Genomic DNA, 57,212 nt, shown 5'->3' with positions numbered 1-57,212 from the left:
TGGACGCGGGCAGTCCGGGCATGGGGGCCACCCTGGTCACCGGTGACGGCAAGCTGCGGCTCCAGTTGGACCAGCACAACACGCTGATCTCGGTGCACAGCGACGGCAGCGTGGAGATCTCCGCGAAGCACGGCATCACCGTGGACGCGGGCCAGGCGCCGCTCGAACTGAAGGGCCAGAAGGTCAAGGTCAGCGCCCAGCAGGGCCTGGAGCTCTCCGGGACCAAGGTCGAACTCTCCGGCACCGAAGTCCAGTTGAGCGCCGCCGCGAAGATGAAGGTCTCCGGCGGCGCCCTCGCCGAGATCTCGGCCGCCCTCGTCAAGATCAACTGACCTTTTCCCAGGGGGTGTTGACCCCGTAGAGAGGAGTGCACGAGCATGCCTGCTGCTGCACGCATAGGTGACCCGACCACGCACGGCGCCGCGGCCGGAGTGGTGACGGGGCCGCCGATGGCGGCCAACGTCCTGATAGGCGGCCAACCGGCGGCCGTGACCGGTTCGTTGGCCACCTGCCTGGGACCCGTCCACATCCCGCCGATTCCACCGGTGCCGGTCGTCGCCGTGCGCAAGGTACTGATCGGCGGCATGCCGGCCGCGGCGATGGGCGACACCCTCGGCTGCGGCGGCATGATCATGGCCGGCTGTCCGACCGTCATGATCGGCAGTTGAGCGCCGTGTCCGACTTCTTCATCGGCCGGGGCTGGGCCTTCCCCCTGGGAGTCAGCCCATCCGGCGGGGTGGCGATGGCCGAGGGCTCCACCGACGTGGAACAGGCGATCCGGCTCATCCTGGGCACCGAACCGGGCGAGCGGCCCATGCGGCCGGAGTTCGGCTGCGCCATCCGCGACCGGGTCTTCGGCTCCTTCGACGCAGCCACCAGCGGCGCCATCGCGCACGAGGTACGGCGCGCCCTGGAGCGCTGGGAGCCGCGGATCGCGGTGGAGGAGGTGCACGTGGTGCAGGCCGCCGAGCACCAGGAGGTCCTGGACATCCACGTCGTCTACCGGCTGGCCGGCACCAACAGCCGCCGCAACCTGGTCCATCCGTTCTACGTGATCCCCGCCCACGACGGCGCGGGGGCGCACCTCGATCAGCAACACGACGCCTCGCGGACGTCGAGGAGGGAAGACGATGTCGCTGCCTAGCCCCCACCTGGACGACCGCAGGTTCCAGGACCTCGTCGACGACGCCAAACGGTTCATCCAGCGCCGTTGCCCGGAGTGGACCGATCACAACGTCTCCGACCCCGGTGTGGCACTCATCGAGGCGTTCGCGCAGATGGTCGACCAGCTGTCGTACCGACTCAACCGGGTCCCCGAGAAGGTCCACCTGGAGTTCCTGGATCTTCTGGGTGTCCAGCTGACGGCTCCTCAAGCCGCCCGTACCGAGCTGACGTTCCGCCTCTCGGCACCTCAGGAGGCGGACATCCGCGTACCGGTGGGGACCGAGGTGGCCACGCCGCGCACGGGTAGCGCGCCCGCCCATGTCTTCACCGTCGACCGGGAGTTGCAGATCGCCTCGACCGCGCTGCGACAGATCGGCACCGCGTCGGCCGCGCAACCACCCGAGCTGGTCACCGAACGCTTCCTGGCAGGAGAGCCGGTGGCCTGTTTCGCACAACCACCGGCGCCGGGTGACACCCTGCTGGTCGGCCTGTCGCAGGCGGCCCCGCGCTGCACGGTGGCGCTGCGGGTGGACTGCCGACTGGACGGGGTGGGTGTCGACCCACGCCGCCCGCCGCGGGTCTGGGAGGCGTGGTGCGGAGAGGGTTGGGTGGCCTGTGAGGTCGAGAGCGACGAGACGGGGGGCCTGAACCGGCCCGGCGAGATCGTGCTGCACCTGCCCGAGGGGCACACCGCCTCGCTCATCGGGCGGCGCCGCGCGGGCTGGCTGCGATGCCGGGTCACCGAGGCCGGGCCCGGCCGCCCTGCGTACTCCGCCTCCCCCACCGTGGGCACCCTGGAGGCGTACACCCTCGGCGGAACCACCGACGCGGTGGAGGGCGAGACCGTGCCGCGCGACGAACTCGGCGTCTCGGACGGCACTCCGGGGCAGTCCTTCACCCTCCACCGCACCCCGGTGGCCGCCGGGTCGCTGCGCACGGTGTCGGTGGAGACCAAGAGCGGCCGACAGGCATGGCAGGCGGTCCCCTCGTTCGCCGACTCCTCCCCGACCGACCGTCATGTGACGGTGGACGAGGTGAGCGGCACCGTGCGGTTCGGCCCGTCCGTGCGGCAGCCGCACGGCGAGATGCGCCAGTACGGTGCGGTGCCGGAGATCGGTGCCCGGATCACGGCGGGTTCCTACCGGCGCGGCGGCGGCCGAGCCGGCAATGTGGCCGCCGGCACGCTCACCGTGCTGCGCACCCCGGTCGCGCTGGTCTCCCGGGTCGCGAACCGCGGCCCCGCCACCGGCGGAGTGGACGCCGAGTCACTGGAGAACGTCCGGCGGCGGGCCGGACACTCGTTGCGCACGCAGGACCGTGCCGTGACCGCCCGCGACTACGAGTCGATCGCGGCGGCGGCCTGCCGGGAGGCGGGCCGGATCGAGTGCGTCGCCGAGCCGGCCGGCTCCGAACGCGCCGGGCTGGTACGGGTTTTGATCGTTCCTCAGGTCGGGGACGTGCGGGACGAGGACAGTTGGCGCGAGCTGGTGCCCTCCGAGGCGCTGTTGGCCGGTGCCGCCCGTGCCGTGGAAGCGGCCCGCCCGCTGGGGGTGTCGGTGTCCGTCAGCGGCCCCGCCTACCAGGGCGTGACGGTCGTCGCCGAAGTGGAGACGGTCAAGGGCGCGGACCGCCAGGAGGTCCGCGAGCGCGTACTGCGCGCGCTGTACGAGTGCCTGAGCCCGCTGCCGTCCGCACACGACGGCGAGCGCCGCTCGGGCTGGCCACTCGGGCGGGCGCTGCGACTGAGCGATCTGTACGCGGTCAGCGCGCGCTGCGAAGGTGTGGAGTCGGTGGCGAAGCTGGAGATGTATCCGGCCGACCTCGGCACGGGCGAGCGCCAGGCACCCACCGAGCGGATCGAGATCGGTCCGGCGACGCTGTTCCTCTCCTTCCGCCACCAAGTCGCCGTGAAGAACCGCTAGATGGCCGCAAGCCCACACCGAAAGAGAACGGGAAGACCCGAAGAGAACAATGGAAAGACTGCCGTCACCACCCCCCGCACCGTCGGCGCCGGCCGCTTCCGCACCTCCCCTGCCGCCGCTCGTGCCCGGAAGCCGGTCGCTCCGGGCGATCCTGCCCGAGAGTTACCGGCAGGGGGACTTCGCCGACCGGTTCATCGCCGGCTTCGACGACGCCCTGGCCCCGCTGATCACCGCACTCGACTGCCTGGACGCCTACTTCAACCCGCACACCGCACCCGATGACTTCGTCGCCTGGATGCTGGGGTGGACCAACACCTCACTGCCCGCCTGCGTGGGGACCATCGGCCGACGCAACGCGCTGCTCCTCGGCCACCGACTGCACGGCCTGCGCGGCACCCGGACCGGGCTCGAACTCCTCGTCCGGCACGTACTGGGCGGGCGGTTGGAGCTCACCGAATCCGGCGGTACGCACTACTCGGCCGGGCCCGAAGACCCCTCCGTACCGGCTCCGACAGGGAGTTGGGTCCGCGTGCGGGTACTGCTCCCCTACGGCACGGCGGCGGACCGCCCCTGGGTGGTGGACGACGTGGCGGAACTCGTACGGGAATGGATCCCCGCCCATGTCACGGCCGAGGTCGCCGTGGCGGACGACGCGGACCCGCTGAGTGCACCGCACGCACCGGAAGGTGGCCACTGATGGGCTCGGCCTCGTCCGGCCACCGCGGCTGGCACCAGCCCGACGAGCAGGACATGTGCGGGAGTTGCGGGGTGGTGGCCTACCCGGGCGAGATGTTCTGCGTCTCGTGCGGCGCGTATCTGGGGTGGGACAGCACCGGCCGGAACCGGACGGTATCGTCGGAGCCCGCTCCGGCTCCCGAGCCCGACCCGCTCTTCGCGCAACCGGCATCGACGCCCGCACCGCCGACGGCACGGCCCCAGCCGTGGAGCGGCCCCCCGGAGCCCGCCCCGCCCACCGACCCCAGCGTGCTGGAGCCGTACCCGGCCGCCGCGCCCTGGTCGGACTACCCCGCATACGCCGCGCCGACGCCCGAGCCCACCGCCGCCTACCCCCGGGTCATCACCGGCGAACTCGTCCTGCGCACCGCACCGTACGAGGACGCCCACGCAGCCGCGGACGCACCACCCCTCGACCTGTCACACCTCCTGCTGTGCCCCGAGTGCCGGGAGCCCAACGCGGAGTCCCGGACCTACTGCCATCCCTGCGGCGCCCTGCTGCGCCCGGAGCCCGAGCCACCGGTACCCACCCGCTGGGAACGGCTGCGCCAGGAGTACGTGGAACGGCCCAACGTGTGGCACTGGGACCGCCGTTGGAACGTCCTGCTCGCCGCACTGCCGGTGTGCCTGCTCGCCGGGGTCTCGATGGGCAGCGTCGCCGCCGCCGCGGAGCGCGCGGTCCCACTGGTCAAGGACCGTTTCCTGGACCAGCACGTGGTCGCACCGGAGTCCGTCTCCGCCTCCAGCTCCGCCAAGGGCTTCGAACCCGACCTGGCCTCCGACGGCATCGACAACAAAGCCTGGGCGCCGCAGGGCAGCGGCGAGGACGCGGTCGGCGAATACTGGACGGCCACGTTCCAGGCGCCGTTCCGCCTGACCTCCCTCATCATCATCAACGGTACGTCGAAAACACCCGGTCAGTTCTTCGAGGCCGGCCGACCGACCAAGATCACCGTGACCGCGACCACCACCGACCAGGGCGTTGTGGAGAAGGCCATCAATCTCGGTGACCAACCAGGACCACAGCGCTTCGACCTGGGCATCGACGGTGTGACCGCGCTGGAGGTGCGGATCACGGCGGTCAACCCCGGGCTCAAGCCACGCATGCCCGTCGCCATGGCCGAGATCCAGTTCTTCACCCGGCAGGCATCATGAGCGTGCGGGCAGAACTGATCGCCCCCGAGGACGTGATCAGTCCCGGCAGCTCGCTCACCGTCCATCTACGCGTGTGGAACGAGAGCCGGATCGTGGACGCCTACCGACTACGGCTGCTCGGACCGCCCGCCGACTGGCCGGACACCGAGACGGACCTCGGCCGGGTCCCGGTCTACCCGGGCAACCACGAGAAGATCAACATCCCCCTCACCCTGCCCCTGGACAGCGAACTCGCCCCCGGCCCCCTGACGTTCGCCGTACATGTCGCCTCGGTCGAGGACCCCCATGCGGTAGCCGTACCCGAAGCGGTCGTCTCCGTCGGCGAGTTCCACGACATCGAGCCACAGTTGGCACGCTCCCGGGTGTTCGGAGCGCTGTGGAGCAGCAACCTGGTCGTCCTGGAGAACACCGGCAACGCCACGACCGCAGTACGCCTGCGGGTGGCGGCCGAGGACGAAAAGGCCCCGCTGCGCCCCAAGTTGCGGCGCAGCCGACTGACGCTGAAGCCGGGCGAACGGGCCCGCGTCAGCCTCGGAGTGCGGGTGGTCAGCCCGACGTTCACCGGCACCACCACCCCTTGGGAAATCGGGGTCCGCGTCGGCTGGGAACAGGGACAGGAATGCACCGTCTCCTACGTCCACCGACAGCGCCCGTTCCTGCCGAAACCGGCCCTCAAGACACTGATCGTGCTCGGCACCGTCGCGATCGCGTTCGCGGCGGTGTGGATCTCCCCGCTCGGCGGCAAGAAGCCCGGCGCCCAAACAGAGTCCGCCAAGGGTCCCCCACAGGTGGAGGCCGTGCGGGAGGCCGAGAAGAAGGAAGCCGAGAAGGAGAAGAAGAAACAGCAGCAGGAGAAGGACGCGGAGGAGAAGGCGGAGCAGGAGAAGGACGCGGCGGGTGCGCTGAAGAAGAAGCCGTTCCAAACCTCGTTGACCGCCGACACCAGGAAGAACAAGCCGGCCGCCGCCTACAAGGTGGACAAGGGCTACCGACTGGAGATCAAGACCGTCCAGCTGTCGGCGTCAGGACCCGAGGGCGCAACGGTCTTCCTCGCGGCCGGGGCGCAGCAGTTGCTGACCACCGGCATCAACAACATCAAGGACTACACCCCGCCGGCCCCGCTGTCGCTCAAGGAGAACGAGAACCTCACCCTGCGGGTCGACTGCACGGCGACGCCCCCGACCGGCGGCCCCGCCCTCACCCCCTCCACCGGCCCCACCCCCTCCACGCCGCCCCCGCCGGCAACCGGGTGCATCGCCACCGCGGTGGTCGTCGGCCAACTGATCCCGCTCAAGGGGCCGAACGCCGAGCCGGACAAGTCCGCATGACCGGCCCCCTCCACCCCTCCCCCACCGCCCGCACAGGAGCAGGCCAGTGAGCATCGTCCAGAAGGTAGACGACACCCTCGAAAGGGAGTTGCGACAAGGCCCCCTGCACGGGGTCAACGCCCAGGTCGTCTTCGACACACCGAACTCCGACTGGGCCGCCCGCCGTTCCGGCCTGTGCGTCAACCTCTTCCTGCACAGCGTCGAGGAGGACACGGCCCAACGGCAGTCCGGCGACACCAGCATCATCGATGAGCACGGCGTCGTGGTCGCCTACCACCGACCGCCCCGCCACTTCCGCCTCGGCTACGCACTCACCGTGTGGGGCCACAGCCCCCGGGACGAACACCGGCTGCTCGGCACCCTGTTGGAGTGGTGCGTGGCCACGGAACACCTGACGCCGTACCCCGAACCGTCGAAGGGCAACACCCTGGCCCTGAAGCTCCGCGAGACGCCCGAGGGGTCCGAGCCCCCGGCCGCGAAGCTCTGGTCGGGCCTGGGCACCCCGGCCCGCCCCGTCCTCGACCTCCTGGTGACGGTCCCGGTCACCCGCCCCGCCACACCGGTGGAGGCCGAGCCGGTCCGCGACCTGACCCTACGAGCCGCCCACCTGACTCCACCGCGGTCCCCCGACGGCCAACCCAACAGCTCGCCCCGAGGCCGCACCCGTGGCACCTCCCGGCCGCGACGCAACGTCGAGGAGGTCGGCTGATACGCAGGACCACGCAGGACCGGACGGCCGTCCTGCCAGACGCGCCCCCACTCCGCGTCCCGCCCGCCGTCAGGCCCTGCCCTGCCGGACGCGGCAACTCCTCGCTGTCCGCCCGTCATTCAACCGTCAGATAGCCGGCTCCCTCGGCCTCGAACGCCTCGCCGGGCAGTCCGAGCCAATCCAATCTCTGCGATCCGCCCTGAACGCAATGCCAGCCAGCAAATTGAAGGCATCTCCATGCACGATTACGAGTCCAAGAAATCCACCGCACCGCACTGGCGGACACCAAAACCGAAAAACGACAAACAGGAACGCACCATGCATGCAGAGCGGGCGTTCCGTCAAGACAGATAGAACGAAAGCCTGGAGAAGTGGGCGCGACCGTTCATCACCCGCAACGAGCAGTTCCTCGGCACCGCCCTCACGGTCAGCTACCTCACAAGCGACCCCGCCTGGGAGGAGCGGTTGAGGATGGCGTGTGAAGCGCTCACGAAGGTGAAGGAGGCAGGCGCCGACCTTCCGTCACACCTCAACATCATCCTTTCCGGAGGAGAAGGCGAGGGAGCCATCGCCTTCGTCGGCAACCCCAGTCCGGACATGTTCCTCGGCGCACCATCTCGGTCCGCAACGCAGGAGATCAGGAAGGGCACCGAAGAGACCGTCAGAGGCGGGGTCTCCTCATCAGGAAACCTTCGCGGAATGCCGCACATAGTCACCACCAAGTCACAGGGCAAGAAGAAGGAAAGCGTCAGTACTCCCGGGACCAGTTCATCGCCACCGCGATCCACGAAATCGGGCACATCCTCCACGCGCGGCATTCCGACGACTTCCTGAAGTGCAAGTGCGGCGAGTCCCTGGACGACGTGTCAGGGGATCTCCAAGCGCAGGTGAGCTTCTACGCCATCCAGAAACCAAATCCCCTGGAGTTCGTCGCCGAGGTCTTCACCGGGCTCCTGTACGGGGAAGAGTTCTCCGACGCCGTGCTGGCGAAGTACCAGGAACTCGGAGGCCCCCCTGCAGGCATCCTGAAGAACTGACAGCACCAAGGCACACCGCGCACGAAGCCTTTTCGGCGCTGACACTCCAGGGTGAGGATGGCTGCGGTCACAAGCCCCGGGCTTCCCGGCTGCCTGGTCATCGCCTGGCCAAGTGAGGTCGCGTACTACTCCGTTGGCTTGTGGATCGTCGGCGAGTGCTCCTCGGCCCCGTCACCCACCATGTCATGCCAGTGCTTTTCGGCGGAGTGGATGAGGTCCTCTCCGAGGCGTTCGAGAAATCGGCCTGCCAGAGCCAGCCGGGCTCCGGCAGCGGTCCGGGCTCCGAAGACCTCGGCGCCGCGCAACGCGGTGGCGGCGAGCTGCTGGTTGGCGGCGGCACTGGCCAGGACGGTCCGCAAGCCCGCGTTGTCGTCGAGGAAATACCGGTGGCGGCGGCTCCGGTCGTCGCGGCCGCGGCGGATGAGACCCTGCCGTTCCAGCAGTTGAACCGCCTGCGAGATGGTCGCGGCGCTGACGTGCATGTGCTGTGCCATCTCCAAGGCAGTCCGGCTACCGGTCTCCGCGGAGAACAGGCAGGCCATCACGCGGGCGGCAGTGCTCGGGAGGCCGGTTTCGGCGAAGCCGGCTGTGAGGTCGGCGACGAACGCAGCCGTTGCGTCGGGGTCGGGGCCGAGGTGCTCGATGGTCTGCTGCACCGACGCGGGCGGCTGCGGCCTGCGTCGGGCTCGGTGCATGGTCGCGAGCTGCGCCAGTCCCGCCTGGTAACGGGCGGGTCCGCCGTTGCGCGCGACCTCGCGGCTCACCGTCGACGTGGGACGACCCAGGCTCCTGGCGATGTCGGCGTAATTCAGGCGCTGCGCCAACCCGGCGGCAATCTGCTGCCGTTCGGCTCTGGTCAGCCTGCGTCCTGGCATCGGGGGCGGTTCCTCTGATCGGGGCGTCTCGGCCACAGTGTGCACCGGGTGCCAACCGTTGCAACATCCCCTCGCTCGGCGTGCATTGACCCTCACTGTCATTGCAATCGCCAGTTGCACAGCTGACCAGCGCAAACAGCCCAGTTCAGAGGAGATCACCGTTGACCGGCCTTTCGACTCCTCCCTAACGTTCGGCTCCGATCGCCGAGCACAGGTGTGAGGCTCTCTCCCGAGAAGGAGCGAGCTGACAGCGCGGCCGAGACGACCGTCGAGCGGCCCACCGACGCACCCCGAGCCGTCCACACGATCCGCCCCACATCAGCGTCCGGTGAGACGCAGCAACAGATGTCGATCGACTGTCAGGAGCATCCATGCGAGCCAAAGGCATCACCTACGACACCGGCTTCACTCCGAGCGGAAAGAGTTCTCGGCCCGTCTTCGACGCCGACGCGGTACGACGCGAGATCCGCATGATCGCGAACGACCTGCATTGTGACGCCATACGGATCACCGGTGGCGACCCTGACCGGCTGGCCCTCGCAGCCCGGCACGCCACCGACGCCGGGCTGGAGGTCTGGTACTCCCCGTTCCCCTGCGAACTGTCCGCCGAGGAGTTGCTGCCCTACTTCGCCCACTGCGCCGATCGCGCCGAAGAGGTGGGAGCGGATGTCTTCGTCACCGGCTGCGAGTTGAGCCTGTTCGCCGCCGGCATCCTCCCCGGCAACGACAGCATCGCCAGAATCGAAGCCCTGATCAGCGGCACTCCCGACGAGACGACATCGGCGGCCCTCGCCGAGGTTCCTGCCCGGCTGAACTCCTTGCTGTCCGACATCGCGGCGACGGTCCGCTCACGGTTCCGCGGCAAGATCACCTACGCCTCCGGAACGTGGGAACAGATCGACTGGGCACCCTTCGACATCGTCAGTGCCGACGCCTACGGCGACGCCAGTGACGCCTTCCGCCAGGGCCTGCGCGAGTATGGCCGGCACGGCAAGCCGCTCGCGGCGACCGAATTCGGCAGCTGCACCTACCGAGGCGCCGCCGCCCGCGGAGGCAGCGGCTGGTGGGGCGTCGTCGACCACGATGCGGACCCGCCGCGCATCAACGGCGACTTCATCCGCGACGAAGACGAACAGGCTCGCTACCTGCGCCAGCAATTGGAGGTCTTCATCGAGGAAGGCGTGGACACCGCCTTCTGGTTCACCTTCGCCAGCTACACGTATCCGCACCACGAGGATCCGCGCTTCGACCTCGACATGGCCTCCTACGGAGTGTGCAAGGTCATGCCCGACGGCAGCCTGGCACCGAAGCGTTCCTTCCACGCCATGGCCGAGGTATACCAAACAGCAACGTCAGCGTTGTCTCTCCAACGTGAGGACGGCCTTGGCCATTGACGCCATGCGATGCGAGCTGCAGCGGGAGCAGCGGAAGATCACCTTGAGGCAACACGTCCGCCGCTCGCCCCGTTTACGTGTTGTCGTCAAGTGCGGTGCAATAGAAGGTTCTTGATGATTCGCCAGTGATCCGCGACCACACGATCCGCCGGACTTCCGATCGCCTCGGCGAACCCGGAACACACGGAACGCTTCAACCTTCGGCACACGGGTGTCACCGAAGAGGGAAGGCCAGCGCCCCGATCCCAGCGCTAGCGTCGTGTTGCCAAGTGATCTGACGTGTTCTCCGCAGCCGTGATCTCACAGGAATGGGCGGCTGCCTCCCAGGAAGCCGAGATCACATGGACCGGGCTTGCGACGAACCCGATGTCCCGTCGCATCGCAAGAAGCTAGGACGTTCACCACATGACTATGGATCAGTTCGCCCCTGCGCAGCCGTCCAAGAACCACGAGCAGAGGCCGATCCAGAGGCCCGCTCCCCCACTCACGCACCGCAGTGCTGTACCGCCTGGGGCCACGGCGGCTCTGGGGGTCTGGGCGGGGGCCCCGGGAACATCAACCAATGTGCCCGGCAACGCTCATGACGGGACTCCCAGCGCGCCCCCGGCGGAAGCCGTCGAGCCCGCCGAGGAACTCACCCTGGAGGCCGGCCAGCCCCACGACTTCGCCCAGGCGGACGCCGCCAACAGGAAGGAGCTCGCGGCGGACCTGGACCGGCCGGCGCCCGCGCCGGCGGGCCCCGCCGAAGTCACACCGGTAATCTCCCGCCACGACGTGGAGGTCGCCGAGAACACCCTCACCGACGCGCTCCAGGGCGGCGAGCCCGAACCGTTCCAGAACACGTCCCGGTTCGTCAGCCCCTCACCGAAACCGGCGGCCAAGGATCTCCGCAGGGCCAACGCCCACCACCTCTCCAAGGCCCTCGCCGCCGGATCCGGACTCCCGTGCCAAGTCCTGTCGTATGAACCGGACTTCGAGGGCATTGGTCGGATGTCCGTCGCCGTCGGTGACATCGAGACCGCCACCCATGTCGCCGTTCTGGTCCCCGGAATGGGCAGCGACCCCTCGAACTTCGACGAACTCGTCCGCCGCGCCCGCACCGTCCACGACGAGTGCCACAACGTCGCTCCCGCGGCGAAGGTCGCCGTCATCGCCTGGCAGGGTTACAAGGCACCCCGTGACATCCGCGCGGGCAAGGGCGAGGTCAGCGACGACAAGCCCGCCAAGGACGGCTCCAGGCTCCTGAACATCGACCTCGGCCACTGGCGTGCCCTCTGGAAGAACAGCGCCGCCCGCAGGAGCGCCGGTCTCCCGGAACAACCCCAGGTCACGGTCAACGGGTTCAGCTACGGAAGTGTCGTCGCGGGCTACGCCCTGATGCGGAGCACCCAGCCCGGCGGCCTCACCGACGGGGCCAAGGGCGCCCTCGTCGGCACCACCCGGGAGCTGACCCGCCAGGTCGTCTCGCTCTTTCCCCCCACCGCCGTCGCGAAGAAGCGCATGCAGGGCGGCACCTGGACACAAGCCGCGACCGAGGGCCTCAGGAAGACGCTGCCCCTCGCCGAGGTCGCGGTGGACCCCACCGGCCTTTCCGTGGCCCAGTACCTCTACGGACCGGCGAAATCGACCGTCACACGCTCCGTCAACCAAGCCCTCGCCGCCTACAAGAGCGAACCCCTCGGCGGCGGAGAAGCCGACTACCTCGTCCTCTTCGGCAGCCCCGGCACCGGCCGCCGCGCCCAGCACCTCAACATCCCCGCCCACCGCATCTTCGCCGCCGCCCACAAACACGACCCCGTCAGCCAGCTCAACTACTTCAGCATCGACCCCACCCACGTCCGCTACGACCCCACCGGCAAGGTCACCCGCCTCAAGAGCGAGTACACCCTCGACCCCGCCCTCAGTTGGACCGAGAACCGGGAACGGGCCCACACCAGCTACTACGACCCCGCCAGCGACACCCAGCCCGCACGGGAGTCCCTCACCAACCTCGCCCGCATCGTCACCGGCAACCGCGACAAGGTCACCGCCTACAAGAAGCGCTCCGGCCTCGTCTTCGAGGGGCACAAGAGCCTCCTGGCACGCCCCTTCACCAATCCCCCCACCAACACCCCGTTGCCCGACCACGAACCCTCTGCATCGGGCACGTCGACGGTCGAGCCGAAGGGTAGGGGCAAGGGGAGGCGCAGGAAGCGCAGTCTGGGGGACGCGTCCGGTGGCCAGGAGGAGTTCGGGCCGACGGCCGCGGCGCAGGAGGACCCGTTCGCGGTGATCGACCCGCTGCTCCGGGAGCTCACCGTGTCCCCCGACGAGCGGGCGGAGTCCTCGGCGAAGATCGACCGTACGATCCGTGAGGCCCTGGAGGCCGAGAGCGGTCTGCCCGAGGCGCGGACGGTGGGCCTCGGCACGCCGGTCACCGCCACCTACCTCCGCCGCCTGCAGAACCCCAACATGGTCAACCCCCGGGAGAACGCGGGGAAGAAGCGCACCTTCACCGTGCGCCAGGTGGTGCTCGGCGAGATGCACCGGGAGAACGACCTGACCAGCAGCGGCTGGTCCCTCAGTCTCGTCGACAAGCCGAGGTCGTTGTCACAGGGCCTGTGGCGGGCGGTGCGCAGCGATGCCGTGCGCCAGCGGGTCGGCGACACGATCCTGGCCGAATCGCTCAAGGTCGTCGATACCCAGCAGACCAAGACCGCCTACCTGGACTTCGCGCGCAACCGGGTCGCGGGCGCCCTTGCGCGGCTGTTCACGGCCTTGCCGGACGGCAATCCCCTCACGGACGCGGTGAGCGCGGCGATGTCCGGCGAACAGCCGCCCCGGCTCGTGGTCTTCAACGAAGAGGTGGTGCCCAATCTCGTTGCCTTCCCGTGCGGCGAGAACCACCTGATCGCGTCGGTCGCCACCGGCGACGTGAAGGTGCTGTCACCGATGTTCTACTCCACGGACTGGGAGCAGTTCGTCCGCGGACACCTTTCCGCCTACGAGAGCGGTCGGGCCTCCTCCAGCGACTTCCGGCCGATGCGGGCCCGGCTTGGCGGCCTGGGTGCCGGCTCCCGGGAGATCCGCTTCGTTCCGTTCACCTTCCGCTCGTCGAGCCAGGCGTACGAGGACCTGTGGGACGCGGGCCTCACCAAGCTCCGCAGGGAGGCGGACGCGCTCTCGTACACCCCCGAGGAACAACGACGGGACGAGGGCCTGCGGTTCCGGCGCGACCTGGCGACCGCCGTGAGCAACCTGGCCACGCTCGTCGCGGTCGGCCTGACGGGTGGCGCGGCGCTGGCCGTCAGCCTGGTCGCCGGGGCCGCCGGCATCGCCTCTTCCGTCTTCCAGGGCCAGTTGGGCGCGGCCGCCGACCGCGGGGAGGTGCGCCGCCACGCGGAGGACGACGCCGCCCTGGGCATGGTCTTCGCCATCGGCGGCGCGGCACTGGACGTGGCCGCTGCGGCGAAGTTCCTGCGCGCCGCGGCACCCGGGGCGAAGGCCGCCGCGGCCAAGAACCTCCGGACGGTGATCACCAGGGGCCAGGAGAAGATCCTGGCCCGCCGGATCGTGGGCCGCGTCCAGGGCGGAGTACGAGGGAAGGCGCCCATGGAGCGCACGTCCGCCTACGCCTCGGCCATCGCCCACAACCAGGACCTGCCGGTGGCCGCGTTCCGCCGCGGCGACGTGTGCTGGGACGCGGCGATCCGGGTGGACGAGCTCGCCGGGGTCATCACACCGGCGGAAGCGGCGCGGCTGCGTTCGGTGACCCGGGCGACGAGCTTCGACGCGTTCCTCGGCGGCAGGGAGATGAAGGCGGTCGCCAACCCGGAGAGCCTGGGGCGCATTCCGGCCGGCGAGCGGGTGGCGATCGTCCGCGGCACCGGGAGCGAGCAGACCATGCTGCACGCCATGACCTCGACGGGCGGCGGCCGGGTGACCGGTCTCAACAACGCCGGCATCAATCCCCGACTGAGCCCCGGCTACGCCGAGTTCGACCTCGTCAACGATGCGGGCCTGAGGTTCCGCAGCGACGGTGTCTGGGAACTGGCCGACGGTCAGCAGGTGCGAGTGTACGTGCACGCGGACGCCCCGGAGTTCCGCATCGAGTCGATGCGCCCGCACAGCGGGGTGGCTCAACTCGCGGACGCGGACCGCACGTTGTCGACCAAACTGCTGGCTTCCGCCCGCAAGGACCGCGAGATCGGCAAGCTGCTGCCGAACCCCAGCGAGAACTGCGAGAAGCTGATGAAGCCGGTGGGCGAGTTCGCCCACCGCAAGGGCTTCACCGACATCCGCTACGCGGGCATGGACATGTGGTCCAACGGCGGACGCATGACCCTCAACGACAACCACTTCGTGGTGATCGGCCGCAAGGGCGGCAGGGAGTGGGTGTTCGACCTCTCGGCAGGCCAGTTCGCCAACAAGGGGATGCGGGGGCTCGACGGCCCGCTCATCCTGCCCATGGAGAACTGGCTGGCCACGTACCGGCAGAGCACGACGACCAAGCTCATCAAGATGCGGGAGTTCAGCAACAGCGGGAGCGCAGCCACCGAGTTCAGCACCAACGCGCCGCGCTGGTCCCTGGAGTACCGGGAGGGCACCCAGTTGCTGACCCGTCCCACCTGGTACGACTCCGGCATGACGTCGCGCCTCGCCGACCGTACGGTACGGGTCTCGGTCAAGGCCACCACCGTCCCGAAGGCGACAGCGACGGCAACCGCGGTCGTCGGCGACGCCCCCACGGTGACCCCGGTGGTAGGCCACGCCGCCGGAACGGTCGACGTGGTGTTCCCGGGCTTCCTGGGCGAGGTCGCGGAGGTACTGCTGCACCCGCGGGTGCGTTTCCACCTCAAGTACGCCGGGCGGATCATCAAGTGCACCCTCGCCCCGAAGCGGAACACGACGGCCGTCCTGCGCGGCGCCAACGGCACGGTCGCACAGGTCCCGCCGGAGGAGACCCGCACCGTGGAGTTCCCGACCGGGACCGCTCTCTCGCTGGAGGTCTTCCCCAGCTACACGGTGCAGCACGGCGACAGCCTGTGGCGGGTCGCGAACAGCGAGCTCGGCGACGGGGACCGGTGGCGGGAGATCTACGCACTCAACAAGGCGGTCATCGGCGAGCTGCCCGCGGGGAAGGAGTACAACGCGGCCACCGTGCGTCAGGTATGGCGGATGCCCGAATCGGATGTCGAGTCCAACCGACTCAAGGTGCACAACCACGTCATGAACCGCTGGTGGGACAACGCCTTCCAGAGAGAGGCAAAGCAGGCCGGGGACTCCAGTTGGGCCGTGGTCGCCGCGATACAGCGCACCACCGGCGTCCTCGACGACGCCGAGATGCACCGGCTCGCCAACGCCACCACCGCCCACGACTTCACCGCCTACCTGAACGGGGAAGGGACGGAAATCAAGGACGCAGACAGCTTCAGCCGACTGAAGATGGGCTACCGCGTGGCGTTCGTGCAGGTCGACGGCGGGCGCCAGAAGATGATCCACGCCATGCTCAGCCTCGGCCACGGAGAACTGGTCGGCGCGCACAACGGAGTACTCAAGGCCGGAATGCCGAACGCCCTGTCGCGGGAGTACCCCATGGGCGATGAGTGGGAAACCCCGGACGGGGCACTGAAGTTCACCTCCGAGGGCGCCCAACTCTCCGACGGACGGCGGGTGCTGGTCCTGGCAGAGACAGGGGCGCGCTTCAGCAGCAACTGACGTTCCATCAGGGATGATAGCCCCGCGCCCCATGCACGGACGCCTCTGGCTACCAGGCACCAGAGCGCCCCGCCCCGCTTCGGCAGGTCGGGGCGCTTCGCCGTTCAACTCCGAGCCGAGCATGGGCGGAGGCGAAGGGAGTCAACCCCCCTGAATCCCGATCGGCGTGGTCACGGGTGTGGCGACGGTTGGGTCGAACAAGACCAGCGCCTCGGCGAGTTGGTGCTGGGTGGCAGGTTGGATCTCCCCATGGATGCCCACACGGTACAGAAGCTCTGCCAATCCTTCGCCTATGCCTCCATGCCTCCATGCGTCCATGCGTCCAGCTCGACGGACTCTTGCATCGTTAATATTAACCATGCAACACTCAAGTCATGGACACCCTGCCTTACGTCGTTCAGACCACGTTTCCTCTTCTCTTCATGCTGGTGCCCGCCCTCGGAGCGCTGCTGAGCTGCCGCCGCCGCGACTCGGGCCGGCCGGCGGCGGAGATCTGGCAGCGCTGGTGGGCCGTCGGCGCCCTCGGCATCGGAAGCCTGTGGATCACGCTCTCGTTCCTGGCGTTCCCAAAGGGCATGGCCGAGGCCATCGGCTTCGCCACCTCGCCATTCCAGTTCGAGATCGCCTTCGCCAACCTCGGCCTCGCCGTACTGGGCTTCCGTGGTGCGTACGCGTCGCCCCGCGAGCGCCTCACGAGCGGGCTGGCGGCCGCCGCGTTCCTGTGGGGAGCCGCGATCGGCCATGTCTACCAGTGGTTCGCCAACGGCGACCACGCCGCCGGAAACACGGGCGGCATCCTGGCCAACGACATCCTCATTCCCGCCGTCATGATCGCCTTGGCCGCCCGGGACGTTCGCCGCGCCGGCTCGGACCACAGCCACGCCGCCCGCCCAGCCGCCTGACCAAGCCATCAACACCCTGCGCGAGCACTCGGCCTGATCGGCGACGACCCCAACACCCCACCCACCACAGCCTCGTCCGCTGACAACGCCGCCAACCAACCCAGCAGGGTCTGCCGGAAATATCTCCGGCAGACCCTTCTTCGTTCATCGCTCTGCGACTACTCAATCAGGCGGCACAGTACGCTCCGCCCGACTGATGACGATCTTCGGGAGACACGGCATGACCAACGTGGTGAACTCGGTGTCGGGCAACGCCACCATCGGTGGCAAGCTCATCCAAGCGGGCAGCCTGCCCGGCCCCTCGTTCACCAACGGTGACGTGGAGTCAGGTGCGGTGCAACTGAGTGCCGAGCAACTGGACCGGACCATGGAGCTCCTGGAGTTCCTGGCTGCGCTGAATACGAAGAGGACGCCGGAGACAGAGGCCCTGATAGCCGAGTTGCACCCGCTGAACAGCCGGGAAGCGGTCTGGTGCACCTCCGTGAATGGGGAGCGCGGCAGACCGTTCGCGTCGGCCCTCGCGGAAGGGCAGGCTTCGATCAACGGCCCTTGTAGGTAGAGACCGGACGAAACTCCGTGATGGTCCGTCGGAATGCCTGGCGGACCGTCACGGGCCAGAGTCAAGGAGCGGGCTCGGCGGGCAAACAGCGCCCCCGGCCACAGCACCTTCCGCATACCCCAACTCATCGAGCACGACGCTAACTTGGCTGAGTCGTTCGTCAGGCCCCGGCGCCCCCCTGGCGCATCAGCAAAGTCCGGGCCGACAGGAGGATGGCGCGGGCGCGGGCTGTCTCGCCCAGGCCCAGCAAAGCCGGTGTGATGCGCCAGCCCCTGCCTGGCCTCGGCGGCGAGGCCCTCGGGGAGGCCGATACAGGGTGACTGGGGGTTCAACGTCTCCGTGCTCGCGCCGACCCCGCTCATTCCGGTTCCGGTGTGCCGTTCGGTTGCCGAGCCGTGGCTGCGCGCCGCGGCTCCGTAGGTGTCAACAGCCCGGCGAGCCGGTGGGTGTCCGCGAGGTAGCGGTCGTAGGGGAAGCCGGCCTCCAGGAGGGCGGTACGAAGTTCTTCCTCCAGCGGTTTGCCCTCGGCCAGGAAAGTGGCCTGGCCCGTCGGGGTCAAGGCGACCAGGCGTCGGCGCCGGTGGGTGGGGTCGACGCTGATGGTCACGTACCCCTCCGCCTCCAGTGGGCGCAGGGCGCGACTGATCGCGGGGTCGGACAGGGTCAGCGCCTCGGCGAGTTGGTGCTGGGTGGCGGGCTGGATCTCCTCAAGGGTGCCCAGTAGCCGCAGTTGACTGGGCGAGAGGCGCTGGTCCGGGCCGGAGCGCCGCCGGGCCGCCTCACCCATCAGCATGACCACGCGGTGCAGGAGCTCTGCCAGTCCTTCGTCCATGCGTCCAGCCTAGCGGACCCTTGCATCGTTAATATTAACCACGTAACGCTCAAGGGCTCGGTGCTGAACGACCGTCTTCTCGACGGCCTCGGCCAGGTTCGACCAGATGGCACCGGTGGGCCGTCGGCGAGGTGCCTGCTCAACAGGCCCTTTCCCAACGGCGCCAGCCTGAACGACGCATGCGCCTTTTCATCGCACGTCGCTCTCCGGTGACTACTCCGTGAGCGCTGGGGTCGCGCTGTCAGCGACGACGCTCTTCGGGGCTGACGGCTGCTATTCGGCGATTCCGGCGGCCCGCAGACTCTCCAAGTCCTTGAGCATGTCCTTGAAGTACTTCGAGCGGGTCGGGGCCACCACCACGATCGTCGGGTACGGGGACGTGCGGGCCTTGGCGAGGTAGGAGCGCGCGCGGGCGGAGAAGCCCTGAGGGGCCGCGGCCTCGGCCCGGTCTCGGTGGAGGACGAACTGGGTCTCGGGGTCGCGGCGGACCAGATGGCCGGGGATGCCGGAGAGCTCGGCATCGGAGAACTTCGCGGCGGTGACGTCCAATGCCCAGTCGACCGCGGCGTAGAAGCGCTCGGCACCATCGCGGAAGGCTTCCTGCACCTTGGGCGGGAGAGCGGAGTGGGCATCGCGCACCATCAACTGCGGGATGCGCCCGGAAAGCGTGACGTGCCGGAAGACACAACCGAACGGCGATATCCGGCCACCGGAGGCGAGATTGTGCACCGAGACATCGCTGAACTGCACACCGTGCAGAACACCTCCGGCCCGGCAGTCGCGCAGGGAAAGATCGTGCACCCTCAAGCCGAACTCCGGGTCCTCGTCCTGCGACAAGGTTCCGCCCTGGAAAGTGCGTCGAGCGGCCCCACCACCGCTCGATGCCCTGCACGACCTCGGGCATCCCCGGGACTGTGGGTGCCTCCGGCAGCCGACTCCACCGGGAAGTCTCGTGGCAACACGCCCGCTACATCCCCCGAATCCTCTCGCCGCCCCTTCAGATGAGAGGCCCACGACGTCATCATCATGCCCAGCAGACATGCGTGAACGCTCGCGTTGAGCGGTCGTCAAAGGATCGTTGAACACCCCTTCCTAGCGTTGCCGGCACATCGATCACCGGTCAACGGCAAGGAGAGCTAAGCATGTTGTTACGTACACCCCGCAAGGGAAAGCTCTCTTCCCTGTTCGCCAGGGTGAACACACCTCGGCGGCGATCCGCGGTCATGGCCGGGATGCTCGCGAGTGTGTCCGTGATGGCGCTGGGGACGGCTTCGGCTGCGTCGCCCGGTTCGGTCGAGCCGACGAAGGAGACCGCGCAGGCTGCTCCCGGGACCGACTCGGCACGCGAGCTCTGGCAACCCCGAAGGACAAGCGTGACGGTCCCGGAGATCCCGGCACGGGGCAAGGCGAGCTCAACACCGACTACATGATCAGCGAGGTATCGCCGGCGCAGTTCAGGGGCTCTTGGTACCAGTCCCACATCAAGGGGGTCAGCGTCACGTGGGTGGCGCCCTCGGGGCGGGATCCGTACAACGGCTGGGACTGGATCGACATTCTGGACAGCAACGGCAAGCGCGTCACGTGGGACTGGGCTTGCGGCAACGCCAACTGCGGTGCGTACGGCTCGACCCTGATCGACGCGAACCTGACGAAGGGCGCGAAGTACAGGGCCCTCTACTACAGCGACGGAGGCCGGGTCACCAAGGGCAAGCTCCGGGCCGAGTTCGAGTTCTGGGCCTGACATGGGAGACACGGAAGAGATGACGCGAAGGGTTGACCGGGCCAAACGGTTCCAACGCGAGCCGGTGCGGCGGCGATTAGTCAGCGCGGCCGTGGTGGTTTCGGTCCTTGCGGGCACACTGGGCGTGAGTGAGGCCGTCACCTACGGCGCACCGGCTCGACACGGGCAGAACCAGAGCGTCCAGGCCAAGCCGCAGGCGCAGGCGGCGGAGCAGACGGAGGACGAGGACTTCGCCACCCTCTACACCCGCACGGTCGCGAACATCCGCAACGCCATGCTGGGCGAGGAGAGCGTCCCACGTCCCGGTGCCGGCCACCTGATCCGGAACCCCGATCCCGCGGCCATGCAAGAGATCGACCTCGGACGGTTCGCCGAGAACGAGTTCATCGGGTGCCACATGGTCCGAGGAGTCTTCCGCCGGTCCGACACCTGTCTACTCGGGTTCTTGGTGCAGAACGAGGCCGGGACCAGCCGCGTCCTCTACACGTTCACCCAGCAGGGGAACGACATGATCCCGGGCAACCTGTACCGGGGCGTCCGCAGGGCGCGCTTCGGCTGGGGCATCCAATACCGGAGTCTTGAGGACGTCACCGTCAGCCGGAGGCGCCTGCGGGAAGCGGTGTCCGAGATCTACCATCACGACCCGAACACGAGCACCCACACGATGGAGGACAGCGTCCAGACGCTGGCCGTGGCCCTGGCCGAAGGGTCGCGCTTCCAGGCGATTCCGGCGCAGATCGCCCAGGCGATCCGCGGCGGGACGTCCTGGACCGTGCACAATCACGCGGACGAGATCAGGACTTGGGACCAGCGGTCCGGGGCCGTCCTACAGGCACGCGCGACCGACCCGACCGGTAACGGCCAGGTGTGGCAGCAGCGACGCCGGTACCCCTGGAACGGGAACCAGGTGCTGTTCACCGCGCTGGATCTGGCCCGCCGGCTCTACCTGATCAAGCCGCCGGCGAGGAAGGGCTGACATTCACGGCACCACACAAGGTGCTCGCCGGGAGCGGCTGCCGCCGTGATCCACCACGTGCCGGAGGATGCACCGTTGCCACTGCACCAGTGCCTCGGCGCGGTCGCCCCGGCATCCTCGGAGCCGAGGTCGCCCGTGGTTCAGCACAGCTCAACCCGCCAGGGGCGCACGCGCCGGCTACGACCAGCGCCAGGCCAAGGCCGATGAGCAGCATCACGGCGAGGGTCGCCATGGGTCCGTGATGGGGCAAGCGAGAACCGAACTCACAGTCAAAGCACTACGTCCCGTTTCCTGCCTCAGCCTTTGCGCGTGGTCACTCGTCAGAGAAGGTGTGCGTAGATCGACGGTAGGGCTGGGAGATCACGGCGAGACGCTCTGGGATCCACAGGTCGTCTCGCTCGCTCAAGCTCAGCTCGGCTCCACGGCGCAACAGCCAGATGTCTTCGAACTGGTAGTGCAGCACCGCATCGCCGTCGACCCGGCCCAGGAGGCCAGACGTCAACCGGATCATGTCGTCCTGCTGATCAGACGTATCCCCCCTCCTCCCGTCAAGCCGAAACCGGACGGACACCGTCGGAGTGAAACCCAGATCCTCGGCCACCGGGTGTCCCCAGGGCATCGGTCGGTCTTCACCAACAGAGATCCACATGCCTGACGCAGTGACCGCGCCTTCCTCAAGCAGAGCCTCAGGGGTGACCGTTGCATCGAACCCCCCGGCAGACCGGGCGACGTCGTACAGGTGCCAGGCGACCTGTACGACGGTCTTGTCCGCCGCGATGTCGAGGCTGTAGGAAATGGCCATGCACATAGTCTTTCTCGCGAGTTCTAGGGGTAAAGGTGCAGGATGTTGCCATCCTTGTCGATGGCGATGACCTCTTTGAGCCCCGGGTTCGGCCAGTCATGCAACTGTGCGTTCATCTTGGAGATGTCGACAGGGCTGTCAGCCAGGTTCAGCACGATGCGCTCGGTCTGCTCCTTGTCGATCTTCCCCTCCTCCGGCGGTTTTCCGCCCCCGCCTCCCCCGTCGGACTCCATGTGCACGCGGTCGGGACCTGCCGCATCCTTGATGATGTTGCTCATCCCAGCACCAGCCATGCTGAGCCCCCCGGCGATCGCGCTGGCCGAGACCGCAGCGGCTGGGACGCCCAGTACGGCACCGACGCCCGTGGCGTCCAGGAAGGCGCCGCCCACCTCACCACCGGCGCCAACGGCTGCCAGCCCAAGGCCACCGAGCACGGTTCCGACCGAACCTGGGTCATGGAGCATGGCGTTGCCCACGGAGGCAAGGTCGGTGAGCGCGTCTTCCCCCACCTTCGCGGCGAGATGCCCCGCTCCGGAAAAGAACGAGCCGATGCCATCACCGAGTTCGGACCAGAAGCCAGGCTTCTCAGGTGCGAGGTCACGCGCCGTCCCCACGCGGGTGGCCGCGGTGTGTCCGGCGCTGTCCAACTGGCTGACCGCGCTGTTCAACTTGTCCTGCGCCGCTTCGTGGTGCTCCTCGCCGGAGTTCCAGAGGCTGATGGCCTCTCCCGCCTGGTGCTGCGCCCAGGTCAGTGTGGCGATGTAGGCGTCCAGGGCCTTTGCGGCGTCGTGGAAAGCGTCGCCGGCGCGCAGCCACTTGCTCGGCTGCCCGTGGTAGACGTCATGGAACGCGTCTGCGGCTTCGCCGGTCCAACCGTCACTGGTGTCGATACGGCGCAGACCCTCGCCAGCTCGGTGAAGAAGGTCGCCGTATGCCTGTAACGCCGACTCCGTGTGGCGCAGCGCGGCAGGGTTGCCCGGTATGAGTTCGGTGGCTTTGCTGCCTTCCCCGAGGTCTGTCACTGCGCGTTCACCGCCGGGTCAGATGTCCCGTGAAGCATTCCGTGAAACTGCTTGTGAGTGTGTTCCTCGACGTCACGGTATGCCTTCGCACTTGCGGTCAGACGGGCGGCGATCTCCTGACCGTCCTTTGCGAGGTTGTCCACGCCGCGCTGCCAGCGGTCGAGGAAGTCGGAGAGCGTGCTTGCCAGTTGCTCGTGCCCGACCTCAGATTCGTCGTGCAAGATGTCGCTGACCTTCTGAACACTGATCTCATCCAGTGTGCCGTTGACCCCCGTGGCGGCCTTCTCCAGTGCTTCAAGGTCAACCTGGTACTGCCCGGCCATCTCTCCCCCCGGCTCAGGTCTCTTCAATCCGGTACCCAATCGGGGAAAGTCCGCCAAAAGACAAGGTCCGTTCTGGCTGCTATGTGGCGCTATGGCTTAGCCAGAGGGAACGCCCTTGCCCCACCCTTGAGTTGCACTTGGGAAGCTGTTCACGGCTTGCGTGCTGACACACCTCATCAAGGAGCACCGCAAGAAGGTGCGCCTTCCCGGCGCCGTAGGCTCAACGACTGCGAGCAGGCGTACGCGGCCTGGGTGGGTGAGCGAGCCGACGTGATCGATGCCAACACGCTCACCCCGGCCAAGTCGGAGCCCAGGCCCACGCCCCTCGGCACCACCCCTGAACAGCAGCGCGAAAGCCCGGACGCGCTGGGCCGACCGAGGTCGTCGCCGACCACAGCCAGCCCAGCCCCTCTCCCAAGGCGCTCCGTCTCCAGGCCGCCGGCGGACGGCAGACGATCCTCAAGGGCCACGCCAACGTCGACCCCAACACCGGCAGCCCCCGGCGGGAGCGCACACTGCTCTCCCGCTGGGACCGGCGCTCGGACACAGCGCACCCTCGGCGGGTCGACGCCGACGAGAGGGCGCAGACCGGCGTCAGACGGCTTGGGACAAGGCTTCGAACTCGGTGTCCGACAGGGTGATGCCGGCGGCTTCGACGTTCTCCTCCAGGTGTTTGACGGAAGAGGTTCCCGGGATCGGCAGCACGGCCGACGAACGCTTCAGCAGCCACGCCAGGGCGAGTTGCGAGGGGGTCGTGCCGAGTTGCCGTGCCAGGCCGGCGAGCGGTCCGTCGGCCAGCGAGAGCTTTCCGGTGGCCAGCGGGAACCAGGGGATGAAGCCGATGCCGTGGTCCGTTGCGTATTCCAGCAGCGGCTCGGCCTTGCGGTCGGCGAGGTTGAACAGGTTCTGCACCGACACGATCGGGGCGGTCTTCGTCGCCCTCTCCACGTCCTCGATGGAGACCTCGGAGAGTCCGATGTGCCGGATCTTGCCCTCCTGCTGGAGGAGTTGCAGCTCACCGAGTTGTTCCTCAAGGGGCACCTTGGGGTCGATGCGATGGAGCTGGAAGAGGTCGATGCGGTCCAGGCCCAGGTGGCGCAGGCTCATCTCGGCCTGCTGGCGCAGGTATTCGGGCCTGCCCACCGGGAGCCACCGGTCGGGACCCGGGCGGGTCAGCCCGGCCTTGGTGGCGATCACCAGGTCTTCCGGGTAGGGGTGGAGCGCCTTCTTGATGAGCGGTTCGGCGACGACCGGGCCGTAGGAGTCGGCGGTGTCGATGAGGTTCACTCCGAGGTCGACGGCGCGGCGCAGGACGCGGACGGCCTCGTCCGGGTCCCGCGGGTCTCCCCAGACCCCCGGGCCGGTCAACTGCATGGTGCCGAAGCCGAGGCGCACGACGGGGAGGTCGGCGCCGAGGCGGAAGGTGCCCGCCGCGGTGGCGGGCTGGTGCTTTGCGTTCATTGCGGGTCTCCGGGCTAGTTGTGCGTGTGGTTGGCGTGTGGGTTGGGTGGACTGGGGGTTATCGGGCGTCCGCTTCATCGTTCCACGGGCGCCAGCGGCCGGTGTCGTCGACGGTCCCGAGCTGCTGGTCCGCGAAGTGGACGCCGAAGCCGAACACCCCTTCCTGGGCGAGGAATTGGACGAGTCGGCGCCGTGAGCGCTCCGCCTCGGCGGGGTCGTGGTCGAGGACGATCTCCCAGTCGGGGTGCTGGACCTGGACGGGTGAGTGCATGGCGTCGCCGAAGGCCACGATCTGACGCCCGTCGCCGGTGTCGAGGATCCAGGCCGTGTGCCCGGGGGTATGTCCGGGCAAGGCCCAGGCGCGGACGCCTTCGGAGATCTCGGCCCCGTCGGCGACAGATGTGGTGCGTTCGCTCTGCCCGGCCAGCCGTGGGCCCGCCGCGGGATCCAGACCCTGCAGTTCCCCTTCGCCGACGATCCAACGGGCGTTGGGGAAGAGGCTGTTCGCGTCGTCGACCGCGTCGGGTCGGGCCCAGCCGCTGTGGTCGTCGTGCAGGTGCGTGAAGGCGACTGTCTCCAGGGCGGCGGGGGCGACGCCGAGGCTTGCCAGGGCGTTGGGGAGGTCCTGCACGTGGTCGAAGCCGTGTTGGAAGTGTTCCGGATCGTCGCCCGAGATGCGGCCGTGGCCGGCGTCGAGGAGCAGGCGGGTCCCGCCCCGCTCGACGAGCAGGGCTCCGCAGCCCATGGCCAGGTGGCCCGCGTCCGTCACATGCGGGCGGTGCGGCGTCCAGTGCTCGTCCCTGGTGGCGGGGTAGACACGCGTCGGGATCATGTGGACGCCGGCGTCGGGGAGGTAGCTCAGGGTGAGTTGCCCGATGGTGCGGGTCCACTGCCCCGGCAGTCGGCGTCCCGAGTTGTCGGTGTCGGTGTCGCTGTCCTGCGCAGTGCCGGTGGTGGGCGTGTGCATCGCCATGGTTGGTGCTGGTCTCCGTTCGTGCTTCGGATGGTGGCGTGGCCCGCTCACGGCGCGATCACGCGTGTCGGTTGGCCCGCGGCGTAGGCGAGGATGTCGTCGAGTGCGTCGCGGTAGAAGGTCCCGTAGGTCCCGGCGGTGACGTAGCCGAGGTGTGGGGTGAGTACCGTCCGCGGCGCGCTGCGCCACGGGGAGTCGGCGGGGAGCGGTTCGTCCGGGTGGACATCCAGGGCGGCTCCGCCCAGGTTCCCCTCCGTGAGGGCGGCGTGCAGCGCCTGCTCGTCGACGAGGCGGGCCCGGGAGGTGTTGATCAGGAGGGCGTCCGGCCCCAGGAGGGCGAGTTCGTCGCGCCCGATGAGACCGGCGGTGCGCGGGGAGAGCGGGAGATGCAGCGTCACCACGTCCGAGGTGGCGAGGAGTTCGTGTTTGCCGACGGGTGTGACGCCCAGGGCTTTGGCGCGCTCGGTATCCAGGTTGGCGCTCCAGGCGACGACGTCCATGTCGAAGGCGAGTCCGACGCGGGCTACGCGGCTGCCCACGTTTCCCAACCCGACGACGCCGAGGCGGGCTCCGTGCAGGTCGCGTCCGACCGTGTGCTGCCAGGCACCCTCTCGTAGGCCGCGGTCCACGGTGGGGAGGGAGCGGGCCAGGGCGTGGATCAGGCCCCAGGTGAGCTCGGCGGTAGGGACCAGACCTGCCGGGCGGGTGCCGGAGACCACGATTCCCGCGCGCTCGGCGGCGGTTACGTCGATGGCCGCGTTGACCGGGCCCGTGGTCACCAGCAGGCGCAGGTTCGGCAGCCCGTCGAGTACCTCGGCCGGAAAGGCGGTGCGCTCGCGCATGGCGACGACGACGTCGAACGGCTCCAGCGCGGCGACCACTTCCTCCGCGCTGCTGCCCAGATGCTCGGTGAAGACGCTGAGGTGGGCACCGTCGGGCAGGGCGCTCCAGTCGGCGTACCGGTGGGCGACCTGCTGGTAGTCGTCCAGGATTGCCACTCGGTGTATCTCAGGCACGCACGGGCTCCTTCGGGCACGGGTTGTCGCGGTCGGTGCTGGCCGCCGGGCCCGCCGCGGTGGCGGAGGCGCCCACGGTGGCCGACGGGTCGGCGACCGGTTCGGAGGGGCTGGGGCGAAGGAGTTCGAGCGTCCAGATTCCAACGCCGATCAACGCGATCACGGCGCCGAGTGCGCACACCCCGACCCAACCGACGAGCGAGTACAGCGCCGACGCCAGCGCGGAGGCGACGGTGCTGCCGGCGAACGAGGCGACCATGAGGGCCGTCGTCACTCGGCTGCGGGCGTGCGGGACCCGACGGTAGAGGGCGCTCTGATGGCTGATCAGCAGGGCTTGTTGAGCGAGATTGAGCGCCATGATGCCGACGACCAGCGCGATCACGCCGCCGACACCACCGGCGTCAGCGAGGGCGAGCACGGCCCAACTGCCCGTCAACACAAGCAGTCCGCCGGTCGCCACCTGGCGGCCACGGCCGCGATCCGCCCATCGACCGGCCGCCACCGCCGCGGAGGCACCCACCACGCCGGCCAGACCGAACAGGCCGATGGCGGCGGGGCCGTACCCGTAGCGCGGGCCGGCGAGCAGGAACGACGACGCGGTCCACAGGACGGTGAAGCACCCCATGCCGACCGCGGCCAGGCCCATGCGCCGGCGCAGCAGCGACTCGGCACGCACCAGCGTCAGCACCGAGTGCAGCAACCGGAGGTAGGGGGTGTTCTCGGACGGCGGCACCGGGCGGAGCACCAGGCGCAGGATGACCGCCAGTGCCGCCATCAGCAGTGCCGCGAAGACGAACACCAGCCGCCAGTCGCCGAATTGGGCGACGAACCCGGCAACGGTACGCGCGAGCATGATGCCGATGAGCAGGCCGCTCATCACCGTGCCCACCACCGCACCGCGCTCGTGGTCGGCGGCCAGCGACGCGGCCATCGGCACCACGATCTGCGCCACGGCCGAGGTCACCCCGACCAGCGCGACCGCGGCGTACAACGCACCCAACGAGGGGGCGAGGGCCGCCGCGAGGAGGGCAACCGCGCTCAGCCCGAGAAGCACGGTCACCAGTCGACGCCGTTCCAGCACGTCGCCCAGCGGCACGAGCAGGGCCAGCGAGATCGCGTAGCCGATCTGCGAGGCGGTGACGACCAGGCCGCCGGCGCCCTCGGTGACTCCCAACGCGCGGGAGATGACCGGCAACAGCGGCTGCGCGTAGTAGATGTTCGCCACCGCCGCGCCGCACACGACGGACAGCAGCAGAACTGTCGTGCGGCGCAGCGGTGGTCGGTCGGTGGAACCACCCGACCTGGATTGTGGATCGTTCATGCCAGAATCCTCACGCCGGACGCGGCGCCGGTCAAGAAGTTATGGATTGATTGATCCAAAAGTGGCGAGGGTCACTCGAAGCCCACCCGCCCCGGCCGCCAGTCACCAGTCACCAGTCACGCGGGAGTATCGACAAAGGGCTACGGAGCGCATGGTCCAGAATGGAAGGAGAAGGGCAGCGCTTCCCCGTGCCGAAGCGTTCGTTTCACGACACAGGAGGTCCATGTGCCGTCCGTCGGGCGCCCCCGCGCCTTCGACATGGAGGCCGTACTCGACGCTGCGATGCTGCTGTTCTGGGAGCAGGGGTACGAAGCGACCTCGATGTCGCAACTACGCGCGGCCACCGAGCTGTCCTCCGCCAGCCTGTACGCCGCCTTCGGGTCGAAAGAAGGACTGTTCCAGCAGGTCGTCGAGCATTATGCGAAGGGTCCGGGCAGCGCCACCGACATCGTCGCCGACGAGACGATAAGCCCTCGTGAGGCCATCTCCGGCCTGCTGCACGGCTCGACCGACATGCAGGCCGACCCGTCACACCCTGTCGGCTGCCTCATCGCCCTGTCCGGCACCATGCGGGCGCCTGGCGACGATCATGTCGGCATGCGCGCAGCCGTCGCGGCACGCCGACAAGCCGACCGGATGCGCATCCAGAGGTGCGTGGAACGAGGAGTCGACGCCGGTGAACTCGATGCCGACACCGACATCGACGGGATGACATCCATGATCCACGGCTTCCTCCTGGGCATCTCCACGCAACTGCGAGACGGAGTGCCCGCAACGGCCCTGCACACAGCGGCCGACATACTGCTCTCCAACTGGCGTCAGGCCACGAGCGAGTAACCCACCGACCCACGGATCGGATCTCGATTCGCCAACCTGGCGGGCACCATCCCGGGGCGGGAGTTGGCCAGCGGATTCGCCCTACAACTCATCGTTGCGCAGGGCGTGGAACAGCTACGCCTCCAGCCGCGCGTAGAGCCGGCCCAGCTTGCCGTACTCCGTTTCGATGCCCTGGAGGAGGTCCTCCTCGGTCAGTGGGCGGCCGGCTGCCGCGGCCGCGAAGGCCGCGCTCTCCACGCAGGCGCGGATGCTGCCGCCCGCCAAGTCATAGGCCTGGGCGAGGCTTTCGACGGCGAGGCCGTCTGGGGCGGACGCACCCAGGAGGGAGCGCCAGAGCAGGGTACGGACCTCGGGGCCGGGGCTCTCGAAGTGGACGACCTCGTCGAAGCGGCGGGTGAAGGCGGTGTCGATGTTGGCGCGCAGGTTGGTGGTGAGGATCGCGAGGCCGTTGAAGGCTTCCAGGCGTTGCAGCAGGTAGCCGCTCTGCATGTTGGCGTGCCGGTCGTTGGAGCCCTTGACCTCGCCGCGCTTGGCGAACATCGCGTCGGCCTCGTCGAAGAGGACGACGGCGTCGAGCATGTCGGCGGCGGAGAAGACCCGTTCGAGGTTCTTCTCGGTCTCGCCGATGTACTTGGAGACGAGGGAGGGGAGGCTGACGACGTACAGGTCGAGGCCGAGTTCCTGGGCGACGGCCTCGGCGGCCATGGTCTTGCCGGTCCCGGACTCGCCCGCGAACAGCGCCGTGGTGCCCCGGCCGCGACCGCCGCCACGGCGCAGTCCCCAGTCACCGAACACCGTGTCACGGTGCCGGACACGGGCCGTCAGCATGTCCAGCCGGACGCGCACGGTCTCCGGCAGGACAAGATCCTGCCAGCCGACCTCGGGGACGATGTGGCGGGCCAGGGCGCCGAGTTCGGCGGCGGAGCGACGGCGGGCGGACAGGCGCACCTCGTCCGTCGTGGGGACGGCCGCGTGCAGGGCGGCGGTCCGGTGGACGTGCTCCACGGCCGCCGATGCGGCGGCTCCCAACTGCTGGTCGGGACGGCGCGCGGCGGGAGCACGCAGGTCGATCTCGGTGGGGCGCGGGGTGTCCCATTGGTGGGCGGCCCAGGGGTGGCCGCCGTACAGGAGCAGCGGCAGCGGTGCCTCGTCGAGCCGGGTGACCAGGTTGCGCAGCCGCTCGCACCGCTCGGGCGCGGCGGTACCGGGGGGCGGTACGGGGACGAGGAGGGCGGCGCCGAGCAGCCGGGCTTCGAGGGCGGTCCGCTGGGCGAGTTGGGCGGGGCTGCTGTCGTCGGTGGCGAGCGCGTCGGGGTCCAACAGCAGGAGCGTACGCCCCAGGGTGGCGAGGGCGGCGCGGGCGGTGGGCAGGGCCTCACCGTCGATTCCCTGGCGCAGATAGCGGGCACGGTGGGGGTCGGTGGCGAGGTCCGCGGCCAGATCGCGGGCCGGGCTCGGTTCGCCAGTCGGCTCGGGCGCCGAGCCGTCGGAGTCTTCGGTCTCGGGAGCACGGGGGTCGTCGTGGTGTGACGGCAGCGTGCGCAGCCACCGGACGTCGCATCGCACGCCGGCATCACGACCCGTCAGGAAGTCCAGCACCCGGTCGTGGACGTTCAACACCCGGTCGGGGAAGGAGGCTTCGGGGTTCTCGTATCTCACCAGGCCACCGTCGAGCAGCGGTGAGCCGTCCCGCAGCAGACCGTCGGCGAGGGCATCCGGGACCGGGATGCCATGGGTGGACAGGGCGACGGCGACGGTGGGCCGGGAGACAGGCAGCCCGCTCAGGAAACGGATGGCGGAGCCACAGACGGTGTTGAGCTCAGGCAGCAGACAGATGACCAGGAGGTCCGTCTCGCGCTCGGAGAGGCCGAACTCCCGGGCCACATGGGCCAGTCGGTCGCCCTCGGCAGCCAGTCGGGCCACGTCATCCGGGTCCGGCCACGCGTGCGGATCGTCGGGCGGCGCTCCCCACTCCGCCTCGTCGCCGCCCTCGCGCCGCAGGTAGAGGTGTCGCAGCCGCTCCTCGGCCACCGCGAGTCGTTCGTCGAAAAGGCTTCCGGTCATCGGAGTGCGGATCTCCACTGGGTCGGGCACGCGTACGGGCACGTGGGGAGGCGAGCGGCACGAACCGTCCGCGTAAACGCCCCGGGCGGGCGGCAGGGTGCGGACAGAACCTGGGAACGACCGTAGGGGCGGCTCCGCCGCGGGTCTGTCGACCTCGGTTGACGGTAGGGGACCGGAGGTTGACCACGGCGGGCCTGGCCGTCAGCATCCGGCCGGCTGCTCGCCGTACGACTCCGGCGTCACCAACAACTCCGCCGGCAGCTCCACCGCGACCGTGCAGCCCGCACCCGGGCAGGACAGTACGACGTCGATCCCGAGCCTGGCGGCGAGTTGACTGACGACGTAGAGGCCCATCTGCCCCGTGGTGGCCACGTCGATCAGGGGCGGGTTGCTGAGCCGGGCGTTGAGTTCGGCCACCATGGCGTCCGACATCCCGGCGCCCCGGTCGCTGATACACAGGACGACGCCACCCTCCGAGCCCAACTCGGCGGTCACCTCGACCGGTTCGACCGGGTCCGAGTAGCGGGTCGCGTTCTCCAGCAGCTCCGCCAGCAGGTGGCTGACGTCGTGCACGGCCGGCCCGGACACACACAGATCCGGCATCTGCCCCAGGTGGACGCGTGTGTAGTGCTCCACCTCCGCGGCACCGGCGCGTACGACGTCCGACAGCGGCGCAGGCACCGCGTGCACCCGGTCGGGACTCTCGTCGGCCAGCAGCAACAGGTTCTCGCCGTGGCGCCGCATCCGGGTGGCCAGGTGGTCGATCTGGAAGAGGCCCGCCAGCCGCGCCGGGTTCTCCTCGGTGTTCTCCAGGTCGGTGATGACCTCCAACTGCCGGTAGACCAGAGCCTGGTTGCGTCGACCCAACGAGGTCAGCGCGGCCTTGACGCTCTTGCGCAGCGTCGCCTGATCGGCGGCCTGCCGCACCGCCTCGCGAAGGACGGCGTCGAACGCCCGGGAGACATCGCCGACTTCGTCCCGGGTACCAAGGTCGACCGGCGTGGTCTTGAGGCCCACCTGGCCGGGCGCCTGCCGCGAGACGGCCTCGACGAGGGCGGGCAGTCGGTGTTCGGCGGCCTGGAGGGCGGCGCGGCGCAGCCGCCGCAGACGACTCACTACGGAGTGGGCGACGACCGCGGTCACCAGCAGGGCCAGGCCGAGCGCGACGGCGACGTACACGGTGTCCCGAACCGCGTCCTTTCCGGCCTGGTCCCGATGCGCCGCATTGGAGTCGAGCATGCGCTTCGTGACCTCCGACTCCACCGAACGAAGCCCGTCCAGGGCCCGGGTAGCGCTACGGTGCCACTCCTTCGCTCCGGTCTTCGGTTCCGCTCCCCCACCGCCGCCCTGCGCGTCGGATGCCGCGGCCTTGACCATCTGGCCCGCCTTGGTGAGATCCGGTGCGATGCGCTCGTAGTGCTGCGCGTCCTGGGCGACTGCGTTGGCACGGAACTCGCGCAGCGCCATGTCCTGGATGCCCTGGGAGGCCAGCAGCGCGGTGGCGACGTCGGACTCGGTGCGGCCGTCGGCCAACGCGGCGTTCAGCAGGGCCCGTTCACTGGAGAGGGAGAGTTTCCCGACAGTCAGCGCGTACAGCGCCCAGCCCTGGGTGGCGTGGGTGTCGCTCCCGGGGTTGGCCTCGGTGACCAGGCTCAGCAACGGGAGGATCAGGCCGGAGTACGCGGTCTGGGAGGCGACCGTACCCATAGCGTCGGTGAAGGCCCTCACCCGCACGCCGGCCAAGCCGTGCAGCTCCGATTCGACCTCGTCGAGGCGCTGTTTGAGGCGGCCGTCGCCGCCGGCCTTCCGGGCACTGCCACGGAAGGCATCCCATGCCTGATCGGTGGCCGCACGGTGCTCGCGGACGGCGGCGCCGACCTCTCCGGGGGTGAGAGCGGCGACATCGCGCTCGTTCTCCAGTGCGTGCGCGAGCGTGGTGGCAGACACGACGAGCCGGATGACGCTCTCGTTGTGGTTCAACTCGCTTACCCGGTCCAGGGATTCGTTGATCCGGGGCACGGCGAGGCTGACCGCGAGGGCTGTGGGGAGGACGAGCACAATCGCCATCCGGGTCGTCAACCGCCAGTGGCGTGGCGGGGTAAGGAGCGGGAAGCCTCTGCCTCGGCGGGCGACGCGGCCTCGTCGGGCGGATCTCGGTGCGGGTGCTTGGTTCATGGCGATCGGGTCCACGATAGGGAATGCCGGCCGCTTCCCCCGGTGCCGAAGGGGGGAATCCCTGTAGCCGAAAGAGGACAGTTTCTGCGAGAGGAGAGTTTCTACGGGCCCGCAGCACGTTTCGCTGGACGCTGCCCCCGCACCGCCTTCCGCTCACTCTCTTCGCCCCTTCACCCCCTTCGCCCTCTTCACGCGCTTCCGAAGACACCCTCAATTCCACTTCACTCGCGGCGCGTTGCTGGTCAAGGCTTTCCCTATAGAGATAGGCAGCTCCACCTTTGGCTACATAGTTTCGCTCCTCGAACATCCGTTACCGATTGATCGAGGAGCACATTCATGTCGCATCCCTCCCCGCCCACTACCCATCGACGCAAAGTCTCCCGTAGAACCAAGGTCGTCACCGCTTCGGTGACCGCCGTGGCGGTCGGCGGCATAGCTCTGCTGCTGCCCGCGTCCGCGCACGCCACCACGGTGAGCGCGGAATTCTCCAAGTCCTCGACATGGGAGACCGGTTACACCGGCGTTTACGAGATCTCGAACACCGCTGGAGGCGAGCACGCCGGTTGGAAGCTCGAATTCGACCTCCCGGACGGCACCACCGTCAACTCCCTGTGGAACGGGAAGCACACCGTCAACGGCCGTCATGTGGTGGTGACCCCGGAGAGCTGGAACGAGAAGATCCAGCCGGGCCAGAAGCTGACCATCGGCTTCAGCGCGGAGCACGGCAGGGGCGCGAACAGCACCCCGTCCAACTGCCTGATCAACGGTGAGCAGTGCTCGCCTACCAGCCAGCCGCCGAGCCGACCGACCCCTTCGACTTCCCCGTCCTCTCCCGCCACTCCGTCCGCACCTGCCTCCCCCTCCTCGCCGCCCGGCGGCCAGGACCCGTCCACTGATCCGACGCCCCCCACCACCCCACCGCCGGGCACCGGCACAAGCGCCCCCTTCGCCCCGTACGTCGACACCCAGCTCTACCCGCCCTTCGACCTGTCGGCCACCGCCAAGGCCACCGGCGCCAAGGAGTTCAACCTGGCGTTCGTGGTCTCCGCAGGCGGCTCCTGTATTCCCAAGTGGGGCGGCGTCACCGATCTCAACAGCAACCCGGTCACCCAGCAGATCGCCACGTTCCGCACCACGGGCGGCGACGTACGGGTCTCGTTCGGCGGCGCCAACGGCATGGAACTCGGCCAGGCGTGCACCAGCGCCACCGCGCTGGCCGACGCCTACCAGAAGGTCATCGACACCTATGCGCTCACCAAGGTCGACTTCGACATCGAGGGCGGCGCCATCGCCGACCAGGCGTCGAACACCCGCCGCGCGCAAGCCATCGGCATCCTGCAGAAGAAGGCGGCCGACAAGGGCAAGAAGTTGGACATCAGTCTCACGCTGCCGGTGACGACGGAGGGCCTGGACCACAACGGCCAGGAATTCCTCAAGAACGCCAAGAGCAACGGCCTCACCACCGCGACCGTGAACATCATGGCGATGGACTACGGCCCCGCCTACACCGGCAATATGGGCGACTACGCCATCAGCGCGGCGAAGGGCACCCAGGCCACGCTCAAGAGCCTCTTCGGCCTGACCGACGCTCAGGCATGGAAGCGGCTGGTGGTCACGCCGATGATCGGCCAGAACGACGTACAGGGCGAGGTCTTCACGCTCGCGGACGCCAAGAAGCTGGTGGAGTTCGCCAAGGAAAAGCAGCTCGGCGGACTGTCCATGTGGTCCGGCACCCGGGACAAGCAGTGCCCACAGGGACAGACCCAGTGGGCCGATGCGACCTGCAGCTCGCTCCTTCAGCAACCGCTGGCATTCAGCAGGGAATTCGCCAAGTACACCGGCTGAACCCGACCTGAGATGACGCGTTCCGGGGCGCCCGAACGATCGGCTGCCCCGGAACCTTTTCCTTCCCGCTCTCAGGCATGCCACGACGGGGAGAACTATCGGCGCCGGCATGGGCGCCCCAGCCACCAAGGCACCCGAAGCGCTCGCCGCGCCCAGCCGGCGGAAGGGCTCGGCGTGCGCCTGGCGATCACCGTGACGATGGGCCGGGTGTCGTCGAGCGATCAACTACCGCACCGTACTGGTGGGCCGTGACCGCTGGCGTTGTGAGTGACCACCGTCAAATCACCGGCCTCAGCGGTGCCCCCGACCCCGTCGCCGCCCCCCAACCTCCGCCACAGCTCCGGCACAGTCGAAGGCCAGGACAACAAGATCAAGACGCTGGAACAGCAGGTGCCCGGCCGCGCCAACTGCGACCCGCTCCGCAAACGAGCCCCCTCACCACACAAGGCCGTTCATGATCGCGGATTCAGCGCCCCTCCGCGGTCCCAGCACTGAAAGAGATCCAGAATCAACTTTTGGCCGACGACGTTCACACTTTGGTCAGGGCGAGGTCCCCCTGAAGCTACATACGCTGAACAGGCCGGTGCACCCCCCTGTCCAGCGTGGCGCCGAACCAGCTTTTCGAGAACAGGCCCCTCCGTGAACCCAGACGCAGCTCCCCCGCCTGTCGGGCCGCAGCGGAGCCGGCGCGGTAGTGGTTCCAGAGTCCATGCCACTGCCGGCACCCGGATCCCCGGCCGCAGTCGGCTTCGCGTACCCGCCCGCATGCTGACCGTCGCCCTCGTACCGCCGCCGGCCGCCCTCGGATACGCCGGTCTCCGCACCAAGGACGCGCTGGCCCAGGCCGAGGAATTCAGCACCATCGAGCAGAGCGCCGGCACCCGCCGGACCGGCTCCTCCATGATCCAGGCACCGGTCGACGAGCACGATCCCGCACGCTCCCTCGCCCCGCAGGCGAAGCGCCGCCCCGGGCAGACCGACGCATCCGGCCGGGCCGCCACCAACGACGGAGGAGGGACTTGTCCTCCAACGGCAGCTCCCTGACCTCCTTCGCCCGGATCGCCCGCTGGCGACCGGCCGCGACCCTGTTACCGAGGCACCTGAACGCGGCATGGTGCCCACGCACCGGAGGTGCTCGGCAGGCATCCACCTATGACGTGGAACTCACCTTGGGCACGAAACCGTTGCATCAACGACGCAGTCTTCGGCACCCCACCGTGCGCCGAAGCCTGCCCAGGCGGGCCCCCTCCCGCCCCTGGAGATCCAATGCGCCCCGCATTGCCACCCGCCCGAACCACCCGGCTCGGCGCACGGCGGTCGTCTCCACCCACCGACGCGGTCCCCCAGCCGTCGTCCGACCCGCGTTTGGACCGATGAGTAGATTCCTGCTGCGCCACCCACGCATGACCCCGCCCCTGCCAGCGGCCCTTCCGTCCCGTACCGAGACGAGGCCGTGATGGCCGCGGACGTGCGGGCGATGATCCCTCGACGGATCGGCTACCTCCTCGGAGCCGGCCGGTGCTCCGACCTCGTCCAGGACGTGACGTTGGCGCTGCTGGTCGGCCTGACCAGCGTGGTGTTGCTGAGCACCAGCCACGACACCGGCTTCACCCATTCCTATCTACTGAGCGCGCTGTGCGCGCTGGCCGCGGCCGCAAGCCTGCTGTGGCGCCGCAACCACCCCGAACTGTGCGTGGCGGTGGCGGCCTTGGCCACCTTCGCCTCCGACGAGGCCACCGCGCTGATCGCCGCGTCGTACGCCGTCGGTCTCTACGGCCGTGGGGCGCGCGCCCTCGTCACGGGCGGCGGCGCGCTGGCGTACGTCCTGGCGAGGCTGCTCACCGGGGAAGTCATCAGCGATCCGGTCTGGGGCACGTACATGGTGGTCCTCTACACGGTGCTGCCGGCCTTCTACGGGCGGATGGTGCGACGCCAGCGCGAGCTCAAGGAGCAGTTGCAGGAGCAGCTCTCGCACGCGGAGGCCGCCACCGAGCACGCGGCGCGGTTCGTCATGCTGGAGAGGCGGACCCGGCTGGCGTTCGAGATCCACGACACCGTCGGGCACCACGCCACGTTGCTGGTGCTGCGGGCCTCCACCGCCGAACGGCAGCCCGGCCTGCCGCCTCAGGCCACCAAGGCGTTCCAGGACATCCAGGACGGCGCCATCACCGTCATGCAGGAGTTGCGCCGGGTCATCGCGGTTCTGCGCGACGAGGACGGGCAGGCGGACGACGAGACCTGCGCGTACGCCAGCTGCCACGAGTTCCTTGAGGCGCTGGCCCGCAACATGCGTGCGGTGGGCATCCAGGCCGCCTACTCGGTCGAGGGCACCGTGCGCCCGCTCGACGCCGGCACCGAGTCACTGCTGTACCGGGTCAGCCGCGAGGCGCTCACCAACGCCGCCAAGCACGCACCCGGCGCCCCGGTCCGCATCAGCCTGGCCTTCGCGCCGCGCTCGGTGACGCTGACCATCCACAACGGCCGCCCCGTGCAGCGGTTGAAGCCGGTGGGCGGCTCCGGAGGACTGGGGCTGCAGAGCATGCGGAGTGTGGTCGAGGCAGGTGGCGGAACATTCGGTGCCGGGTCGACAGCGGACGGCGGATACCGCATCGAAGCCGTGATGGCACTGCCACCGGACAGCCGCAACATCGAGAGGGAGCACAACTCATGACCATCCGCGTGGCGATCGTCGACGACCAGGCCATCATCCGTTCCGGCCTGCGCATGATGCTGGAGACCTCGGACGACTTCGAGGTCGTCGCCGAGGCCGTGGACGGCGCCGACGCCCTCAGCCAGGCACGCACCCACCAACCGGACATCGCGTTGGTGGACCTGCGCATGCCCAACATCGACGGGATCGCCGCCACCCGCAAGCTGCTGGAACTGCCGGAACCACCCCGGGTGTTGGTGCTGAGCACCTACAACACCGACGAGCAGGTCTTCGAAGCCCTGAGCGCCGGCGCCCACGGATTCCTGCTGAAGGACCTCAGGGCAGAGGAGTTGTTCTCGGCCCTGCACGTGGTCATGTCAGGCGGCCGAGTGTTCGCCCGGGACGTGCTGCAGAACCTGGTCCGCCGGGCTGCGCGACGGATGCCGGTGCGGGTGCACGGCATCGACGTGAAGGTCGCGGCGCTCAGCGACAGCGAGCGCAAGGTCCTTGCCCTGGTCGGGATGGGCATGACCAATGAGCAGATCTCCAGGCAACTCCACCTCTCCGGGGCCAGCGTCAAGACGTATGTGTCCCGCACCCTGTCCAAGCTCGGCCTGGAGAACCGCACCCAGGCCGCGGTCGTCGCCTACACGGTCGGCCTGACCAACGACTGCGCGGGCGACGACGGGCGGCAGACACCCCTTTGAGGCCCGCGCGCAGGAACCAGTCCCACTCCTAGCCAGACCAGGAGGCACCATGTCGGAACGGCCGACCCCCATCAGGCGTCCGGCCCTCGCCAAGGACCAGCGGATCGAAGTGGTGGGCTGGGAAGGCGCCCGGTGCACCCACGTCGACCCCGAAGTGTTCTTCCCCCCGCTGGAACGCACCAGCGACCGGGCGAAGGCGGCGTGCGTCCCCTGCCCGCTCATCGAGGCATGTCTGGACTACGCGCTGCGCAACGAAGTACGGCACGGCGTGTGGGGCGGACTGTCCGCACGTGAACGGAAGCAGCTGCCGCGCACCGGCTCTCCGGACCAGGACACGAGCGAGGCGGACGTGACCAACGCCCGGGACGAGACTGGACTGGGCGACCAGTCCCAGTGCAAGTTCTAGCCCCGTTCCACTGGACCGAGGAGGAAGTGTGCCGCTCTTCTCGATCTTGCCACTGGCCCAACTCACCGCGATCGGTGCGTACTTGGCTGTCCGATCGAGCCGCCCCATCTCCGAACGCACCGATCACGACAGGTGGCCCAGGTTGGGCGAGCAACTCCCCCTCGGCTGGCTGACATCGGCCCTGGCGGGAACCGCTGTCGGATACATCGCAGCGCGCCCGGGGTTTGAAGTGCTCTCCCTTGGCCTGGCCGGCCTACTCCTTCCGCCCCTCACCAGGCAGGCCAGCGCAGCGCTGCCGCGTAACCGCGCCGGCAAGACTGGCCGATGGCTGCCCGCGCCCGCGGCCCTCATCGGCGGAGTCGCCGCGGGGAGCACAACCCCTCCCTGAAGCAGACACACTCACTGGTTGGGGTCTGCGGACTCGCCGGCTCGCGGGGGTCCCAACCGGCTACGACTACCGGCGAGCCGGACCGCGTACCAGCCTTCACATGACCTTCGTCTGCTGAAGATCCCTCCCGAAGGGTTGACCGCCCCGTCGGGGGCCTTCAAAAACCCTTCAAAACCTGGGTCGTTCAAGAACCCCGGACTGCCGTCTTGCGACATGAGCCGGACCATGACGACCAGTCAGGAACCAGTGGACGCCGCAGACGTACGCGTCGCCGAGCCGCTCGTGCGCACCGAGAACGAAATCGGGTACGCGCGAGGAGTACACCGAACTCGCCCGCCGCCTGCTGTACGCCCCTTCGAGTAGGCGGCGCGGGATCTCGGAAGCCGAGGCTCGTGACGACCTGATCCAGCATCGGTCGCAGGGGGCGTGCGCGGCAGAGGGTGATGTCATCCGGTGCGGTCGGCGTGCGTGGTGCGGTTGCGGTGGATCTCGGCGGTGTGGGTCTCGGCCCACTCCCTGATCGCGGTGAACGGCTCGATCAGCGTGGCGCCCAGAGGTGTGAGCGTGTACTCCGTGCGCGGGGGGACTTCGGCGTAGACGGTGCGAGCGACCAGGCCGTCGTGTTCGAGGCTGCGGAGGTTGGCGGTGAGCACTTTGGCGGTGATGCCGCCCAGGCTGTCGCGCAGGGCGGAGAAGCGGTGCGTTCCCCGGGCGAGCGTGAGGACGATCAGGATGCTCCATTTGCTGCCGATCCGGTCGAGTGCCTCGCGGCTCGGACAGTCAGGGTTCCGCAGGTCCCCGCGAGTCGGCAACGACGTACCTGCGCTGACCTTGATGGTTTCCATGAGGGAACTATAGCTCTTTGAAGACACTGGTTCCCTTCAGAAAGTATGCGGATGTCCGGCCCGTACAGCCAAGTGCGGGCCTTGCCGCGGCCCACACGCCTGCGGGTATCGCATCCAGCCACCAGCCGAGGAGAAACCTCCATGAACACCAACACCAACACCGACCCGTGCGCGATTGCCGCCCGTGTCTACCAACTCTTCGACACCGGCAACGTCTCCGGCCTCGATGAGGTCCTCTCGCCCGACCTCGTCGACCACAACCCGGTCCCGGGAGCTGCCTCGGGCATCGACGGCATGCGCATCCTGGTGGCCGCGGTCCGCGACGGATTCACCGCCACCCGCCACGAGGTGATCTACCAGGCGGAGACCGGGAACGGCTGGGTGGTCAGCCACTGGCGCATGACCGCCACCCACACCGGCGACTGGTTCGGCACCCCCGCCACCGGACGCCCAGTGTCCTTCACCGGCACCGATCTCATGCGCATCACCGACAGCAAGATCACCGAGATCCGCCATGTCGAGGAACTCCTCCAACTCCAGCAGCAGCTGACCACCGCCTGACGCAGCCCACCGACCCCGGTTCCGGGGCCCGATCTTCCCCCGGGCCCCGGAGCCCTATTGGGAGACCACCGCAACGAGCCCCGCCCACCCTCACCTGATCTACGCGTTCGACGCCTACTGCGGCTGGTGCTACGGATTCACCCCCACCTGCAACGCGCCCTGATCCAACGGCCCCATCTAGGCATCAACGCGCATATCCGGCGGCCTGTTCACCGGCAACCGCCGTGTCCCTCTCCGCGAGCACACCCATATCCCCACCGCGCGTATCCCCACCGCGCGCCATCACGTCACCCAGGCCACCGGCGCCGTCTTCGGCCCCACCTTCCTTGGCCTCCTCGAACAGGGCGACTTCGTCATGGACTCCCGCGACGCCGCCACCGGCCTCGCGGCCCTGCGCACCCAAGCCCCCCACAAAGCACTCGACTTCGCCCACGAGATGAGCCACGCCGTCTACCACAACGACATGAGCCTGACCGACCCCAGCACCGCCACCACCCTCGCCGCACGCCACGACCTGGCCCCTGAAACAGCCGCCACACTCGACGACCCGGCTCACCGCCGTCAGGCAGAAGCGGACTTCGCCCGCGCCCGCGGGCTCGGACGAAACCCCGGAGCCGGCCTGGCAGGGTCAGGTGCCGGCGCTCAACGCGGGCTGCGCCGACTCCGGTAGGCCGCGACGCTGGCCCGGTGTGCGCAGGTTCGAGTGCAGTACTCCTTCGAGCCGTTGCGCGAGAGGTCCACGAAAGTGGCCCGGCAGGTCGGCCCGGCACATACGCCGAGACGAGCGGGACCGAGTCTGGCGATCACGGAGGCCAGTGCGCTGAGCGTCGTCGCGGCAAGGTGAGCCGAGCAGCGGTCGGTGTCGGAGGTCACCTCGGTCCACCAGCGGTCGTCCTCGTGGCGCAGTACCGGGGTGGCGCGGCTGCGACGCAGACCGTCGTTGATCAGAGCAGCAGCTCCGTCCGCGTCCGCGTTCGCCCGTTCGAGCACCTCGCGCACCGTCTCACGCAACGCGCGGACTTCCGCCAGGTCGGCGCGGGTGAGATGCCGCGGACCGGTCCCTTGGTTCGCGACCGAACTCGGAGGCTCAGCCGCGGGATGGTCGTCAAGGAAGTCTCGGAGCTGCTCCACGGTCTCAAGCGCGTCCTCGCCCTTGATCGGCCTCAAGGTGTTGGCCAGGTCCACGGCCGTCTGGACCACCAAGGGGCTGTAATACGCATCTCGCATTTGACGTGTCTCCTCACTGCTCCGTAACGTTACACCCAAAGGAGGTTTAGCATGTCACAACATACCCGGCAGGGGGCGACGCCGCAGACGATCCCGCCTGGAGGGGCCCCGGCACCGGAGCGAACCGACGCCCCGGACGGCCGTCGACTGGGGCTGACTTTGGGGATGCTGGTGCTGCCGATGTACGTGGCACTGGGAGCGCCGTCGGTGGCCCTGCCGGCCATCGGCCGCGCACTCGCGGTGCCGTTCGGGGGCACCGCATGGATTCTCGCCGCGTGGTCGCTGACCTCCGCGCTCGCGATGCCGGTCGCGGGCCGGCTGTTGGTCCGCTGGAGCCCCTTCCAGGTCCTCGTCGCCGGGGTCGTGGCGCTCGCCGCGGGCTCCGCGCTCGCCGGAGCCGGGCCGACACTGTCCGTCGTGATCGTCGGCCGACTGATCGGCGGCGCCGGGGCGGGCGCGACCGTGATCGCCGTCTTTGCCGCGGCCACCGCCCTTCCCGGGCGGCAACGGATCCGCGCCCTGGGAATCATCGCGGCCGCCAGCGCGACGGCGTCGGGGTGCGGGACACTGCTGGGCGGGGCGGTGACCGCATGGCTCGGGTGGCGCGCCGTGCTCGCGATCCCGGTCCTCGCGCTGCCCCTCCTGCTGGCCGCATTACCGAGTAGGCGCGCGCTGACGCGGAGCGGTAGCGGCGAGCGAAACGGCTCGACCGGGCGACTCGACATCGTCGGCGCGGCCATGCTGTCGGTACTCGCCGGCTCCTTGATCACGTTGCTGCAGGCGCACTCGGTCGGCCTGCCCGCTCCGGTCACGCTCCTCGTGGCTGCCGCCGGGGCGCTGGCCGCCGTGGGGCTGTGGTGGCGCGTGCGCAGCACGCCCGACGGGTTCGTGCCTCGGCGGGTGATCGCATCCCGCGGCTTCCTGGCGGCCGGGCTCATCGGCGGGACCGTCTTCGCCGGCTACTACGGGGTGCTGTTCCGCGCCCCGTCCCTGATCGAGCAGGCCACGGGCGGTGGCCCCCTGGAAGCCGGCGTGCTCCTGGCCCCGGCCGCCGCCTGCTCGGTGCTGGCCGGGCGGCTGGTCGGCATCTTGACCGACCGGTTCACCGGCTGGCAGGTGTCGGCCGGGCTTGCGGCACTCACCGTCGTCGGCGTGCTCGTGGTCGCGGTCTTCACCGGGCCGATCCCCATCGTCGTCGGCACGGCGTTGACCGTGTGCGGGTTCGCGGGCGCCCAAGCCGTACTGGTGAACCTCGCGCCGGACCTGGTCGCCGCGGACGACCGCGACACCGCACAGGGCCTGCTCAACTTCATGAACGCCCTGGGTGGCGGGATCGGTCCGGCCGCTGTCGCGGGTCTGTCCGGCATCGTGCCGGCGCCGGTGGCCCTCGCCGTGCTCGCGGCACTCCCCCTGGCCGGACTCGTCCTCAGCCTGACCCGGCGCCCTACCGCCGACCGCCGCCGCCAACCCGACGCCACGCGTGGTAGCCCACGATGACGGTCCACCTGCATCTGATCCGATATCGCCTTGACCAGTAAGGAGCCTTGTCATGTCCGCCGAACCATTCGAGGTCAGCATCACCGAAGCCGAGATCGCGGACCTGCGTGAACGATTGCGACGGACACGGTGGCCCGAGCGCGAGCCGGTGGACGACTGGTCACAGGGTCTGCCGCTGACGTATGCGCAGGAGCTCTGCCGCAGCTGGGCCGAGGACTACGACTTCGGGTTCGCCGAGCGGCTGAACGTGTTCCCGCAGTACCGCGACACGATCGACGGGCTGGGCATCCACTTCCTGCACGTCCGCTCGCCGGAGCCGGACGCGTTCCCGCTCGTGCTCACGCACGGGTGGCCGGGTTCGGTGCTCGAATTCCTGGAGGTCCTCGGTCCGCTCACCGACCCGCGCGCGCACGGCGGTGACCCGGCGGACGCGTTCCACGTGGTCGCGCCGTCGTTGCCCGGGTACGGCTGGAGTGACAAGCCGTCGACGACCGGGTGGGGCATCACTCGCACCGCGCGTGCCTGGGACGCGTTGATGGTCTCGCTGGGCTACGAACGGTACGGCGCGCAGGGCGGTGACTGGGGTTCGGCGGTGTCCGGCGCGCTGGGCGAGGTGGCACCCGAGCGGGTCGCCGGCGTGCACCTGAACCTGGGATCCGTGGCGGCGGGCACCTTCGACGACCCGACGCCCACGGAGCTGGCGAATCTCGCGGCCGAGCAGGAGATGCAGCGCACCGGCCGGGGGTACTCGGCGATCCAGGCGACCCGGCCGCAGACCCTCGGCTACGGCCTCACCGACTCCCCGGCGGGACAGGCCGCTTGGATCGCCGAGAAGTTCTGGGCGTGGACGGACAACGACGGCCATCCCGAGGACGCGTTGTCGCGGCAGACGATCCTCGACGAGATCTCGGTCTATTGGTTCACCGCGTCGGCCACGTCGTCGGCGCGCCTGTACTGGGAGAGCTTCGCCAACTTCCGGGACAAGGTGACCGCGCCGTCCGGGCTGTCGGTCTACCCGCGCGACATCACCCGCCCGTCGAGGCGGGAGGCCGAGCTGCGGTTCACCGACCTGCGCTGGTTCGAGGAGCTGCCCCATGGCGGCCACTTCGCCGCGCTGGAGCAGCCGGAGTCGCTGGTCAAGCAGGTGCGCGGGTTCTTCCGCCTGTTCCGCTGACTGTCCGTGCCATCCCCTGGGAAACCCGCGCCCAGGGGATGGTCCTGTCCGTCCCCCGGGTTACCGGCACATCACGTTGTGGGGCGGTGCGACGGGCGAACGTCGTCCGGCTCGCCGGCGCACGAATTCGCGTCGAGGTTTCTCTTCCACGAACCCCAGCGGAACGGCGACCGAAGCCACCACCATCACCGTAGCGGCCAGGCAGATCCGTACCAGCGCCCACCTCATGCGTGCTGTGCCACCAAGGGCTCCCCGCCCCCTTCAGGCGCCTGCAGTTTGACGCCCACGCCACGAAGGGTGTGCAAGTAGCGGGGGTTGGACGCCTTCTCGCCCAACTTGCGCCGCAGCCAGGACAAGTGAACGTCGACGGTCTGATCGTCCCCGTACGCCTGTTGCCACACCTCCGACAGCAACACCTTGCGGGGGACGACGACGCCGGGCCGCTGGGCCAGGTAGGTCAGCAGGTCGAACTCCCGCCGGGTCAGCTCCAGGGCGACACCGTCCAACTCCGCCCGCCTGCGCTGAACATCGATGACCAGCCCACCCGCCCGGACGAGAGCCGAGTCGACATCGGAGAAGCCGGAGCCGCGATGACCCCGCGCACGACGTAGCACGGCAGCCATCCGCGCAGAGAGCTGCTCCACGGAGAACGGCTTGGTCAGGTAGTCGTCGGCGCCACCGTTGAGCAGCCGGACGATCTCCGCCTCGTCATCGCGGGCGGTGGCGATGATGACCGGCACATCACTGATGCCGCGCAGCATCTTCAGCGCCTGGGAGCCGTCCAAGTCGGGCAGGCCCAGATCGAGAACGACGACGTCGAAGTCGTTCGACGTCACCTCACGCAGCGCGTCAAGTGCCGTGCCGACACTGCGGACGGCGTGCGCCTCCTCGTTCAGGTGTCGAATAAGAGCTGAGCGAACGAAAGGATCGTCCTCGACCACAAGCACACTTGCCATAACCGGAACTCTACGCATCCTTAACCAGCACAAACACGCGTCAGACCGAACCATCAACTAAGGATGACCACAACGGGAGTTCAGTCAAAGAAGGTCGACAAAAACCGGCACAATGCAGCCCTGTTGAACACTCGCGTCAACAGTCTCGCTATCGTGCCGGAATGGGACGACGCTTCGTCGGCGGATTGGCGTGGCTGCTGGCCACGGGGACAGCCGCCGCACTTTCGTGGTGGGGCATCCATTCCGCCCTGTCGGGCACCGTCTACGATCCCCCGAGCCTCCTCAAGCTCTCCGGCAAGACGGATGCGGACGGCGCCGAGCCCGTCCCCTCCCGACCGGCACCTCCCTCCTCGGTAGCACCACCCGCCACCACTCCGCCGCCTTCAGGACGGTCCGGCGCACCAGGAGCCCGCGGCGCCGGCAGCCCCTCCCCCACCACGGACAACAGCGCGTCCTCCAACACCACAGACGGAGACACCACCGCACCCGCAACCCCGCCCTCCTCACCCACCCCACCCCCAAACGGCAAGGCCCAGGCGGTACAGGTCAAGGGCGGCCAGGTCGCCTTCGACATGGGAACCAGCTCCGCCACCCTGATCTCGGCCACGCCCGTCACCGGCTGGCGAATGCAGCAGTGGCACGACCCCCACTGGATCCGGGTGACCTTCAGCAGGAACGGCGAGGAAGTCTCGGTCATCTGCTCCTGGTACAACCACGCCCCGATGGTGGAGACCTATCCCAAGTAAACGCGTTGCACCAGGAGTTACACAGAGGGCCGTGGCTCACGCCGCAGTGTGCATCAAGGCCGTCCAGGCTTTCAGCTTTCCGCGCCGTACGAAGCAACCCGCACACGTACCCCCTGAGAGATGTACCGCCGCGAGAATCATTGCCCTCGTCGCAACGCAACAAGAACGCCACAGTGCTCCGGGTTTTGCGCCTTCGAAGGACAGCGTCGCTCGGACAGTGCACGAGCGTGCGGAGTAGGAAAATGTCAGGCAGTACCCGTGAACAGATTGGCACACAGACATGCGCCGATCAGATCGACGCTGGCGCGGGCCGGATCGCAGCCGGCACGGTGCACCCTGTTGCGGCGCACATCCGCGTTGCCCTCGACGGCCATCCACCGAGGGCGAGTTGACGCAGGCGGGCGCCCCACTCAGCCCCAGCCGACAGGGTGTTGCATCAGAAACGTGCGCACCGCCTTCAACCCACGGCCCCCTGATCAACCTGGGGCTCGTGCACGATGACACCACCCGGCAGATCCCGGCTGCCGCCTGCCGGCGGCAACCCAGAGCAAACCGAGTTCTTCATCGGCCTTCAGGCGGCTGCCTGTCAGAGCTCCTCTACGGCGGACATGATGTCGTCGTCGATGCGGCCCTTGGCGATGCACCGCTTGAGGTACTCGGCCAGCTGGAAGGTGATGGGGTTGGGCAGGCCCGCTGCCTGGGCGGCACGGGTGGCTCCCTCCATGGCGGAGAGGTGTGTGCCGAGGGTTGCGTCCTCAGTGCTGTAGTTTCCGGTGGACACGCTGGTCAGGGCTCGTTCGAGGGCGTCCGCGAGGGTCGGGATGAGACGGATCAGTGCCTGGCTGAAGTCCGGCATGGGCAGTGACTCGGCCCTGGCCATGTGAACGGACTCGATGGCACCGCGCAAAGTCCCGTAGTAGAGAGCGAGCAGCGACGTCTCGTAGGCGTTCGCGGCGGCGATGTCGGGACCGAGGTAGTCGTGGGTGTTCCCCCACGCCTTGGCGATCTCCTCGGTGGCGGCCCGGTCCTGCGGGGCGCCTGACCAGAGGACGGCACTCAACTCCGTTCCGATGTGGCGGGGGTAGCACAGAAGACTGCACTCCAGGTAGCGGGCGTCAGGGTTCTTCTCGGCGATCCACTGCTGCAGTGCGCGGGCCTCGTCCGGGGTGCCGGCGCCAGTCTGTACGAGCACGGTTCCGTCGAGGGAGTCCATCACCGGGGAGAGGACCTGCCGGGTCGTGGGGTAGTCAGGCAGGCACAGGATGAGGACGGGAGCGGAACGGACGGCCTCGTCGAGACTGTCGATGGCGTGGCCGCTGTCCACGAACCCTGCGATCTTCGACTGCGTGCGGTTCCATACGTTCACCTTGAGCCCGTGCTTGATCATCGCCTCGGCGAGGGCGGTGCCCATGTATCCGGTTCCGATGACAGTGACGTCAGCCATGTTCGCGGTCCTTACGCGGTGGGAAAAAGAGGAATGGTTCGGTCGCCTCTCGGCGACATCCCGTCGGCCGTCGCGTTGACGGCGGCCGCTTTGGGCCTGGATGCGACGAGTTCGGGGTCAGGTGGCTGCCACCCCGGCGGGAGTGGGGGAGGCATCGTGCAGGCTCAGTGATGCGCCGAACATGCCGTGCAAGACCGACCGGATGGCGTCGACGAGCACGATCCGCGCCAGGGGGTCGACGACGGCACTCAGGCTCGGCATGCCGAAGTCGAAGTGCGCGGTGAACTCAATACCGGTGGCGTCTCCATCGGGGTGCACCCGCCATGCCCCGTTGAATTGTTCGAAGTCTCCTTCGGTCTGCTCGAAGGAGAGGGTGCGGCTGGCGCGGTCGATGCTGTCGCGTTGGGTCCAGAGCAGCAGTCCACCTCGGAATTCGACGCTCCAGCTGGAGAAGCTGCCGAGAGCGTCCTCGGTGACCCGCACCTCGTGGACGACGGCGGCGTGGTCCGGGAAGGACGCGAAGTCCCGGAGCGTCTCCAAGGTGGCGTCGGGAGTGGCATCGGGCAACGTGGCGCGGATGGTGACGGATGGCACTGGGTGCCTCCTTCGCTGATCAGATGCGATCGGTGGTGGAGAGCACTGCTTTCTCGAAGGCGTCGAGGAGCCAGCTGACGTCGTCGCGCGAGAGGCTGGCCGGGGGCGTCAGGCGTACGACGCGTTGCGAGTTGAGGCAGTGGTTGACCAGGACCCGCTGTTGGACCATGCCGAGCAGGAACTCCGTTGCACTGCCCGAGTCGCGGAACTCGATACCGATCAGCAGTCCGGAGCCACGAATCTCGGTGATGGCATTGCCTGGGCAACGAGCTGCGATCGAGCGGAGTTGCCGGAGGAGATCGGTGCCCAGTTCGCGGGTCAGCTCGACGATCCCTTCGGACTCGATGACCTCGATGGTGGCCTGCGCGGCGGCCATGGCGATGGGCGAGCCACCGAAGGTGGAGGTGTGGAGGTAGGGGTCGCTGCTGAAGGGCTTGTACAGCTCCGTGGTGGTCGTGAGAGCAGCAACGGGGACGACCCCGCCCGACAGGCCCTTGCCGACCAGGAGCATGTCCGGAACGACGTCCTCACGCTGCGCCGCCCACCAGCGACCGGTGCGGCCCAGGCCGGTCTGCACCTCGTCGAGGATCATGAAGGCGCCGTAGCGGGAGCACAGTTGTCGCACTTCGCGCAGGTAGCACGCGGGTGGGATGACGACGCCTGCCTCGCCCTGAAGGGGCTCCAGGACGACGCACGACTCGGGACAGGCGTCCAACGCGGCCTCCAGCGCACTGGCGTCGCCGTAGGGGACCTCGTGCACATCAGGCAGCAGTGGTTCGAACGGCACCTGGTACAGCCGGTTCGCGGTGATGCTCAGTGCTCCCAAGGTCTTACCGTGGTAGCCACCCGCTGTGGTGATCACCGTGCGCTTGCCGTGCGCGCGAGCGAGCTTCAGCGCGGTTTCAACAGCCTCCGCACCGGAGTTGACGAAGTGTGCCCTGTCGAGACCAGCCGGTGTCACCCGTGCCAGGGCCGTCGCGGCCCCCGCCGCCGACGGCTCAAGCAGAAGCCTGGTCGCCAGCGGGTGCCGCCTGACCTGCCGCACTACGGCATCCGTAACGGACGGGTGGCAGTGTCCGAGGAGGAAGACCCCGTAGCCGCCGCAGCTGAGGTACTCGATTCCTTGCGAGTCCGTGACCCGGGTACCGCTGGAGGAGACCTCCATGGGCGCTCCGAGCAACTGGACCAGTGACGCGCGGCCCTTGCTGAGGTGGCGGCGATAGACCGCCAGGACCTGGTTGCGGTCACCGAGGTTGAGCGCGGGTCCCGTCACGGTGCCACAACCTGCTGGCGGGGGGCGGCGAGATGGGCGATCGTGGCCTCAAGTGCCGCGAGAAGGTCCCCGGCACCAAGCGCGGGTAGTTCCGGAGTGGTCCCGAAACTTGTGGGCAGAGGGGTATCCACGTCGAAGATGGACGTGAGCAACTGCAACCGGTCCAGTCGGCGAAGCTCCCGGCCGCTGAGAGAATCGGCGAACGCCGGCCGGATAAGGCGCTCCATCATCTGATGGGGAATCAGTCGCGGCCCGACCCGATTCCGGGCACTGCCCGTGCTGTATTTCAGGCACAGCTCCGCCAGTTGCCCGACCGATACGTATTCCTCGCCGGCGGTCAGCCAGAACTCCCCGGTGGCCCTGCCGGAGTCCATGAGCGCCAAAGTGGCCTGCGCGAGCACGTCTTGGGCGATGAAGTCGAAGGGCGTCTCGCCGTGCAGCGGGAGCAGGGCGATCCGGCGCTCCATCATCGAGCGGATCACCACATGGACCCCCTGAGTCTGGGACATCCTGCCGGTACGGGAGTCCCCAAGGAGGATCGACGGACGCAGAACCACTGCGGGCACGCCGCTCTCGGCCAGCGCCTCCTCGGCGGCGACCTTGCTCAGCACATAGTGGTTGGCCGGAGCGCCGTTGCCCCTGCCGCTCGCGAGGTGGGCCCGTGCTGTGAACGCGCTGCTCATGAAGAACAGGCGGCTTCCGGCGTCCGCCGCGAACTGGGCCACACGCCGCGTGCCGAGCACATTCACGTTGTGGAGGGACTGAGGGGCAGCGTCGAACCGGGTGACCGCGGCGCAGTGCAGGACAGTGTCCACTCGCCGCGCCAGTGCCCGGTAGGCTCCGGCGTCCAAGCCGAAGCGGTCATCCGCGAGTTCGCCGGCGATGTTCTCCACGTCGGCGACCGGCGAGGAGTGAGTCAGCGCGATGACGTGGTGGCGCCGGCGCAGGGCTGGCAGAAGCCCCTGGCCGACGGCCCCGGAGGCGCCGGTCAAAAGCACTGTCGTGGCCTCGGTCACGTCACACCGTCACAGGAAGGGTCAGCGGCCCACGGATGTCGAGCGCCTTGCGGAGCTGCGCTGCCCCGGCCTGCGCCAGGCGCGGGAACCGCCGCGGCAACCGCTCGAACAGCAGGCGGGCCTCCAGACGCGCGAGGTGCGCCCCCAGGCACAGGTGGATGCCACCGCCGAAGCTCAAGTGCCGGACATCCCGGCGCGAAATATCGAAACGGTCCGGGGCCTCGAACTGCAGAGGGTCACGGTTGGCCGCGCCGTGCAGCAGAATCATGCCCGCGCCCTGCGGGATCACCGTCCCGGAGATCTCCGTCTCCGTGGTCGTGTACCGAACTCCGAGTTGCGCGGGCGCCTCCCAACGGAGCATCTCCTCCACAGCGTTCACGGCGAGGCCCGGGTCCTGCTGAAGCTTGCGGCGCTCCTGCGGATGTCCAAGGAGCGCTGCGGTCCCGTTACCCAACAGGCACGCGGTCGTCTCATAGCTGGCCCCGAACATCAACACCAAGAGGAAAGCGAGATCCTCATCTGACGCTTCCCCTCCCGCTACCAGCATGGAGGGGATGTCCTCCGTCGGGTGCGCCCGACGGTCATCGATGACCCGCCGGAAGTACTCGATGCCCTCCATGACCCCTTCGTCCCCCTTGGCCAGGACCTCCGGGCTCAGAACGGGGTCCGTCAGGGCGCTCGTCACCTCGGCGATCCACCGGAACCTGGCACGGTCCTCCTCCGCCACCCCCAAAAGGCGCCCGGAGACCGTCAACGGAATCACAAAACCAACAAACTCCTGGAAGTCGACGGCACTGCCATCCGACCCCGCGTCCGCCAACGCGTCCAGCGCCCGGTCCACAACACCCTCTACCGCGGCGCTCAGCTCGGCGACACGCTTACCGGTGAAGAACGGAACGGCGGCCCGCCTCTGTCGAGTGTGCTCGGGCGGATTGCTCATGAGCATGGACCGAAAGAGCCAGCTCAGCCCGGGGCGATCACGCCAACCGGGCTGCTCCTTATCGTGCTCCTCGAAGGTTGCCACGCGCATGTCTCGCTCGTATGCGCGCACGCAACCTTCATAAGAACTAACTGTGTACATATCCAGCGTCGAACTGTAATGAACAGGGGATAGCTGGCGAATCCTGGCCGTGAGTGGGTACGGGTTCTCATACCCCTCCGGAGTGAAGAACAGCGCCTCCACGAGCCCGTCGACCAGCTGCTTCGCGTCCTCGCCGATCGTCTGGCCAGTAACCGATTGCATGACACTCCCTATGCATACAGACAGCACAACCAGGGATGGGTCGAATGCCCCGAGTTACTGTAGCGGAGCCGCGAACGTCGCGACAGATAGGGCCAGTTGACGAATCCAGCACCCTACCGAACGAGCTAGTAAGAAAATAACTCTTCACGCTAGCCAGATAACTTTCGCAAGTCACCCCGATACGCGCAGGACAGGGAGTCGACAGCCAGCCCAGTCTCGTTTTCCTGTATCGCTATCGCGGCGACCCCGGTGCACGAATAGTGGTGGGCCGGGGCGATCGTGGGCATGGCTGCGGTCCGATAGCCGTCGACAGCCACCAGATTTTGTCGTACTGCCGGTCAGACTGAATTCCCCGGTGAGTTGGGGTGACGGTGTAGCGGAACTGGTCAAGACGGCCCGGGAATTGACAGGTGGCGCGTTCGGAGCCCCACTGGGTGAGTGTCGACGACGACGTCGATCCCGACCGACTCGACTTGCTCATGCCCCAACTCGTCACCCGCCGCGACGTCGCGAGCCTACTGACTGCGGATCCGTCGAACCCCTATGCCCGCCCCAACCGCCCGCGCGCACCCGGACGCAAAGCCGCGGCACGGGAGTGGGAGCTGTGGCCGTGAGCAGCACGGGCGAGGCCGATTGGAGAACGGGCGAGCGATGGAGTGGGAGTCGCGCTGCCTGGCCTCCACTTGGGATTGCACTCCAGTCTTGAGCGGCGCAAGCAGATTTCCTCGACCACATCGGAATCCCTCTCAACTTCACCATCACAGTGGTGGGAAGAGTGCCTGAGCAGGCCAGGCAGCGAGAGCGCCTATCGATCCTCGGTGTCTGTGGCAATCACCTGGGCCATGGTGTCCGGCAGGGCCTGACCAAGGTCGGTTGCTCGGGGGCGGGCAGCGCAGAGGTCGGCGAGGGCACGCCGCAGGCCCTCGGAGTGGACGCGGTCCAGGCGGAGTTCGCGCGCCACAGCCGCCCGGGCGTGCTTGCGGTAGAGCACGCAGTGGGGTCCGGCCAGCCGGGGCTCCGCGTCGCGGATCGCAAGCAGCAGCGCCGCGTTGAGCCGGTTGATCTCCTCACGGACGACTCCGAGGTCCGGCGCCGTACTGGGAGCCTCAGCAGGATGGGCGCTCCAGCGGTCGTGCAGGGCATGCTGCACGTACTTGTTGGCCTCGATCTGGTCCCGGAAGACGCGCTGGACCGTGGCCCGATCGATGCCGAGCCGCACCGCCTCCGCATCCATCGCCTCAAGGACCTGCCGCTCCCGATCGGGGTCCTCGATGGGAGCGCCCGACAGCCACTTGGAGGCAGCGACCTGATCAGCCGTCAGCAGGCGCTGCGCGGCGAACCGTACGAGTTGAGTCACGTCCTGCGGGTGCCGGTCCGTGGCACTCACGGAAACCACCTCGTCATGCGGTGGGGCACCGGAGGTCAGTGCCTGTACGGGAGTGGTACCCACTACACCGGTGGCAACAATGGCGGCCCCGGCCGCGGCCAGGACGAAGACAGCACGGCGTCCGCGCAACATGGCGCCTCTTTCCCCTATGAAACGGAGCGCCCGCCGGACAGGGACGGGCGCCGCACCATCATGACCACCAGGTCAGGGCGAAAAGGGGTGACGAAAGGAGGGTTCCCGGTGTCAAAGGTTGATGGAATGGGCGCCCGTGCGGCTTGAGCGGGCCGGCCGAGTCCATGAGCAGCGACGCCCTCATTGCGGGCGATCTCCGAGAAGAGACCGGCACCCTCTCCTCGGACACCAATCCACTGGTTAGCTTACCTGCGGCAATACCCATGAAACGGCGCAGAGTTGACCGCCGCCATTGGCCATGCGCCCCCGTTGCGGGCCGTTTCGGGCCGCAGTTGGTCATCCGTTGGTCACGTGGCCAACCGGCCCTGCTTCCAGCAACACAGCGGCCCTGTCGACGGAAAACCATGCCATTTCAGTCCAGGGCCGCCAACGCACCCGCTATGAGCGAACGTGCCGCAGCTCCCCGTGCTGCTCCCTGCGAGAGCCGCTCAAAGGCTCGGGCGTACAGCTCGACCTGGCTCGGCTCCGTACGTGTCGATGCGGCATCCAGCGTGTCCGCGTGCACCCTGGAATCATCGAAGATCGTGAAGGTCGGCATGGGCCACGCGGTTCGCTGTGCCGAGAACGGGATGACGTCCACGGCGACGTTGTGGAGATCCATAACCCCGAGCAAGTGACCAAGCTGCGCCGCCATGGTCTCGACGCTGCACAGCCGGTACCGCAACACCGACTCCTCCAGCACGAAGGAGAACCGGTGCGCGCCATTGCTCAGCACCACGTTGCGCTTGATGCGGGCTGCCACAGCATCGCTCACATCGTCCGGCGTTCCCGGAAGTCTGCGATGGACGACAGCAAAGCAGTGGCGTATCCGGGCGTCTGAAGGAACGTCGGGATCACGTCGGACACGTAGACGCGGAAGGTCTTGGTTTGTTGGTACAGGCCCCCTGTGGACTCTTGCAGGCGACGGAGCCCTGTCCGCTGAAGTTGCCTCCACTGCACATGAGCATCGGCGGACTGCCTGTTTGCTGCGATCAAGTCAGGCACCTGGTCATTGGCAGCGCAGACTCGGCACCACGCTCTGATGTCCTGGTCGGAGGGAGGCGTCTTGGCGTTTTCGATCCGAGACGACTTCGACTCCGACCAGCCACGTCTGGCCGCCAGTTCCCGCCCACTGATCCCCGCGTCCTTTCGAATCGCACGCAGGCGGTCGGCGAGTTCTTCACGGGCCCGCTGGACACGCGAAGAGGGGTATGGGGGCATGAGGTTGACCTTTGTCAGATCTCGTACAGGTGGTGCGGGATCGCTCGCTCCCAGACTTCTTCGAAAGCCGCGGAGCACAGCTTCACGGTGTCCGGGGCGGCCGTGATCTCGTCCTCGACCACCACTCCGTCACCGGAGAAGTGGTGCACCGGAAGAGGGGCGGAGGTGATACGAGAGAAAGGGTCCGCTTCGTGACGTTCCGAAGGCTTCGGTACCCTGTGTGGCGACACGGTGGATGATGGCCGACAGGCGCTGTTTGTCCTAGGGTGGTGCTTTAGGGTGCGTCTGTCTGGATGAATTGTCGCGGATGGGCGGTGTGGCTGGTGGCGTCGGTGGAGCGTACGGCGTATCCGCAGTTCGGCCGTCTGATATCGCAGCGGGAGTTGGACGGGTGTTTCACGCCGTCTGAGGACGATCCCGCGTGGGCTGGGGAGCCTACGCATCGTCAGCCGGAGCGGATGCTGGCGTTGTTGGTGTGGCTGAAGTCGTGCGGGCGGATGGGCTACTTCCCGGATTTGGAGGAGGTCCCGGCCCAGGCCATGGTGCACGTTGGCGAGTGCGCCGGGGTGCCGCGCGGGCTGGCCGACCCTGATGCGGGTGGCGCTGTCGGTGAGGGAGGGCACCGTCTCCTCGGTGACGCTGCTGCGCCGACTGAACGACAAGTCCCACAAGAACCAGGTCTACAAGGCCTTCCGCGAGGTCGGCCGCGCCGTCCGCACGATCGTGCTGCTCCGGTATCTCTCCGATCCGGTGCTACGGGAGCAGATCGCGCGGGCGACGAACAAGGCCGAGGCGTACAACGGCTACACCAAGTGGCTCCACTTCGGCTCCCACGGCTACCTGCGCTCCCGCGACCCCGAACTGCAGGAGAAGGCCGTCCAGTTCCTCGATCTCGTGGCCAGTTCGGTGATCTTCTCCACGGCCGTCGACATGACGCACACCCTGCAGACCATGGCCGCCGACGGCTGGGCCATCCGGGCCGAGGACCTCGCCCCGATCAGCCCGCACCGCCGCGACGACGTCCTCAGGTTCGGCGACTACGACACCACCACCCTCCACATCCCGCCCGGCACCTACGACGCCGGCCTCGATCTGGGAGCCATCTGATGATCCCGTTCCACCGGTCCAGCAAATCCCCGATCCGCACTTCTTAAGGAGGCTAGGCAGCCAGGTGATATACGAGAACATGGCCAGATCCCCCCTGCGTCAGACACCAGCCCCCGTGTCCCGGGACAGTCGGGGCGGCCGCGTGTCCGGTAGCGCCGCCCGCCAAGGGCCGCGTGCAGCAGAGCATGCGCAATTGACCCGCTGGGCGGCGAGCCACGGGAACGAGCTACGCATGCTGAGTGACATAGGCAACAATTGGGTCAGTGCGAAGGCGGCCTATGTGGGCCGCCCAGGAGCACCGATGCTGCAACTCGCCGCGTTCCGACGGGAGTACGTCGACACAGTCCTCAAGGCACTCCTGCAGGACTACGAAGGAGCCCGCACCGCGGCTCCGGGCAGCGTCAACGAAACCTCCGACTACGACGTCGCCGTCCTCGGCGGCCAAGGGACCTGGTGGGTCCTAGCCGAATTCAATAGGATCATGCGCGAGGTGTGGGGCACCGAATCCGGCGTCACCTTCGACACGAATGTTTACGTCGACCTGGTCGAGCCGCCGAAGAGCAACCTCATGACGGACGACGTCTCATGGCAGATGCGCGGCGGTCGCCCCACCTCCGTCCCCAGCTGGCAGCGCGTCCAGGAAGTTGCTTCACTCGCCAAAATCCGGCGCTTCATGCCGGAGGAGGCATGGCAGGCCTTCTCGCGGGACGTTGCCGATGCTGTCATGGCCCCGCAGAGCGGTGCGGGCCGGAAGGCAGCCGACCGGTTCCTGCAGGCACACCAGACGGAGTCCCTCTTCCGCTCGGGAGACCGGCTCTACTGTGCGTACGTCCGCGATGTGGCGCGGGTCCTGCGCATGTGGGGATACGGTGCCGCAGATGCAACCATGGGCGACGAGCAACTCGTCGGGTACCTGGAGGAGCACGACGAGAACGCCGTCATGCGGGCCCGGAACGTGCTCTACGCCATCCACATGCGCGGCGCTCAGAACCTGGCGCGCTCCTTCCTCGCCCACGAGTCCGGCCCCGGTGGCGCGGGCTGGCGTTCCAAGCCGAGCGTCGCCGAACTCAACGCCCGCGCCCAGGTCTACGCCATGGAGGCGTACCACGCGGCCGGACCGGTCTTCGACATCGTTCATCGTCTGCAGGCCAAGAGGATCACCGCTGACGACCTGGTCGGATCGGATTACGGACAGTCGTTCAACGAGCAGTTCGGCGATGCCCTCAAGGACCTGCACCACTACGGAGAAGACCTGGGCAAGGCCCTCTACCAGAGCTCGAAGTACGTCAATCGCATGGCTGGCGCGGCCGATGAGCTTCTCAAGCGCGACGGTGGCACACTTCCGCCGGACGCGAAAGCCATTCTCGATGCACTGCGTGAACTGAGCGACGGAAAGGGGGTGCTGCGGCGCCTGCGCGCGGGGGACGACGAGGAGTTCAAACAGCTCTCGGAGCAGCGGAAGTCCGCGCTGGCACAGGAGGAAGCCGTAAGAATCCTCGATACCCGGTCACTCGGCGAATTTCGGCAGAAGCTGACCCGCCTGGCTCACGCGGTTCTGGTCCTGCGCTACACCCGATCTAGCTAACCAGTCCTGGACGGTTGGCCCCTCAGCATCACCCACCCCGCCACCGCACCCCCGGAGCTCTACCCCAAAACATGCTCCGGGGCCCTCGGCGGTGATATGCGCGAAGCGCGCCCGGCCAGGGCCGGGCGCGCTTCGCGCATATCACCGCC

53 protein-coding genes and 2 pseudogenes (1 of these 55 running past the window's edge) are annotated in these 57,212 nt (G+C 68.5%); 31 read left to right on the top strand and 24 right to left on the bottom strand.

What is annotated here, in order from left to right; translation table 11 throughout:
• The 10 genes from ACIQU6_RS30475 to ACIQU6_RS30430 all read left to right on the top strand — a co-directional run.
• Positions 1-332 carry the final stretch of a VgrG-related protein gene (locus ACIQU6_RS30475; RefSeq protein WP_403484922.1) on the top strand. It extends 1,468 nt beyond the left edge of the window, so 332 of the gene's 1,800 nt are visible here — the last part of the coding sequence; the start codon falls outside the window, past its left edge; its stop codon occupies positions 330-332.
• Between the two features lie 45 nt (positions 333-377).
• Positions 378-668, top strand: coding sequence for a PAAR domain-containing protein (locus tag ACIQU6_RS30470; protein WP_403484921.1), 291 nt, complete (start codon positions 378-380; stop codon positions 666-668).
• A gap of 5 nt (positions 669-673) precedes the next feature.
• Positions 674-1,144: a GPW/gp25 family protein gene (locus ACIQU6_RS30465; protein ID WP_403484930.1), complete on the top strand. Its 471-nt coding sequence runs from the start codon at positions 674-676 to the stop codon at positions 1,142-1,144.
• Positions 1,131-3,086, top strand: a complete 1,956-nt coding sequence (locus ACIQU6_RS30460; RefSeq protein WP_403484920.1) for a putative baseplate assembly protein — start codon at positions 1,131-1,133, stop codon at positions 3,084-3,086. Before ACIQU6_RS30465 ends, ACIQU6_RS30460 begins: the two co-directional genes overlap by 14 nt.
• A 121-nt stretch (positions 3,087-3,207) precedes the next feature.
• Complete coding sequence (locus ACIQU6_RS30455; protein ID WP_403484919.1) at positions 3,208-3,783, top strand: hypothetical protein; 576 nt, start codon at positions 3,208-3,210, stop codon at positions 3,781-3,783.
• A complete protein-coding gene (locus tag ACIQU6_RS30450; RefSeq protein ID WP_403484918.1) occupies positions 3,783-4,976 on the top strand; it encodes an NADase-type glycan-binding domain-containing protein in 1,194 nt (397 codons plus the stop codon). The genes ACIQU6_RS30455 and ACIQU6_RS30450 overlap by 1 nt, the downstream gene beginning before the upstream one ends.
• A complete protein-coding gene (locus ACIQU6_RS30445) occupies positions 4,973-6,304 on the top strand; it encodes a hypothetical protein (RefSeq protein ID WP_403484917.1) in 1,332 nt (443 codons plus the stop codon). The genes ACIQU6_RS30450 and ACIQU6_RS30445 overlap by 4 nt, the downstream gene beginning before the upstream one ends.
• 46 nt (positions 6,305-6,350) lie before the next feature.
• A complete protein-coding gene (locus ACIQU6_RS30440; protein WP_403484916.1) occupies positions 6,351-7,013 on the top strand; it encodes a DUF4255 domain-containing protein in 663 nt (220 codons plus the stop codon).
• Positions 7,014-7,484: 471 nt separating this feature from the next.
• Positions 7,485-7,847 (top strand): hypothetical protein, encoded by a 363-nt coding sequence (locus ACIQU6_RS30435; RefSeq protein ID WP_403484915.1) that lies wholly within the window; start codon positions 7,485-7,487, stop codon positions 7,845-7,847.
• Between the two features lie 53 nt (positions 7,848-7,900).
• Positions 7,901-8,050, top strand: a complete 150-nt coding sequence (locus ACIQU6_RS30430; RefSeq protein WP_403484914.1) for a hypothetical protein — start codon at positions 7,901-7,903, stop codon at positions 8,048-8,050.
• Between the two features lie 125 nt (positions 8,051-8,175).
• Here the strand turns inward: ACIQU6_RS30430 and ACIQU6_RS30425 are convergent, their stop codons facing one another.
• The gene (locus ACIQU6_RS30425) at positions 8,176-8,925 is read right to left on the bottom strand and encodes a helix-turn-helix domain-containing protein (RefSeq protein WP_403484913.1); all 750 of its coding nucleotides are present in this window, start codon (positions 8,923-8,925) and stop codon (positions 8,176-8,178) included.
• Positions 8,926-9,296: 371 nt separating this feature from the next.
• On the opposite strand from ACIQU6_RS30425, the gene ACIQU6_RS30420 reads away from it, so the two are divergent.
• The 4 genes from ACIQU6_RS30420 (at position 9,297) to ACIQU6_RS30405 (ending at position 17,477) form a co-directional block, all read left to right on the top strand.
• On the top strand, positions 9,297-10,319 hold the full coding sequence (locus ACIQU6_RS30420; RefSeq protein WP_403484912.1) for a hypothetical protein: 1,023 nt from the start codon (positions 9,297-9,299) through the stop codon (positions 10,317-10,319).
• Between the two features lie 564 nt (positions 10,320-10,883).
• A complete protein-coding gene (locus ACIQU6_RS30415) occupies positions 10,884-16,016 on the top strand; it encodes an alpha/beta hydrolase (protein WP_403484911.1) in 5,133 nt (1,710 codons plus the stop codon).
• Between the two features lie 374 nt (positions 16,017-16,390).
• On the top strand, positions 16,391-16,918 hold the full coding sequence (locus ACIQU6_RS30410) for a DUF6790 family protein (RefSeq protein ID WP_403484910.1): 528 nt from the start codon (positions 16,391-16,393) through the stop codon (positions 16,916-16,918).
• A gap of 220 nt (positions 16,919-17,138) precedes the next feature.
• Positions 17,139-17,477, top strand: coding sequence for a hypothetical protein (locus ACIQU6_RS30405; protein WP_403484909.1), 339 nt, complete (start codon positions 17,139-17,141; stop codon positions 17,475-17,477).
• A gap of 358 nt (positions 17,478-17,835) precedes the next feature.
• Here ACIQU6_RS30405 and ACIQU6_RS30400 read toward each other — a convergent pair whose 3' ends face one another.
• Both ACIQU6_RS30400 and ACIQU6_RS30395 read right to left on the bottom strand, forming a co-directional pair.
• Positions 17,836-18,309 carry a MarR family winged helix-turn-helix transcriptional regulator gene (locus tag ACIQU6_RS30400; RefSeq protein ID WP_403484908.1) on the bottom strand — a complete coding sequence of 158 codons (474 nt, stop codon included), beginning with the start codon at positions 18,307-18,309 and terminating at the stop codon, positions 17,836-17,838.
• 273 nt (positions 18,310-18,582) lie between these two features.
• On the bottom strand, positions 18,583-19,146 hold the full coding sequence (locus ACIQU6_RS30395) for a hypothetical protein (RefSeq protein ID WP_403484907.1): 564 nt from the start codon (positions 19,144-19,146) through the stop codon (positions 18,583-18,585).
• Between the two features lie 589 nt (positions 19,147-19,735).
• Here ACIQU6_RS30395 and ACIQU6_RS30390 point away from each other — a divergent pair.
• Positions 19,736-20,050, top strand: a complete 315-nt coding sequence (locus ACIQU6_RS30390) for a hypothetical protein (RefSeq protein ID WP_403484906.1) — start codon at positions 19,736-19,738, stop codon at positions 20,048-20,050.
• Between the two features lie 124 nt (positions 20,051-20,174).
• A complete protein-coding gene (locus tag ACIQU6_RS30385) occupies positions 20,175-21,026 on the top strand; it encodes a ribosome-inactivating family protein (RefSeq protein ID WP_403484905.1) in 852 nt (283 codons plus the stop codon).
• Positions 21,027-21,339: 313 nt separating this feature from the next.
• Here the strand turns inward: ACIQU6_RS30385 and ACIQU6_RS30380 are convergent, their stop codons facing one another.
• From ACIQU6_RS30380 to ACIQU6_RS30350, 7 genes are all read right to left on the bottom strand, one after another.
• A complete protein-coding gene (locus tag ACIQU6_RS30380; protein ID WP_403484904.1) occupies positions 21,340-21,828 on the bottom strand; it encodes a SitI3 family protein in 489 nt (162 codons plus the stop codon).
• A 23-nt stretch (positions 21,829-21,851) separates the two neighbouring features.
• Positions 21,852-22,850, bottom strand: a complete 999-nt coding sequence (locus tag ACIQU6_RS30375; protein ID WP_403484903.1) for a putative T7SS-secreted protein — start codon at positions 22,848-22,850, stop codon at positions 21,852-21,854.
• A complete protein-coding gene (locus tag ACIQU6_RS30370) occupies positions 22,847-23,173 on the bottom strand; it encodes a type VII secretion target (RefSeq protein WP_403484902.1) in 327 nt (108 codons plus the stop codon). The genes ACIQU6_RS30375 and ACIQU6_RS30370 overlap by 4 nt, the downstream gene beginning before the upstream one ends.
• A 594-nt stretch (positions 23,174-23,767) precedes the next feature.
• The gene (locus tag ACIQU6_RS30365; RefSeq protein ID WP_403484901.1) at positions 23,768-24,634 is read right to left on the bottom strand and encodes an aldo/keto reductase; all 867 of its coding nucleotides are present in this window, start codon (positions 24,632-24,634) and stop codon (positions 23,768-23,770) included.
• A 58-nt stretch (positions 24,635-24,692) separates the two neighbouring features.
• A complete protein-coding gene (locus ACIQU6_RS30360) occupies positions 24,693-25,607 on the bottom strand; it encodes an MBL fold metallo-hydrolase (protein ID WP_403484900.1) in 915 nt (304 codons plus the stop codon).
• Positions 25,608-25,654: 47 nt separating this feature from the next.
• Positions 25,655-26,623, bottom strand: a complete 969-nt coding sequence (locus ACIQU6_RS30355) for a D-2-hydroxyacid dehydrogenase family protein (protein WP_403484899.1) — start codon at positions 26,621-26,623, stop codon at positions 25,655-25,657.
• Positions 26,616-27,944: an MFS transporter gene (locus ACIQU6_RS30350; RefSeq protein ID WP_403484898.1), complete on the bottom strand. Its 1,329-nt coding sequence runs from the start codon at positions 27,942-27,944 to the stop codon at positions 26,616-26,618. The genes ACIQU6_RS30355 and ACIQU6_RS30350 overlap by 8 nt, the downstream gene beginning before the upstream one ends.
• 225 nt (positions 27,945-28,169) lie before the next feature.
• Here ACIQU6_RS30350 and ACIQU6_RS30345 point away from each other — a divergent pair, with 225 nt between their 5' ends.
• Positions 28,170-28,781: a TetR/AcrR family transcriptional regulator gene (locus ACIQU6_RS30345; RefSeq protein WP_403484897.1), complete on the top strand. Its 612-nt coding sequence runs from the start codon at positions 28,170-28,172 to the stop codon at positions 28,779-28,781.
• A 114-nt stretch (positions 28,782-28,895) separates the two neighbouring features.
• Here the strand turns inward: ACIQU6_RS30345 and ACIQU6_RS30340 are convergent, their stop codons facing one another.
• On the bottom strand, positions 28,896-30,845 hold the full coding sequence (locus ACIQU6_RS30340) for an ATP-binding protein (protein ID WP_403484896.1): 1,950 nt from the start codon (positions 30,843-30,845) through the stop codon (positions 28,896-28,898).
• Between the two features lie 201 nt (positions 30,846-31,046).
• The gene (locus ACIQU6_RS30335; protein ID WP_403484895.1) at positions 31,047-32,912 is read right to left on the bottom strand and encodes a nitrate- and nitrite sensing domain-containing protein; all 1,866 of its coding nucleotides are present in this window, start codon (positions 32,910-32,912) and stop codon (positions 31,047-31,049) included.
• 444 nt (positions 32,913-33,356) lie between these two features.
• Here ACIQU6_RS30335 and ACIQU6_RS30330 point away from each other — a divergent pair, with 444 nt between their 5' ends.
• The 5 genes from ACIQU6_RS30330 (at position 33,357) to ACIQU6_RS30310 (ending at position 38,628) form a co-directional block, all read left to right on the top strand.
• A complete protein-coding gene (locus ACIQU6_RS30330) occupies positions 33,357-34,865 on the top strand; it encodes a cellulose binding domain-containing protein (protein WP_403484894.1) in 1,509 nt (502 codons plus the stop codon).
• Positions 34,866-35,630: 765 nt separating this feature from the next.
• On the top strand, positions 35,631-35,909 hold the full coding sequence (locus ACIQU6_RS30325) for a hypothetical protein (protein ID WP_403484893.1): 279 nt from the start codon (positions 35,631-35,633) through the stop codon (positions 35,907-35,909).
• 412 nt (positions 35,910-36,321) lie between these two features.
• Entirely contained in the window at positions 36,322-37,536 is a 1,215-nt protein-coding gene (locus ACIQU6_RS30320) for a sensor histidine kinase (RefSeq protein ID WP_403484892.1), read from the top strand.
• On the top strand, positions 37,533-38,222 hold the full coding sequence (locus ACIQU6_RS30315) for a response regulator (protein WP_403484891.1): 690 nt from the start codon (positions 37,533-37,535) through the stop codon (positions 38,220-38,222). The genes ACIQU6_RS30320 and ACIQU6_RS30315 overlap by 4 nt, the downstream gene beginning before the upstream one ends.
• A gap of 49 nt (positions 38,223-38,271) precedes the next feature.
• On the top strand, positions 38,272-38,628 hold the full coding sequence (locus tag ACIQU6_RS30310) for a WhiB family transcriptional regulator (protein ID WP_403484890.1): 357 nt from the start codon (positions 38,272-38,274) through the stop codon (positions 38,626-38,628).
• A gap of 834 nt (positions 38,629-39,462) precedes the next feature.
• On the opposite strand, the gene ACIQU6_RS30305 is transcribed toward ACIQU6_RS30310, so the two are convergent.
• Positions 39,463-39,861 (bottom strand): winged helix-turn-helix transcriptional regulator, encoded by a 399-nt coding sequence (locus ACIQU6_RS30305; RefSeq protein WP_403484889.1) that lies wholly within the window; start codon positions 39,859-39,861, stop codon positions 39,463-39,465.
• A 141-nt stretch (positions 39,862-40,002) separates the two neighbouring features.
• Between ACIQU6_RS30305 and ACIQU6_RS30300 the strand changes: the two genes are divergently transcribed.
• Together ACIQU6_RS30300 and ACIQU6_RS30295 are read left to right on the top strand one after the other, a co-directional pair.
• Positions 40,003-40,422, top strand: coding sequence for an ester cyclase (locus ACIQU6_RS30300; protein WP_403484888.1), 420 nt, complete (start codon positions 40,003-40,005; stop codon positions 40,420-40,422).
• Positions 40,423-40,777: 355 nt separating this feature from the next.
• Entirely contained in the window at positions 40,778-41,092 is a 315-nt protein-coding gene (locus ACIQU6_RS30295; protein WP_403484887.1) for a hypothetical protein, read from the top strand.
• On the opposite strand, the gene ACIQU6_RS30290 is transcribed toward ACIQU6_RS30295, so the two are convergent.
• A complete protein-coding gene (locus ACIQU6_RS30290) occupies positions 41,065-41,649 on the bottom strand; it encodes a CGNR zinc finger domain-containing protein (RefSeq protein WP_403484886.1) in 585 nt (194 codons plus the stop codon). The genes ACIQU6_RS30295 and ACIQU6_RS30290 overlap by 28 nt on opposite strands.
• Before the next feature lie 51 nt (positions 41,650-41,700).
• On the opposite strand from ACIQU6_RS30290, the gene ACIQU6_RS30285 reads away from it, so the two are divergent.
• Complete coding sequence (locus ACIQU6_RS30285; RefSeq protein ID WP_403484885.1) at positions 41,701-43,146, top strand: MFS transporter; 1,446 nt, start codon at positions 41,701-41,703, stop codon at positions 43,144-43,146.
• Between the two features lie 52 nt (positions 43,147-43,198).
• Entirely contained in the window at positions 43,199-44,320 is a 1,122-nt protein-coding gene (locus tag ACIQU6_RS30280) for an epoxide hydrolase family protein (protein WP_403484884.1), read from the top strand.
• A 224-nt stretch (positions 44,321-44,544) separates the two neighbouring features.
• Here the strand turns inward: ACIQU6_RS30280 and ACIQU6_RS30275 are convergent, their stop codons facing one another.
• Positions 44,545-45,276 carry a response regulator transcription factor gene (locus tag ACIQU6_RS30275; protein ID WP_403484883.1) on the bottom strand — a complete coding sequence of 244 codons (732 nt, stop codon included), beginning with the start codon at positions 45,274-45,276 and terminating at the stop codon, positions 44,545-44,547.
• Positions 45,277-45,437: 161 nt separating this feature from the next.
• Here ACIQU6_RS30275 and ACIQU6_RS30270 point away from each other — a divergent pair, with 161 nt between their 5' ends.
• Positions 45,438-46,022, top strand: coding sequence for a hypothetical protein (locus ACIQU6_RS30270; RefSeq protein ID WP_403484882.1), 585 nt, complete (start codon positions 45,438-45,440; stop codon positions 46,020-46,022).
• Between the two features lie 245 nt (positions 46,023-46,267).
• On the opposite strand, the gene ACIQU6_RS30265 is transcribed toward ACIQU6_RS30270, so the two are convergent.
• The 6 genes from ACIQU6_RS30265 to ACIQU6_RS30240 all read right to left on the bottom strand — a co-directional run bounded on the left by ACIQU6_RS30265 (position 46,268) and on the right by ACIQU6_RS30240 (position 51,592).
• A complete protein-coding gene (locus ACIQU6_RS30265; protein ID WP_403484881.1) occupies positions 46,268-46,396 on the bottom strand; it encodes a hypothetical protein in 129 nt (42 codons plus the stop codon).
• Between the two features lie 212 nt (positions 46,397-46,608).
• Entirely contained in the window at positions 46,609-47,568 is a 960-nt protein-coding gene (locus ACIQU6_RS30260; protein WP_403484929.1) for an NAD(P)-dependent oxidoreductase, read from the bottom strand.
• A 15-nt stretch (positions 47,569-47,583) separates the two neighbouring features.
• Positions 47,584-48,060, bottom strand: a complete 477-nt coding sequence (locus ACIQU6_RS30255; RefSeq protein WP_403484880.1) for a type II toxin-antitoxin system RatA family toxin — start codon at positions 48,058-48,060, stop codon at positions 47,584-47,586.
• 19 nt (positions 48,061-48,079) lie between these two features.
• Positions 48,080-49,333: an aspartate aminotransferase family protein gene (locus tag ACIQU6_RS30250; protein WP_403484879.1), complete on the bottom strand. Its 1,254-nt coding sequence runs from the start codon at positions 49,331-49,333 to the stop codon at positions 48,080-48,082.
• Entirely contained in the window at positions 49,330-50,349 is a 1,020-nt protein-coding gene (locus tag ACIQU6_RS30245) for an SDR family oxidoreductase (RefSeq protein ID WP_403484878.1), read from the bottom strand. Before ACIQU6_RS30245 ends, ACIQU6_RS30250 begins: the two co-directional genes overlap by 4 nt.
• Position 50,350: 1 nt before the next feature.
• On the bottom strand, positions 50,351-51,592 hold the full coding sequence (locus ACIQU6_RS30240; protein WP_403484877.1) for a cytochrome P450: 1,242 nt from the start codon (positions 51,590-51,592) through the stop codon (positions 50,351-50,353).
• Between the two features lie 434 nt (positions 51,593-52,026).
• On the opposite strand from ACIQU6_RS30240, the gene ACIQU6_RS30235 reads away from it, so the two are divergent.
• Positions 52,027-52,206, top strand: coding sequence for a hypothetical protein (locus ACIQU6_RS30235; RefSeq protein ID WP_403484876.1), 180 nt, complete (start codon positions 52,027-52,029; stop codon positions 52,204-52,206).
• Positions 52,207-52,397: 191 nt separating this feature from the next.
• On the opposite strand, the gene ACIQU6_RS30230 is transcribed toward ACIQU6_RS30235, so the two are convergent.
• The 3 genes and pseudogenes from ACIQU6_RS30230 to ACIQU6_RS30220 all read right to left on the bottom strand — a co-directional run bounded on the left by ACIQU6_RS30230 (position 52,398) and on the right by ACIQU6_RS30220 (position 54,520).
• Complete coding sequence (locus tag ACIQU6_RS30230; RefSeq protein ID WP_403484875.1) at positions 52,398-52,979, bottom strand: chorismate mutase; 582 nt, start codon at positions 52,977-52,979, stop codon at positions 52,398-52,400.
• Positions 52,980-53,523: 544 nt separating this feature from the next.
• Positions 53,524-54,371 (bottom strand): annotated as a pseudogene (locus tag ACIQU6_RS30225) (helix-turn-helix domain-containing protein).
• Between the two features lie 14 nt (positions 54,372-54,385).
• Complete coding sequence (locus ACIQU6_RS30220) at positions 54,386-54,520, bottom strand: DUF6879 family protein (protein ID WP_403484874.1); 135 nt, start codon at positions 54,518-54,520, stop codon at positions 54,386-54,388.
• Between the two features lie 144 nt (positions 54,521-54,664).
• Between ACIQU6_RS30220 and ACIQU6_RS30215 the strand changes: the two are divergent.
• From ACIQU6_RS30215 to ACIQU6_RS30205, 3 genes and pseudogenes are all read left to right on the top strand, one after another.
• Positions 54,665-54,931 (top strand): annotated as a pseudogene (locus tag ACIQU6_RS30215) (DUF4158 domain-containing protein); the annotation flags it as partial.
• Positions 54,921-55,478, top strand: a complete 558-nt coding sequence (locus ACIQU6_RS30210; protein WP_403484873.1) for a Tn3 family transposase — start codon at positions 54,921-54,923, stop codon at positions 55,476-55,478. The pseudogene ACIQU6_RS30215 and the gene ACIQU6_RS30210, both read left to right, overlap by 11 nt.
• Before the next feature lie 301 nt (positions 55,479-55,779).
• Positions 55,780-57,063, top strand: coding sequence for a hypothetical protein (locus ACIQU6_RS30205; RefSeq protein ID WP_403484872.1), 1,284 nt, complete (start codon positions 55,780-55,782; stop codon positions 57,061-57,063).
• Positions 57,064-57,212: the final 149 nt, after the last annotated feature.

Origin of the sequence: Streptomyces sp. NPDC090442 (assembly GCF_044769405.1) — a bacterium.
Classification (GTDB): Bacteria; Actinomycetota; Actinomycetes; order Streptomycetales; family Streptomycetaceae; genus Streptomyces.
The sequence above is the reverse complement of the archived record's forward strand: the minus strand, read 5'-3'. Positions and strand labels throughout refer to the sequence as shown.

Coding starts and splice junctions, on each gene's coding strand:
- ACIQU6_RS30420 (WP_403484912.1), top strand. CDS start 9,297: ATGCGAGCCAAAGGCATCACCTACGACACCGGCTTCACTCCGAGCGGA.
- ACIQU6_RS30325 (WP_403484893.1), top strand. CDS start 35,631: ATGCTGACCGTCGCCCTCGTACCGCCGCCGGCCGCCCTCGGATACGCC.
- ACIQU6_RS30300 (WP_403484888.1), top strand. CDS start 40,003: ATGAACACCAACACCAACACCGACCCGTGCGCGATTGCCGCCCGTGTC.
- ACIQU6_RS30315 (WP_403484891.1), top strand. CDS start 37,533: ATGACCATCCGCGTGGCGATCGTCGACGACCAGGCCATCATCCGTTCC.
- ACIQU6_RS30405 (WP_403484909.1), top strand. CDS start 17,139: ATGACCAACGTGGTGAACTCGGTGTCGGGCAACGCCACCATCGGTGGC.
- ACIQU6_RS30330 (WP_403484894.1), top strand. CDS start 33,357: ATGTCGCATCCCTCCCCGCCCACTACCCATCGACGCAAAGTCTCCCGT.
- ACIQU6_RS30295 (WP_403484887.1), top strand. CDS start 40,778: ATGGACTCCCGCGACGCCGCCACCGGCCTCGCGGCCCTGCGCACCCAA.
- ACIQU6_RS30265 (WP_403484881.1), bottom strand. CDS start 46,396: ATGGCCGTCGAGGGCAACGCGGATGTGCGCCGCAACAGGGTGCACCGT.
- ACIQU6_RS30305 (WP_403484889.1), bottom strand. CDS start 39,861: ATGGAAACCATCAAGGTCAGCGCAGGTACGTCGTTGCCGACTCGCGGG.
- ACIQU6_RS30370 (WP_403484902.1), bottom strand. CDS start 23,173: ATGGCCGGGCAGTACCAGGTTGACCTTGAAGCACTGGAGAAGGCCGCC.
- ACIQU6_RS30205 (WP_403484872.1), top strand. CDS start 55,780: ATGCTGCAACTCGCCGCGTTCCGACGGGAGTACGTCGACACAGTCCTC.
- ACIQU6_RS30320 (WP_403484892.1), top strand. CDS start 36,322: ATGGCCGCGGACGTGCGGGCGATGATCCCTCGACGGATCGGCTACCTC.
- ACIQU6_RS30285 (WP_403484885.1), top strand. CDS start 41,701: ATGTCACAACATACCCGGCAGGGGGCGACGCCGCAGACGATCCCGCCT.
- ACIQU6_RS30360 (WP_403484900.1), bottom strand. CDS start 25,607: ATGGCGATGCACACGCCCACCACCGGCACTGCGCAGGACAGCGACACC.
- ACIQU6_RS30460 (WP_403484920.1), top strand. CDS start 1,131: ATGTCGCTGCCTAGCCCCCACCTGGACGACCGCAGGTTCCAGGACCTC.
- ACIQU6_RS30340 (WP_403484896.1), bottom strand. CDS start 30,845: ATGACCGGAAGCCTTTTCGACGAACGACTCGCGGTGGCCGAGGAGCGG.
- ACIQU6_RS30335 (WP_403484895.1), bottom strand. CDS start 32,912: ATGGCGATTGTGCTCGTCCTCCCCACAGCCCTCGCGGTCAGCCTCGCC.
- ACIQU6_RS30470 (WP_403484921.1), top strand. CDS start 378: ATGCCTGCTGCTGCACGCATAGGTGACCCGACCACGCACGGCGCCGCG.
- ACIQU6_RS30290 (WP_403484886.1), bottom strand. CDS start 41,649: ATGCGAGATGCGTATTACAGCCCCTTGGTGGTCCAGACGGCCGTGGAC.
- ACIQU6_RS30280 (WP_403484884.1), top strand. CDS start 43,199: ATGTCCGCCGAACCATTCGAGGTCAGCATCACCGAAGCCGAGATCGCG.
- ACIQU6_RS30445 (WP_403484917.1), top strand. CDS start 4,973: ATGAGCGTGCGGGCAGAACTGATCGCCCCCGAGGACGTGATCAGTCCC.
- ACIQU6_RS30400 (WP_403484908.1), bottom strand. CDS start 18,309: ATGGACGAAGGACTGGCAGAGCTCCTGCACCGCGTGGTCATGCTGATG.
- ACIQU6_RS30380 (WP_403484904.1), bottom strand. CDS start 21,828: ATGGCCATTTCCTACAGCCTCGACATCGCGGCGGACAAGACCGTCGTA.
- ACIQU6_RS30310 (WP_403484890.1), top strand. CDS start 38,272: ATGTCGGAACGGCCGACCCCCATCAGGCGTCCGGCCCTCGCCAAGGAC.
- ACIQU6_RS30365 (WP_403484901.1), bottom strand. CDS start 24,634: ATGAACGCAAAGCACCAGCCCGCCACCGCGGCGGGCACCTTCCGCCTC.
- ACIQU6_RS30425 (WP_403484913.1), bottom strand. CDS start 8,925: ATGCCAGGACGCAGGCTGACCAGAGCCGAACGGCAGCAGATTGCCGCC.
- ACIQU6_RS30240 (WP_403484877.1), bottom strand. CDS start 51,592: ATGCAATCGGTTACTGGCCAGACGATCGGCGAGGACGCGAAGCAGCTG.
- ACIQU6_RS30390 (WP_403484906.1), top strand. CDS start 19,736: ATGATCAGCGAGGTATCGCCGGCGCAGTTCAGGGGCTCTTGGTACCAG.
- ACIQU6_RS30410 (WP_403484910.1), top strand. CDS start 16,391: ATGGACACCCTGCCTTACGTCGTTCAGACCACGTTTCCTCTTCTCTTC.
- ACIQU6_RS30450 (WP_403484918.1), top strand. CDS start 3,783: ATGGGCTCGGCCTCGTCCGGCCACCGCGGCTGGCACCAGCCCGACGAG.
- ACIQU6_RS30435 (WP_403484915.1), top strand. CDS start 7,485: ATGGCGTGTGAAGCGCTCACGAAGGTGAAGGAGGCAGGCGCCGACCTT.
- ACIQU6_RS30275 (WP_403484883.1), bottom strand. CDS start 45,276: ATGGCAAGTGTGCTTGTGGTCGAGGACGATCCTTTCGTTCGCTCAGCT.
- ACIQU6_RS30270 (WP_403484882.1), top strand. CDS start 45,438: ATGGGACGACGCTTCGTCGGCGGATTGGCGTGGCTGCTGGCCACGGGG.
- ACIQU6_RS30350 (WP_403484898.1), bottom strand. CDS start 27,944: ATGAACGATCCACAATCCAGGTCGGGTGGTTCCACCGACCGACCACCG.